Raw genomic sequence first — 57,671 nt, forward strand, 5'->3', positions numbered from 1 at the left:
CCGCCCAGTCGCCGCGGTTGCCGTCGACGAGGGCGAGCGCGGTGGCCAGGGCCGGGCCGGGGACGGCCCACGCCACTTTCAGCGCGATCGCCGCCGCGAGGACCAGGAGCGCCGCCGCACGGGCGGCGGCGCTCGGGCCGGTGGCCTCCCAGGAGAGCCGGCCGGCCGTCAGTACGCCCCATCCGCCCGTCCAGCACGCGCCGACGGCGGCGGTGACGCGTACGGACGTCAGCGGCGTGCGGAGCGCGGCCACCGTGTCGGCCGCGGCGGTCACCAGCAGNNNNGAGCGCGGCCACCGTGTCGGCCGAGGCGGTCACCAGCAGCGCGGCCGTGAGCGTGTGCGGACCTGCACCGGCCGCCACCGCCGCCAGCGGAAGGGGGAGTTGGGCGGCCGCGAGCGCGGCGGGCAGGGGGACGCGCAGGGCGCCGAGGCTTCTGCCGTACCCCCACCACACCGCGGCCAGGACCGCCGCGGCGCCGGCCGCGTAGCCCGTGCCGCCCGCCTCCGGCAGCGCGACCTCGTGCAGGGCGTAGGCGTCGAGCACCGTCAGCGCCAGGCCGAGGCCCGCCACCGCCTCCGCGGTCGAGCGCAGACGGCGTCCCACGAGCGGGACGGGTGCGCCCAGCGCCGCCGCAGTCACCGCGCCGAGCACCAGCGACCGCCCGGCGATCCCCAGATGGCCCCAGCTGAGCAGCGTGAAGGCGATCGCGGCGATGGTCAGCAGGATGCCGCCGAGGACGAGGAGCACGTTCTGCACACCGGGTGCGGTGGCCTCCGGCCGGCGCGGGGCCATGGGGACGGGCGGCGCGACGGGCGGCTGGAGCGCACCGATCACCACGGCGCGCCGTGCCAGCAACTGGGCCCGGCGGGCGTCGAGTCGCCGCAGCTCGGCATCGAGGAGCCGCAACTCCTCGGCCGGGGGCGGAAGGGGGGGGCATGTCCTGAAGCGTGGCGGGCGTCGCGCCACAGGGCATGAGTGCGTGTACTCAGACCGTACTCAGATGCCGTGCGGTCCCGCTTGCCACGGGCAGACTCTGCCCATGGACTGGAACCGGTACCGCTTCCGCAGCCTGTGGCCCCTGCCCGCGCCACCCGGCGAGGTGTACGCCGTGCTGGAGCGGGTGGAGGACTGTCCCCGCTGGTGGCCGCAGGTGCGCGAGGTGCACCGGACCGACGGCGTGACAGGCACCGTCCGCGTCCGCTCCGTCCTGCCCTACGACCTTGCCTTCACCGCCCGTGAGACGCGGCGTGATCCGGCGGCCGGGGTACTGGAGATCTCGACGAGCGGTGACATCGACGGCTGGGCCCGCTGGACGGTCATCGCGGCCGGTGCGGGCAGCCTCGTCCGCTACGAGCAGATGGCCGAGGTGTGCAAGCCGCTGCTGCGCCGGCTCGCGGTGCCGGGAAGGCCGGTCTTCCGCGTCAACCACCGGCTGATGATGCGAGCGGGGCGGCGCGGGCTGGTGGCCCATCTGGAAGCGGTTTGAAGCAGACCCGCCGGGACCTGTATTGTTCAGTGCGTTCCCGGGCGATTAGCTCAGTGGGAGAGCGCTTCGTTCACACCGAAGAGGCCACTGGTTCGAACCCAGTATCGCCCACCCGGAGAAGACCGGTCCGTCATCGGCGGGCCGGTTTTCGCATGCCGGGGGCATGCCCGGTGCCATCCGGCCGCGGTTCAGGCCGCCGCCGGCAGCTCCGGACGCAGCGGCCACGCCGGATCCACCGGCTCCTCCGCGCCGGCCCGCGCGAACCACGCCTGCAGCCCGCGTGCCTGCGCCGCGTGCCACACCGCCTGCAGGGTGTGCAGTTGCGCCGGTGCCAGCCGCTCCAGCCGGGGTGCGAAACGGCGCCCCACCGCCCGTACGACCTCCAGCGCGGCCAGCGCGTCCGCCGCCGCGTCGTGCGCGTCCTCCAGCACGACCCCGTAGTGCGCGCACAGGTCGGTGAGCGTACGCCGTCCCTTGCGGTAGCGGTCCAGATGTTTGTCCAGGACCAACGGGTCGAGCACGCACAGCGGTGCCGAGGGGAACCAGCGATCCAGCGAGGACGCCCGGTGCCGGCGCAACTCCCGGTCCAGCAGCGTCAGATCGAACGGCGCGTTCATCACCACCAGCGGCCGGCCCCGCGCGGCCTGCGCGCCCAGCTCCCTGGCCATCTCCTCCATCACCGGCGACGGCCAGCGGCCGTTGCGCTGCAGATGCTCCTCCGTCAGCCCGTGCACCGCCGTCGCCTCCGCGGACACCGGCACCCCCGGGTTCACCAGCCAGCGGCTCACCCGCGGCCGGGAGCCCGGGGCGTCCTGGACGACGACGGCGGCCGACACGATCCGGTCGGTCTCGACGTCCACGCCCGTGGTCTCCGTGTCGAACGCGGCCAGAGGGCCCTCGTACCAGCACGTCATACGCACCCAACTCCTCGTTCACTTTCGGCAGTTGACGACCGTCTTCTGCCCCGTTCGGTGATACCCGGGCTGTTTGCGCCGTACGCCGGAAGGACACAACACGATTACGGGTCTTTGCAGTTCAGCGACCCGAAACGGCGATCCACCGGAACGGGAAGGCTGTTGGCCATGGCGATCGCGCAGCCCGAGCGGGGCGGGCTGCTGCCCGAACGGACGGCACCCCATCGCGGCACACTCGCCGTCACCGCCTGCATGGAGACGCTGCAGGTCGGCTACCTGCACGCGGTCGCCGCCGCGGCCGGCTGCTCGCTGTCGCAGCCCTTCCCGGACAACGGCATCGACTGGCACGTCAGCCACAGCGCCCCCGGCCACACGGTCGACGACGAGGTCACGATCAAGGTGCAGCTCAAGTGCACCTACCAGGTCCAGCCGAACCCCCCGGGCCGCTTCTTCTCCTTCACGCTGGACAACGAGCACCTGGCGAAGCTCGCCCGCACCCCCGTCTCGGTGCACAAGATCCTCGTCGTGATGATCGTCCCGCGGTCGCAGGACCAATGGCTGCGGGCCGGCCACGACCGTCTCGACCTGCGGCACTGCTGCTATTGGACCAACCTCGCCGGACACCCCGTCACGGGGCGGCGCCGCACCACCGTGCGCATCCCGACCTCGCGCATCTTCGACGACCGCGCGCTCTGCGAGATCATGACCCGGGTCGGAACGGGAGGCAGACCGTGACGCACCGTCCCGTCGGCGAACCGGACCGCGCGGTCCGGCCGTACCCGGCCGAGCCGCCGTGGAACCGGCCGCCCACCGCCGACCAGGTCGATCCCGCCGTGCTCAGCGCCCTGCTGCACCGCCATGGCTGGCAGCGCCGCGGCGGTGCCCCCGGGCGCTACGGCCGCTGGACCCCGCCGGGCCCCGGTGGCGGTACGAGCCTGCTGGTGCCCGAGAGCCGCTCCTTCCCCGACAGCGACGACCTGCTCGGTGAGGCCCTCGTCGCCCTGTACCGCAGCGGCTCGCCCTCGGCCCGCGACGTGCTGGTCGGACTCGCCGTGCCCAGCGACGAGATCCACTGGTGGCGGGATGTGCCCGCGTCCGTGGTGGGCACGGTGCCCTGGGACGTCGAGGACCAGTTGCGCACCGCGGCCCGCCGGACGCTGCTGGCGGGCGCGCTCGCCACACGGGCGCGAGTCGGCTACCACGGCGTCCGGCACCGCGGACCCGCCGCCGCGGCCCTGGAGAACGTCCTGGTCGGCGCCGCGCCCGGCGGCCGCCGGCTGACCGCCTTCGTGCCCGTCCCCACGGGCCGGCCGCTCGCCGTGCGCCTGCACCAGGCGCTGTTCGCGGCCCGGGAGGCGGTGGACTACCGGCGGGCCACCGGGGGCATGGACGCCTTCGACGTGGCCGTCGGCGCGGGCGTGAGCCACGAGCTGACCGAGGCGCTCGTGGCCCTGGTGCGCGGGTCCGAAGGCGCCGGGATCGCCGTGGAGTGGGCGCCCGCCGCCGGTGTCCCCGAGGACTGCGCGACGCCCGCGGAGCCCGTCGAGTTCTCGCCCGGCGACCTGCCCGCGCTGCGCGAGGCCGGCGCCCGCTACCTGCGCGAGGAGCCGTCCGTGCCGGTGCGGATCACCGGGGCCGTGGTCCGCATGCGCCGGGCGGAGCCCCGCGGCGAGGGCGATGTCCGCCTGCGGGTCATCGCCGGGGCCGAGGTCTCCCATGTGCGGATGACGCTGGACGAGGACGCCTACCGGATCGCGGGCCATGCCCACCTGGTCGGGCTGCCGGTGCGGGTGCACGGGCGGCTGGAGAGCCGGGGCGGCTTCCGGCGGCTCGTGGGTCCCTCCGGGGTGGTGCCGGTGCAGGTCGACGACGCCGAGCGGGACCGGCTGATGAAGTCGCTCCAGGACGACCTGGACTTCTTCGAGGAGGTGTGCGGCGGCGAGTGACGTCGCCGTTTCGCGGGGGGCGGCTCCCGGTCGGTACGATCCCAGTCATGCGCGCGCTCCAGGTATGGCGCCGCATCCACCAGCAGTCAGGAGAGACCGGTGTCAGACGTCCGTGTGATCATCCAACGCGATTCCGAGCGGGAAGAGCGCCTGGTGACGACGGGCACTACGGCCGCCGACCTCTTCGCCGGCGAGCGCTCGATCATCGCCGCGCGCGTGGCCGGCGAGCTGAAGGACCTCGGCCACGAGGTGAAGGACGGTGAGACCGTCGAGGGCGTCGAGATCTCCTCCGACGACGGCCTCAACATTCTGCGCCACTCCACGGCGCATGTGATGGCCCAGGCCGTGCAGGAGATCTTCCCCGAGGCGAAGCTGGGCATCGGCCCGCCGGTCAAGGACGGCTTCTACTACGACTTCGACGTGGACAGGCCGTTCACGCCCGAGGATCTCAAGGCCATCGAGAAGAAGATGCAGGAGATCCAGAAGCGCGGCCAGCGCTTCGCGCGCCGCGTCGTCACCGACGAGGCCGCCCGCGAGGAGCTGGCGGACGAGCCGTACAAGCTGGAGCTGATCGGCCTGAAGGGCTCGGCCTCCAGCGAGGACGGCGCGGACGTCGAGGTGGGCGCAGGCGAGCTGACGATCTACGACAACCTGGACGCCAAGACCGGCGAGCTGTGCTGGAAGGACCTCTGCCGCGGTCCGCACCTGCCCTCCACCCGCGCCATCCCGGCGTTCAAACTGATGCGCAACGCTGCCGCCTACTGGCGCGGCAGCGAGAAGAACCCGATGCTCCAGCGCATCTACGGCACCGCCTGGCCGTCCAAGGACGAGCTGAAGGCGTACCTGGACTTCCTCACCGAGGCCGAGAAGCGCGACCACCGCAAGCTCGGCGCCGAGCTGGACCTGTTCTCGATCCCGGAGCAGATCGGCTCCGGCCTCGCCGTCTTCCATCCGAAGGGCGGCATCGTCCGCCGGGTGATGGAGGACTACTCACGGCGCCGCCACGAGGAAGAGGGGTACGAGTTCGTCTACACCCCGCACGCGACCAAGGGGAAACTCTTCGAGACCTCGGGCCACCTGGACTGGTACGCCGACGGCATGTACCCGCCCATGCAACTCGACGAGGGCGTGGACTACTACCTCAAGCCCATGAACTGCCCGATGCACAACCTGATCTTCGACGCGCGCGGCCGCTCCTACCGCGAACTGCCGCTGCGCCTCTTCGAGTTCGGGACCGTGTACCGCTACGAGAAGTCGGGCGTCGTGCACGGCCTGACCCGCGCCCGCGGCTTCACGCAGGACGACGCGCACATCTACTGCACGCGCGAGCAGATGGCCGACGAGCTGGACAGGACGCTCACCTTCGTGCTGAACCTGCTGCGCGACTACGGCCTCACGGACTTCTACCTGGAGCTGTCCACCAAGGACCCGGAGAAGTTCGTCGGCTCGGACGAGGCATGGGAGGAGGCCACCGAGACCCTGCGTCAGGTCGCCGAGAAGCAGGGCCTCCCGCTGGTTCCCGACCCGGGCGGCGCGGCCTTCTACGGCCCGAAGATCTCGGTCCAGGCGAAGGACGCGATCGGCCGCACCTGGCAGATGTCGACGGTCCAGCTCGACTTCAACCTGCCGGAGCGCTTCAACCTCGAATACACGGGTCCGGACGGCTCCAAGCAGCGTCCGGTCATGATCCACCGGGCCCTCTTCGGCTCGATCGAGCGGTTCTTCGCGGTGCTCCTGGAACACTACGCGGGCGCGTTCCCGGCGTGGCTGGCCCCGGTGCAGGCGGTCGGCATCCCGATCGGCGACTCCCATGTGGAGTACCTGGAGAAGTTCGCCGCGGCGGCCCGGAGGAAGGGCCTCCGCGTCGAGGTCGACTCCTCCTCGGACCGGATGCAGAAGAAGATCCGCAACGCCCAGAAGCAGAAGGTGCCCTTCATGGTCATCGCGGGCGACGAGGACATGTCGGGCGGGTCCGTCTCGTTCCGCTACCGGGACGGCTCGCAGGAGAACGGCATCCCGTTCGACGAGGCCATCGCGAAGATCGTGAAGGTCGTCGAGGAGCGGGCCCAGGTCTGATCCGTACGGGTCGGCGCGGTCGGCACGGGTCCGTCGGGACGCGTACGGGACGCAGGGCCTCCGGGAACCTCAGTTCCTCGGGGGCCCTGTGTCGTCTCCCCGTGCGAACCGTTGCATCAGCCACGACGAGAACGAGCCCGTCACCGCGCCCAGCAAGGCGACGCCGCAGCCCATCAGGGCCACGGCGACCACGCGTCCCACCACCGTCACCGGGACGGCGTCGCCGTAGCCCACGGTGCTCAGGGTGGAGGCCGCCCACCACAGCGAGTCGCCGAAGGTGCGGATCGACGCGCCGGGCACCGTGTGCTCGTGCTGGTACACCACGAGTGCGGCGGCGAAGCCGAGCAGCCCCACCGACATGCTCGCGTACAGGATCACCCGCGCCTGCAGGGACATCACGGGATGCCCCTGGCGGCGCTCCCGCAGGGCGTCGTAGACCCGCACGATGCGCACCGGCCGCAGCAGGGGCAGCAGCACCACCAACGAGTCCAGCCAGTTGCGGCGGACGAAGCGCAGCCCCTGGCCGCTCAGCCGCCAGCGCACCGTGTAGTCGACTACGAACAGCGTCCAGGTCGCGGCCGTCACCGCCAGGCACAGATCGCGCGCGGGCCCGGGCAGGCCGGGTGCCAGGACCCGCACCGCGTACGAGGCCAGATAGAGGAGGGAGGCCGCTCCGAGCGGGGGTCCCAGGCGTCTCTCCCAGCGTGCCGTGCGGCTGCCGTCGTCCATCGGCCCAGCTTCGCTCCGCACGGTTCGGCCCGGGCCCCGCCGACACGCCGCGAACGGGCGAAGCCATATGCTGCACTGCATGACGAGTGAGCCGGAGCAGCAGATCGGAGTGGGTACGCAGGACGCGTTCCAGCGCCTGTGGACGCCCCACCGGATGGCCTACATCCAGGGCGAGAACAAGCCGACCGGTCCCGGGGCCGGCGACGGCTGCCCGTTCTGCTCGATCCCGGCCAAGTCCGACGAGGACGGGCTGATCGTCAAGCGCGGTGAGCAGGTGTACGCCGTCCTCAACCTGTACCCGTACAACGGCGGGCACCTGATGGTCGTGCCCTACCGCCACGTCGCCGACTACACCGACCTGACGGGGGCGGAGACCGCGGAACTCGCCGAGCTGACCAAGCAGGCCATGACCGCCCTGCGCAGCGCCTCGGGCGCCCACGGATTCAACATCGGCATGAACCAGGGCGGGGTCGCCGGCGCGGGCATCGCCGCCCACCTGCACCAGCACATCGTGCCGCGCTGGGGCGGCGACACGAACTTCATGCCGGTGGTCGGCCACACGAAGGTGCTGCCGCAACTGCTGGCCGACACCCGGACGATGCTGGCGGAGGCCTGGCCGAAGGACCCGAGCACGCCGGACCCGTCCTGACCGCGCCGCAGGCCCGCGGGCGCCGGGCCCCCGGCGCTCGGGGACGATGCCGTCCGGGCCGGCGGCGCGGTCCGGGGAAGCAGCCCCGGAGGCGGCCACCCACCGCCGGAGGCACTACGCGTCGTACACGTCCGCCTTCCGCGGCGACACGTCCTGCACCTGCGTGCTGAGGAACGACGACCGTGTGCCGAACTTCTCCGTGTCCACGCCGTTCTCCTTCAGCACCCGGATAGCGGCCGCGTGCACGACCCGCAGCACCGGCGTGGCCGCGCGCAGCGCGTCGTCCGCCATGAAGCGGTGGCGCCAGGGCTGGTCCGCCCAGGCGTGGCGCAGTCCGAACGGCTCGGGCAGGGTCAGCGAGCCGCCGAGCCAGTTCAGCAGCGGCGGGTATCCGGTGAGCGGGGCCCGCACCGCGAGCCGTACCACCTCGTCCGTGTCGACCAGCGGGAGCTTCACCTCACGGGTCTCCCAGAACCTGACCGACTTCTGCACCTTCTTGGTCGGCGCCGACGGCTTGCTCGTGAACAGCGCGTTCACAGGTCCCAGGGCATGCCCGGTGACCTCGATGCGCAGCGTCTCGTGCAGGACCGTCACCGTGATCATCATGGTGATGATCAGCTGGCCGTCCCAGAGGGTCCACTGGACGCCCAGGTAGTGCCGCTGACCGCTGCCGAACTGCTGCTTGTTGCAGATCTCCTGTATGGCGTGCGGCTTGATCTGGTACGCGTCCACGTCGGTGCCCGAGGGGCGGGAGACCTCCTTCGCGTTCTCACCGATCGGGCTGACGATCCAGTGCTTGACCGACGGGGTCGGGAAGCCGCCGGTGTTCAGCGGGCCGCGCTCCAGCATGCGCAACTGGTCGTGGATGGCCTTGATCACGTCCCAGCTGCGGAAGGGGTGGATCTCCCTGTCCGGATCGCGCGGCACCAGGTCCTCGGCGAGCTGCCAGCTGCCCCAGCGCGTGCCCATGCCGAGGATGCCCTTGGGGCCCGCGTAGAAGACGGAGTTGGACTGCTGCTCGGCGCTGAGCCGGGCGAGTGCCTGGCGCAGCCGCTCGGCGGCGGTCTCGCCGGGGCTGCCGGGCACGGCCTCGGGGATCTTCGCGCCGAGGCCGCCGCCCGCGAGCAGGTTGTCCCAGCGGTCGCGCAGGTCCTTCGCCGTGCGCTCGCAGATCCGCTTCGCCCAGAGCCAGCCGACGACCGGCATGACGACCGTCGCGCGCGCGTACCACGCCCAGAAACCCGTGAACGGCATGCGGATCAGGAAGATCACGGCCAGGACGCCCACGGCGACCAGCAGGGCGGTGGCGAGAGCGGGGGCGCGCTTGTCGTCGCGCTTGGTGATGGTGGCCCGGATCTGGAAGACCAGCAGCCACACCAGCAGCCCCGGCAGGAACAGGACCCCGCACAGCACCGTCACGGCCGACAGCCAGTTGTCGCGCTCCCTGCGGATGCGGTGGGCGGCCAGGCAGTGCTCCACGACCACCTGCGGCTCGGTGCCGAAGGACTGGATGAGCGCCTTGCGGCCGGCGCCCAGCATGCGGTCCCGCACCGCCAGCGAGAACGCCTCGCCGAGGTTCGGCCGGAAGATCTTCGCCCACGGGCGGCCGGAGCTGACGGCCGACTGGTGCCATTCGTTGTCCGCGTCGAGGATCGTCTCGACCTTCGCGTCCCGGTAGGCCGCCGAGGCCAGGGCGTAGGTCGCCGCCGTCTGGCCCGCGGAGCCCGAGAGGGGCACCTGGGCCCCGGGGCTGAAATCGAATCCGTCCGTCATGCCGCCCCCATCGCCGCCCAACCCGCTCCTGCGGCCTTCCCGACTTCCTTGCTCCGCACACCTGTTGAACAGGTCATCGCGCTGATCGCGTCTCAACTTGACCAGGTGATCAGCGTATCCGCCGGCGCGGACATTCGTCGGCGGACGGCTTCTGGGCCGTCCGCCCGGACGGCCCAGAAGCCGTCCGCCGACGAATGTCCGCGCCGGCGGGAGCCGACTACGAGGCTTCCTGCTCCTGTTTGCGGATCTTCTCCGCGACCTGCGGCGGCATCGGCTCGTGCCGCGCGTAGGAGCGGCTGAATCGCGCCGTGCCGTGCGAGAGGGAACGGAGGTCGACCGCGTACCGGCCGATCTCGATCTCCGGCACCTCGGCCCGTACGAGGGTGCGGCCGCCGCCGGTCTGCTCGGTGCCCAGCACCCGGCCGCGCCGCCCGGACAGGTCGCTCATCACGGCGCCGACGTAGTCGTCGCCGACGAGCACCGTCACCTCGGCGACCGGCTCCAGGAGGTGGATGGCGGCGTCGGCCGCCGCCTCGCGCAGAGCGAGGGCACCCGCCGTCTGGAAGGCGGCGTCGGAGGAGTCGACGGAGTGCGCCTTGCCGTCCAGGAGCGTCACCCGGACGTCGACGAGGGGATAGCCGGCGGCCACGCCCTTGGCCGCCTGCGCGCGGACGCCCTTCTCTACGGACGGAATGAACTGCCGGGGCACTGCCCCGCCGACGACCTTGTCGACGAACTCGACGCCGGAGCCGCCGGGCAGCGGTTCCACCTCGATCTCGCAGATCGCGTACTGGCCGTGCCCGCCGGACTGCTTCACATGGCGGCCCCGTCCCGCGGACCTGTTCGCGAACGTCTCCCGCAGGGAGACCTTGTGCGGCACCACGTCGACCTGGACGCCGTAGCGGCTGCGCAGCCGCTCCAGCGCTACGTCCGCGTGCGCCTCACCCAGGCACCACAGCACCACCTGGTGCGTGCCGGGGTTGTGTTCCAGCCGCATGGTGGGATCCTCGGCGACCAGCCGCGTCAGCCCCTGGCTGAGCTTGTCCTCGTCCGCCTTGCTGTGCGCCTGGATGGCGAGCGGCAGCAGCGGGTCGGGCATCTGCCAGGGCTGCATCAGCAGCGGGTCGTCCTTGGCCGAGAGGGTGTCCCCGGTCTCGGCCCGGCCCAGCTTCGCCACGCACGCGAGGTCGCCCGCGATGCAGTGCGTCAGCGGCCGCTGCTGTTTGCCGAACGGCGAGGACAGGGCGCCGATGCGCTCGTCGACATCGTGGTCCTCGTGCCCGCGGTCGGCCAGCCCGTGCCCGGACACATGCACCGTCTCGTCCGCACGCAGAGTGCCCGAGAACACGCGCACCAGCGAGACACGGCCCACGTACGGGTCGGACGACGTCTTGACGACCTCCGCCACGAGGGGCCCGTCGGGGTCGCACAGCTCGATCTCACGGGGCTTGCCGTCCGGAGTGGTGACCGTCGGCGCCTCCGGCTCCAGCGGGGTCGGGAAGCCGCCGGTGACCAGCTCCAGCAGCTCCACAGTGCCGAGGCCCTGGCGGGCACCCTCGGCGGCGGGGGCGGCGGCCAGGACCGGGAAGAAGACCCCGCGGGCCACGGCCCGCTCCAGATCCTGCACCAGGATGCCGAGGTCGATCTCCTCGCCGCCCAGATAGCGGTCCATGAGGGTCTCGTCCTCGCTCTCGGCGATGATGCCCTCGATGAGCCGGTTGCGGGCCTCCTCCAGCCGCGGCAACTGCTCCGGGCCCGGCTCGGACTCCTTGCGCTCGCCGGTCGAGTAGTCGAACAGCTTCTGCGTCAGCAGCCCGGTCAGCCCGGTCACGGGCGCGTGTCCGTCGGGTCCCTGCGGACCGTGCAGCGGCAGATACAGCGGAAGCACCGCGTCCGGGTCGTCGGCTCCGAACGCCTCGGCACAGGCCCTGGTCATCTCCTCGAAGTCGGCCCGCGCGGCCTCCAGGTGCGTGATCACGATGGCGCGCGGCATGCCGACGGCCGCGCACTCCTCCCACACCATGCGTGTCGAGCCGTCGACCCCGTCGGAGGCGGAGACGACGAAGAGGGCCGCGTCCGCGGCGCGCAGACCGGCCCGGAGCTCCCCGACGAAGTCGGCGTATCCAGGGGTGTCCAGCAGGTTGATCTTGATCCCGTCCCATTCGACGGGAACCAGGGAGAGCTGTACCGAGCGCTGCTGCCGGTGCTCGATCTCGTCGTAGTCGGAGACGGTGCCGCCGTCCTCCACCCGGCCCGCCCGGTTCACCGCTCCCGCGGTCAGCGCGAGAGCCTCCACCAGAGTCGTCTTGCCCGATCCGCTGTGGCCGACCAGCACCACATTCCGTACGGACGCGGGGTGGTCGGCCGCCGTAGCCCTGCCGGCGGCTCCGGGGTGTGCGTTCGCCTTGTCGCCCATGGCCTTGCCTCCCGTGCACGGTGAGGTCACTGTGGGCGCGGGCGGCCGGCTCCGCGTGAGTGGCGGCTCCGACGGCGCCCGCGGTGTCTTCGAGCTTTGCACTCGTGTCACGGTGCGTCCATACGAAGGACGTGATCTCGACGCCGGAGGGTGCTCCGCGCGTCGCGACCGCGCCGTGACCCGGGCGCCACCAGGACGTGACACAGGGGCGCGGGTGCCCGCCCCTCGCGCACGCGCACCCGTGGCTACGATGGGCCAGCCGGTGGCCAGCAGGGCCGCGCGGCTCACCGACCGTCGGGAAGGCCATGCTGAACAAGTACGCGCGTGCATTCTTCACGCGTGTCCTCACACCGTTCGCCGCGTTTCTGATCCGCCGGGGCGTCAGCCCCGACACGGTCACGCTCCTCGGCACCGCCGGCGTGATCGCGGGCGCGCTGGTCTTCTACCCCAGGGGTGAGTTCTTCTGGGGCACGGTCGTGATCACCCTGTTCGTGTTCTCGGACCTCGTCGATGGCAACATGGCCCGCCAGCTCGGCCGCTCAAGCCGCTGGGGCGCCTTCCTGGACTCCACGCTCGACCGGGTCGCGGACGGCGCGATCTTCGGGGGCTTCGCCCTCTGGTACGCGGGCAACGGCGACGACAACGTTCTCTGCGCGGTCTCTATCTTCTGCCTGGCCAGCGGCCAGGTGGTGTCGTACACCAAGGCCCGCGGCGAGTCCATCGGCCTGCCCGTCGCGGTCAACGGGCTCGTCGAGCGCGCCGAACGCCTGGTGGTCTCGCTGGTCGCGGCCGGTTTCGCCGGACTGCACAGGTTCGGCGTTCCCGGCATCCAGGTGCTGCTGCCCATCGCGCTGTGGATCGTCGCCGTCGGCAGCCTGGTCACGTTGATCCAGCGGGTCGTCACGGTGCGCCGGGAGGCCGCGGAGGCGGACGCCGCGCAGGCGGAGACGAGCGAGAATGCCTCGCAGGGGAGCGAGGCGGCGAAGTGAGCGGCCGGTACGAGAGCGAGGCGGCGACGTGACCAGCCTCCAGGAGCGGCTGACGGACGGGCTCTACGGCCTCGGCTGGAGCACGGTCAAGACGTTGCCCGAGCCCGTCGCCACCCGGCTGGGCCGGACCATCGCCGATCTCGCCTGGAAGCAGGGCGGCAAGGGCGTGCGACGGCTCGAGAGCAACTACGCGCGCGTGCTGCCCGACGCGAGTCCGCAGCACCTCGCCGAACTCACCAGGGCCGGCATGCGCTCGTACCTGCGCTACTGGATGGAGTCCTTCCGGCTTCCGGTGTGGAGCGAGCAGCGCATCAGGAGCGGCTTCGACCCGAAGGACCTGCACCACCTCACCGACGGACTGGCCGCCGGCCGGGGCGTCGTCCTCGCGCTGCCGCACCTGGCCAACTGGGACCTGGCCGGCGCCTGGGTCACCACCGCTTTGGGGATACCGTTCACGACGGTCGCCGAGCGCCTTCGGCCCGAGACGCTCTACGACCGGTTCGTCGCCTATCGCGAGGGCCTCGGCATGGAGGTGCTGCCGCACAACGGCGGCTCCGCCTTCGGCACCCTGGCGCGGCGGCTGCGGGGCGGCGGGCTGGTCTGCCTGGTCGCCGACCGCGATCTGTCCGCCTCCGGCGTCGCGGTCGACTTCTTCGGAGAGACGGCCCGGATGCCGGCGGGGCCCGCGCTGCTCGCCCGGCAGACCGGGGCGGTGCTGCTGCCGGTGACCCTCTGGTACGACGACTCGCCCGTGATGCGGGGCCGTGTGCATCCCCCGATCGAGGTACCGGCGACAGGCGACCGGGCTGAGAAGACGTCTGTCATGACACAGGCGCTGGCAGACGCCTTCGCCACGGGGATCGCCGAGCATCCGGAGGACTGGCACATGCTGCAGCGGCTGTGGCTCGCCGACCTGGATCCGGCGAGGGATCACGGGGAAGACGCCGGGAATCCCGCGAACGGCACGGAGAAAGATCCCGAGAAGGGGACCTCGTGAGGATCGGCATCGTCTGCCCGTACTCCTGGGACGTGCCCGGCGGCGTCCAGTTCCACATCCGCGATCTGGCCGAGTACTTCATCCGCCTCGGGCACGAGGTCTCCGTCCTCGCCCCCGCCGACGACGACACCCCCCTGCCGCCGTACGTGGTCTCGGCGGGCCGCGCGGTCCCGGTGCCGTACAACGGCTCCGTGGCCCGTCTGAACTTCGGCTTCCTCAGCGCCGCCCGGGTCCGGCGCTGGCTGCACGAGGGCCGCTTCGACGTCATCCACATCCACGAGCCGACATCGCCGTCGCTGGGCCTGCTGGCCTGCTGGGCGGCGCAGGGCCCGATCGTGGCGACCTTCCACACCTCGAACCCGCGCTCCCGGGCCATGGTCGCCGCGTACGCGATCCTCCAGGCGGCGCTGGAGAAGATCAGCGCGCGGATCGCCGTGAGCGAGTACGCCCGGCGCACGCTCGTCGAGCACCTCGGCGGCGACGCGGTGGTCATCCCGAACGGCGTGGACGTCGAATTCTTCGCGCGGGCCGAACCCAAGCCCGAGTGGCAGGGAGAGACGATCGGCTTCATAGGGCGCATCGACGAGCCGCGCAAGGGCCTGCCGGTCCTGATGAGGGCGCTGCCCAGGATCCTGGCCGCCCGTCCCGGGACCAGGCTGCTGGTCGCCGGGCGGGGCGACGAGGAGGAGGCGGTGGAGAAGCTGCCCGCCGAGCTGCGCCCGCGCGTGGAGTTCCTCGGCATGATCAGCGACGAGGACAAGGCGCGCCTGCTGCGCAGCGTCGACCTGTACGTGGCGCCCAACACCGGCGGCGAGAGCTTCGGGATCATCCTGGTCGAGGCCATGTCGGCGGGGGCGCCCGTGCTCGCCTCCGATCTCGACGCCTTCGCGCAGGTCCTGGACCGGGGAGCGGCCGGCGAGCTGTTCGCCAACGAGGACGCCGACGCGCTCGCCGACGCGGCGATACGACTGCTGGGCGACCCGGAGCGGCGCGCCGAACTCCGGGCGCGCGGGAGCGCCCACGTACGGCGCTTCGACTGGTCGACGGTCGGGGCGGACATCCTGTCGGTCTACGAGACGGTGACGGACGGCGCGGCGGCGGTGGCGGCGGACGAACGCACGGGTCTGCGGGCACGCCTGGGGCTGGCGCGGGACTGAATCGGGACGACCGGCCGTACGGGCAGCGGCCAGGCCCCGGGCCATCGCACGCGCGGACGGCCGACGGCCGCTGCACCCGGGAGCGGTGCGCAGCGGGAACGGGCCGGTGACAGCCGCCGGCGGCCGCCACGGGGGTGGCCGCTTCCGGGCCCGGCGGGCCGTGGCAGGCCCTGTACGGCGCCCGGGAGGGCCCCGCCGGGCCTCCGAGTCCCCGCGGCGCGCACGGTCCTTCCGGAAGCGTCCGGGGCCCGGCCGGGCCCCGTCGGCGGCCCGGTAGCCTTGCCGCCCGTGACCGCAACCCTCATCTGGATCCTCGTCGCCCTCGTCGCGATCGGCCTCTACCTGAGCTGGACCGCGGGCCGCCTCGACCGGCTGCACTCCCGGATCGACGCGGCGCGCGCCGCGCTCGACGCGCAGCTGTTGCGGCGGGCCTCGGTCGCCCAGGAACTGGCCACCTCGGGGGTGCTCGACCCGGCAGCCTCGATCGTCCTCTACGAGGCCGCGCACGCCGCCCGTCAGGCGGAGGAGGAGCAGCGGGAGGTCGCCGAGAGCGAGCTGAGCCAGGCCCTGAGGGCCGTCTTCGAGGAGGCGCAGCAGGTCGAGGCGGTCCGGGAGGCCCCCGGCGGGGAGGCGGCCGCGCGGGAGCTGACCGAGGCGGTGCGGAGGGTGCCGATGGCCCGGCGGTTCCACAACGACGCGGTGCGGGCGGCGCGGGCGCTGCGGCGCCACCGCAAGGTGCGCTGGTTCCGTCTCGCGGGCCACGCACCCTTCCCGCTGGCGTTCGAGATGGACGACGAACCACCGGCGGCGCTGACGGACCGGCCGACCGCCTGACGATCGAAGCGGCCGGGCGCGTCCATGGGCCGACCGGGCGGAATTCGCAGGTCAGGGCTCCATGGCCAGGCAAAACGATCCACCGGCTTCCCATTGGCCCTTGTCGTGGACTGCCTCCGTCCCGTTTCCTCGGCCCAGCAGCATTCCGCCTTCCCAGAATGAGGTCGAAACCCCGTGTCCAGCACGCTCTCCTCCCCCCAGACCCCCGAGACCGGCACCGCCCGCGTCAAGCGCGGCATGGCCGAGCAGCTCAAGGGCGGCGTGATCATGGACGTCGTCACGCCGGAGCAGGCGAAGATCGCCGAGGACGCGGGCGCCGTCGCCGTCATGGCCCTGGAGCGGGTGCCGGCCGACATCCGCAAGGACGGCGGGGTGGCCCGCATGTCCGACCCGGACATGATCGAGGGCATCATCGGCGCCGTCTCCATCCCGGTGATGGCCAAGTCGCGGATCGGCCACTTCGTCGAGGCCCAGGTCCTGCAGTCGCTCGGCGTGGACTACATCGACGAGTCCGAGGTCCTCACCCCGGCCGACGAGGCCAACCACTCCGACAAGTGGGCCTTCACCACGCCGTTCGTCTGCGGCGCCACCAACCTCGGCGAGGCCCTGCGCCGCATCGCCGAGGGCGCCGCGATGATCCGCTCCAAGGGCGAGGCCGGCACCGGCAACGTCGTCGAGGCGGTCCGCCACCTGCGTCAGATCAAGGGCGACATCGCCCGGCTGCGCGGCCTCGACAACCACGAGCTGTACGCCGCCGCCAAGGACCTGCGTGCCCCCTACGAGCTGGTCAAGGAGGTCGCCGAGCTGGGCAAGCTCCCGGTGGTGATGTTCTCCGCCGGTGGCGTCGCCACCCCGGCCGACGCCGCCCTGATGCGCCAGCTCGGCGCCGAGGGCGTCTTCGTCGGCTCCGGCATCTTCAAGTCCGGCGACCCGGCCAAGCGCGCCGCCGCCATCGTGAAGGCCACCACCTTCTACGACGACCCCAAGATCATCGCGGACGCGTCCCGCAACCTCGGCGAGGCCATGGTCGGCATCAACTGCGACACCCTTCCGGAGAGCGAGCGCTACGCCAACCGCGGCTGGTGACGGCTGCCGCATCACCGCACGAGGACATCACGTACATGACTGACGCACCTGTCATCGGCGTCCTGGCCCTCCAGGGCGACGTACGGGAGCACCTCATCGCCCTGGCCGCGGCCGACGCCGTGGCCAGGGCGGTGCGGCGCCCCGAAGAGCTCGCCGAGGTCGACGGCCTCGTCATCCCGGGCGGCGAGTCCACCACCATCTCCAAGCTGGCCGTCCTCTTCGGAGTGATGGAACCCCTTCGCGCGCGCGTGCGCGGAGGCATGCCCGTGTACGGCACCTGCGCGGGCATGATCATGCTCGCCGACAAGATCCTCGACCCGCGCTCGGGCCAGGAGACCGTCGGCGGCATCGACATGATCGTGCGCCGCAACGCCTTCGGGCGGCAGAACGAGTCCTTCGAGGCGTCGGTCGACGTCCGGGGCATCGAGGGCGATCCTGTAGAGGGCGTCTTCATCCGCGCCCCATGGGTCGAGTCCGTCGGCGCCGGGGCGGAGGTGCTGGCCGAGTACGACGGCCACATCGTCGCCGTGCGCCAGGGCAACGCGCTCGCCACGTCGTTCCACCCGGAGCTGACCGGTGACCACCGGGTGCACGCCCTGTTCGTCGACATGGTGCGCGCCGGGCGGACACCGGAGTCCTTGTAGGATCTCTGGCGTTCCGTACAGAGATGGGTTACGCGAAGGAGACAGGCAGATGTCCGGCCACTCTAAATGGGCCACGACGAAGCACAAGAAGGCCGTGATCGACGCCAAGCGCGGCAAGCTCTTCGCGAAGCTGATCAAGAACATCGAAGTCGCGGCGCGTATGGGCGGCGCCGACGTGGACGGCAATCCGACGCTGTACGACGCCGTACAGAAGGCCAAGAAGCAGTCGGTGCCGAACAAGAACATCGACTCGGCGATCAAGCGTGGCGCGGGCCTGGAGGCCGGCGGTGCCGACTACGAGACGATCATGTACGAGGGGTACGGGCCGAACGGCGTCGCGGTGCTCGTCGAGTGCCTGACCGACAACCGCAACCGTGCCGCCTCCGACGTCCGCGTCGCCATGACCCGCAACGGCGGCTCCATGGCGGACCCCGGCTCCGTCTCGTACCTGTTCAACCGCAAGGGCGTCGTGATCGTCCCCAAGGGCGAGCTGACCGAGGACGACGTCCTGGGCGCCGTGCTGGACGCCGGTGCCGAGGAGGTCAACGACCTCGGTGAGTCCTTCGAGGTGATCAGCGAGGCCACCGACCTGGTCGTGGTCCGCACCGCCCTGCAGGACGCCGGGATCGACTACGACTCCGCCGAGGCCAACTTCGTCCCGACCATGCAGGTCGAGCTGGACGAGGAGGGCGCCAAGAAGATCTTCAAGCTGATCGACGCGCTCGAGGACAGCGACGACGTGCAGAACGTCTTCGCCAACTTCGACGTCAGCGACGAGATCATGGAGAAGGCCGGCGCGTAGCGCTGCCGCGAGCCGAACGGGCCGACGGGACCGGCCACCCGTCGCCCGGCCCCTCGCCGAGGGCCTCGTCCGCCCCTCCCCTCATGTCGGCCCGCCACGTCGGCCCGCCGCTTTGCCGGTCGTTGTCGGTGGCACCCGATAGCCTGCACGAACAGGTAGGCGAAGGGAGGGGCGCGTGCGCGTGTTGGGGGTGGACCCCGGGCTGACCCGATGCGGCGTGGGCGTGGTCGAGGGCGTCGCGGGCAGGCCGCTGACCATGCTCGGTGTCGGCGTGGTCCGCACGCCCGTGGACGCCGACCTGGGCCATCGCCTCGTCGCCGTCGAGCAGGGCATCGAGCGGTGGCTGGACGAGCACCGGCCCGAATACGTCGCCGTGGAGCGGGTGTTCAGCCAGCACAATGTGCGGACGGTGATGGGCACCGCCCAGGCCAGCGCCGTCGCCATGCTCTGCGCCGCCCGCCGCGGCATCCCCGTCGCCCTGCACACCCCCAGTGAGGTCAAGGCCGCCGTCACCGGCACGGGCCGCGCCGACAAGGCCCAGGTCGGTGCCATGGTCACCCGGCTGCTGCGGCTCGACGCGCCGCCCAGGCCCGCCGACGCCGCGGACGCGCTCGCCCTCGCGATCTGCCACATCTGGCGCGCGCCCGCCCAGAACCGACTCCAGCAGGCCGTCGCCCTGCACGCATCGAAAGGCCGTCCCGCATGATCGCCTTCGTCAGCGGCCCGGTCGCCGCCCTGGCCCCGGACTCCGCGGTGGTCGAGGTGGGCGGCATCGGCATCGCCGTCCAGTGCACCCCGAACACGCTGTCCGGGCTCCGCCAGGGCCACCCGGCCAGGCTCGCCACCTCCCTGGTGGTCCGCGAGGACTCCCTGACGCTGTACGGATTCGCGGACGATGACGAGCGCCAGGTCTTCGAGCTGCTGCAGACCGCGAGCGGCGTCGGCCCGCGCCTGGCCCAGTCGATGCTGGCCGTGCACACCCCGGACGGCCTGCGTCGCGCCGTGGCCACCGGCGACGAGAAGGCGCTCACCGCGGTTCCCGGCATCGGCAAGAAGGGTGCCCAGAAGCTCCTGCTGGAGCTGAAGGACCGGCTGGGCGAGCCGGTCGGCGCCCCCGCGGCCGGCACGGCGGTCTCAGCCGGCTGGCGCGACCAGCTGCACGCCGCGCTGATCGGACTCGGGTACGCGACCCGCGAGGCGGACGAGGCGGTCGCCGCGGTCGCCCCGCAGGCCGAAGGCGCCGAGGGCACCCCCCAGGTGGGGCAGCTGCTGAGGGCGGCCCTGCAGACACTCAACAGAGCGCGCTGACGGGCGCGGCTGCCCCAGGAACCCCGCGCCGGCCCCGCGCGGGGCGGCCCCATCCCCGTACGAACCGACCGACCGCGACCCCGAGGCACATACGATGAACTGGGACGACACGACCGGCACCCCCGCCCCCCAGCGGCTGGTAGGCCCTGTCGCCGACCGTGAGGACCAGGCCGTCGAGGCCGCCCTGCGACCGAAGGACCTGGACGAGTTCATCGGCCAGGAGAAGGTCCGCGAACAGCTCGACCTCGTGCTGCGCGCCGCCCGCGCGCGGGGCGCCACCGCCGACCACGTGCTCCTGTCGGGCGCCCCCGGCCTCGGCAAGACGACCCTCTCGATGATCATCGCGGCCGAGATGGGCGCTCCCATCCGCATCACCAGCGGACCCGCCATCCAGCACGCCGGCGACCTCGCCGCGATCCTCTCCTCCCTGCAGGAGGGCGAGGTGCTCTTCCTCGACGAGATCCACCGCATGTCCCGGCCTGCCGAGGAGATGCTCTACATGGCGATGGAGGACTTCCGCGTCGACGTCATCGTCGGCAAGGGGCCCGGCGCCACCGCCATTCCGCTGGAACTGCCGCCGTTCACCCTGGTGGGCGCCACCACGCGGGCGGGTCTGCTGCCGCCCCCGCTGCGCGACCGCTTCGGCTTCACCGCGCACATGGAGTTCTACGAGCCCGCCGAACTGGAGCGCGTCATCCACCGTTCGGCGAACCTGCTCGACGTCGAGATCGACCCCGACGGCGCCACCGAGATCGCCGGCCGCTCCCGGGGCACGCCCCGCATCGCCAACCGGCTGCTGCGCCGCGTACGCGACTACGCGCAGGTCAAGGCCGACGGGGTGATCACCCGCGAGATCGCGGCGGCCGCCCTCACCGTCTACGAGGTCGACGCCCGCGGTCTGGACCGTCTGGACCGGGCCGTCCTCCAGGCCCTGCTCAAGCTCTTCGGCGGCGGCCCCGTGGGCCTGTCGACGCTCGCGGTCGCCGTGGGGGAGGAGCGCGAGACCGTCGAGGAGGTCGCCGAGCCCTTCCTGGTGCGTGAGGGGCTGCTCGCCCGCACCCCGCGCGGTCGGGTGGCGACTCCGGCCGCCTGGGAGCACCTCGGCCTCACCGCGCCACGCGGGACCACCGGGGGAAACGGACAACAGGACCTGTTCGGGGCGTGACGGCGCGGGACTCGCACCGGCAGGAACCCGGGTGCCATGCTGAGCGTTGTTCCTTGCGTGCGGACTCGCTTAGACTCCGCCGATGCCGCCTTTGTGGGCGGTGCCGACCACCCCCATCCATCAGGCCGCCGACCGGGCGGTCGTGCGAAGGAAACTCCGTCCCGTGAATACCTTGACCCTCCTCCCCTTCATCGTGCTCATCGCGGCCATGTTCCTGATGACGCGCTCGGCCAAGAAGAAGCAGAACCAGGCCGCGGAGATGCGGAACCAGATGCAGCCCGGCTCGGGCATCCGCACGATCGGGGGCATGTACGCGACGGTCAAGGAGGTCAACGAGGACACGGTCCTCCTTGACGCGGGCCCCGGCGTGGAACTGCTCTTCGCGAAGAACGCCATCGGCGCCGTCCTGTCCGACGACGAGTACAACCGCATCGTCCACGGCATCGAGCACGACCTGAAGGCCGACGGCGCCGTGGTGCCGGACGACGCCTCCTCCCTCACCGAGACCGACGAGCCGGCCTCCGACGCCACGGCCGCCGCCTCCGACGCCCAGACCGTCGACCTCGGTAAGAAGGACGCGGACGACGCGGCCGACGAGGTGGCCGACGCCAAGGCCGAGGAAGCGGAGCCGAAGAAGACCGACGGCGACTCCGAAGCGAAGTAGTACCGCCCCGGGAAGCCGGCGCGGACCGCTCGCGCCGCGTGCCTCCCGGGACGCGTCGTTCGTGCACGGAGTCCCGACACCATGGCATGGCCGTCCGCGCGCCCACCCGGCGCCGGCCGGCCCGAGAGGGAGTACGAGAAGGTGGCAGCACCGAAGAGGGGCCGGAGTGCGGGCGCCCAGAGCAAGCCGGGGCGCTCGCTGGCCCTCATCCTGATCGCCATCGCGGCGCTCACCGGGGGAATGTTCGCCTCCGGACACACCACTCCGCGTCTCGGCATCGACCTGGCCGGCGGTACGAGCATCACGCTCCGGGCGGTCGCCGAGCCCGGCCAGGAATCCGCGATCAACAAGACCAACATGAACACCGCGGTCGACATCATGAACCGCCGTGTCAACGGTCTGGGCGTCTCCGAGGCCGAGGTCCAGACCCAGGGCGACCGCAACATCATCGTCAACATCCCCAAGGGCACGAACTCCAAGCAGGCGCAGGAGCAGGTCGGCACCACCGCCAAGCTCTACTTCCGCCCGGTCCTGGCCACCGAGGTCTCCGGCGCCGCCGCGACGGCCAGCCCGTCGCCGAGCGCCTCCGGCAGCTCCCCGAGCAAGGCCACCGGCAAGGCGAACCCGTCCGCGTCCCCGTCGGGCTCCGCCCCGCCGAAGGGCTCCGCCTCCCCGTCGGCGAGCGCCACCTCCCAGGGACGCGCGGTCACCGACGCCCTGAAGGCCGGCTCCTCGCCGTCCGCAACCGCCTCCTCCTCTCCGAAGGCTTCCTCCTCGCCGAAGGCGTCGTCCAGCGCCTCTCCGTCCGCGAGCAGCTCCGCCGGCGACTCGGCCGCCAAGCTCCAGGCGCAGTACGCGGCGCTCGACTGCACCGACAAGAAGGTCCGCGCCACCGCCGGCAAGAACGCCAAGCCCAGCGAGGCCACCGTGGCCTGCGGCCAGAACTCGCAGGGCCAGTGGCAGAAGTACGTCCTCGGCCCCGCGGCGGTCGACGGCACGGACGTCAAGAAGGCCCAGGCCGTCTACAACACCCAGACCGCTGCGGGCTGGACGGTCACCATGGACTTCACGTCCAAGGGCACCAAGAAGTTCGCGGACATCACCGGCCAGCTCGCGCAGAAGCAGTCTCCGCAGAACCAGTTCGCCATCGTCCTGGACGGCGAGGTCGTCTCCGACCCGTACGTCCGCGAGGCACTGACCGGCGGCAACGCGGAGATCTCCGGCAACTTCAAGCAGGAGGAGGCCCAGAGCCTCGCCAACATGCTCTCCTACGGCGCCCTCCCGCTGAGCTTCAAGGAGGACAGCGTCACCACGGTGACCGCGGCGCTCGGCGGTGAGCAGCTGCAGGCCGGCCTGATCGCGGGCGCGATCGGTCTCGCCCTGGTCGTCATCTACCTGGTGGTCTACTACCGCGGTCTGTCGCTCATCGCCGTCGCCTCGCTGCTGGTCTCCGCCGTCCTCACTTACGTGATCATGTCGCTGCTCGGCCCGACCATCGGCTTCGCGCTGAACCTGCCGGCCGTCTGCGGTGCCATCGTCGCGATCGGTATCACGGCCGACTCGTTCATCGTGTTCTTCGAACGCATCCGGGACGAGGTCCGCGAGGGCCGCTCGCTGCGCCCCGCCATCGAGCGGGCCTGGCCGCGCGCCCGGCGCACCATCCTGGTCTCCGACTTCGTCTCGTTCCTGGCCGCCGCGGTGCTGTTCATCGTGACCGTCGGCAAGGTCCAGGGCTTCGCGTTCACGCTCGGTCTGACCACCCTGCTCGACGTGGTCGTCGTCTTCCTCTTCACCAAGCCGCTGATGACGATCCTCGGCCGTGGGAAGTTCTTCTCCAGCGGCCACAGCTGGTCCGGTCTCGACCCGAAGCGACTGGGTGCCAAGCCGCCGTTGCGCCGCACCCGCCGTCCCTCCGCCCCCGTCGACCCGAAGGAGGCGTGAGATGTCGAAGCTCGGCACCCTCGGCGCCCGACTGCACCGCGGCGAGGTCGGCTACGACTTCGTCGGCAACCGCAAGATCTGGTACGGCGTCTCGATCCTGATCACCATCACGGCCATCCTCGGCCTGGCGGTGCGAGGCCTGAACATGGGCATCGAATTCCAGGGAGGCGCCGTCTTCACCACACCGAAGACGAGCGTCTCGGTCGCCCAGGCGGAGAAGTACGCGCAGGACTCGTCCGGTCACGACGCGATCGTGCAGAAGCTCGGCAACGGCACCCTGCGCATCCAGATCGCCAGCATCGACACCGACGAGTCCGACCAGATCAAGACCGACCTGGCCAAGGACCTCAAGGTCGACGCGGAGTCCATCAATGCCGACCTGGTCGGCCCCAGCTGGGGCGAGCAGATCGCCAACAAGGCATGGCAGGGCCTGGGGATCTTCATGGTCCTCGTCGTGATCTACCTGGCGATCGCCTTCGAGTGGCGCATGGCCCTGGCCGCGCTCGTCGCACTGATCCACGACATCACCATCACCACCGGCATCTACGCCCTCGTCGGCTTCGAGGTCACGCCCGGCACGGTGATCGGTCTGCTGACGATCCTCGGTTACTCGCTCTACGACACGGTCGTCGTCTTCGACAGCCTCAAGGAGCAGACGAAGGACATCACCAAGCAGACCCGCTGGACCTACAGCGACATCGCCAACCGCTCGATCAACAGCACCCTCGTCCGCTCCATCAACACCACGGTGGTCGCGCTGCTGCCCGTCGCGGGTCTGCTGTTCATCGGCGGCGGCTTCCTCGGCGCCGGCATGCTCAACGACATCTCGCTGTCGCTGTTCGTCGGCCTCGCGGCCGGCGCGTACTCGTCGATCTTCATCGCCACCCCGCTCGTCGCCGACCTCAAGGAGCGCGAGCCGCAGATGAAGGCACTCAGGAAGCGCGTCCTCGCCAAGCGTGCGCAGGCCGCCGCCGAGGGAGAGCTCGTCGACGCGGGGGCCGTCGGCGAGCCGCAGGACGCGGCCACCGCGGTCGTGGGCCCGCGCGCCGGGGCCGCGCCCCGCGGCGGCGGCCGCGGCCCGGCCACGGGGAAGCGCCGATGACCGACATAGCGGCCCTCCTGCTCAGCCGCATCCGGGACGTGCCCGACCACCCGGAGCCGGGGGTGATGTTCAAGGACATCACCCCGCTGCTCGCCGACCCGGTGGCGTTCACCGCGCTCACCGAGGCACTGGCCGGGCTGACCGTGCGGTACGGCGCCACGAAGATCGTCGGGCTGGAGGCCCGCGGCTTCATCCTCGGTGCCCCGGCCGCCGTCCGTGCGGGCGTCGGATTCGTCCCCGTACGCAAGGCGGGCAAGCTCCCCGGAGCGACCCTCAGCCAGGCGTACGAGCTGGAGTACGGATCCGCGCGGATCGAGGTGCACGCCGAGGACCTGACCGGGGCCGACCGTGTGATGGTCGTCGACGACGTCCTCGCCACCGGAGGCACCGCCGAGGCGTCGTTGCGGCTCATCCGCCGGGCGGGCGCCGAGGTCGCGGGTGTGTCCGTGCTGATGGAGCTGGGCTTCCTGGGCGGGCGCGCCCGTCTGGAGCCGGCCCTGGACGGCGCCCCGCTGGAGGCGCTGATCCGGGTCTGAGACCCGCGGGGCACCCCCCGCGCACGGTGGCGGACGGCCACAGGGCAGGGCGAGGCGGGCCCGGAGGAATTCCGGCGCCCGCCTCGTGCGTTTCTTCCGTAGAAGACCGTCTCAGCGGCCTTGGGGCGAGCCCCGAGCCCGGGATCGCTACCATGGGGTCTCCGGAGCCTGACCGGGGGACCCGGATCGCGCACGAGGAGCCCTCTTGCCAGACGAGGCCCAGCCACTGACCGCCGCCAAGCCCGACGCGACGTCGACGGCCGCGGCCACGCCCGCGCGCAACACGAAGGACGCCCCGCGCGGGCGGGTCGAGCATGCCCAGTCCGCGCCCGTCGACCACGCGGCCGAGCAGCCGCGTCCCAAGCCGGTCCCCGAGCGTGCCCCGGCGGTCCGTCCGGCGTCCGCCCCTCCCTCCCGCTCCGGCTCCTCCAACCGCGTCCGGGCCCGCCTCGCCCGCTTGGGCGTGCAGCGCGCCAACCCCTACAACCCGGTCCTTGAGCCGCTGCTGCGCATAGTGCGCGGCAACGACCCGAAGATCGACGCCGCCACGCTCCGCCAGATCGAGCGCGCCTACCAGGTCGCCGAGCGCTGGCACCGCGGACAGAAGCGCAAGAGCGGCGACCCGTACATCACTCACCCGCTCGCGGTGACCACGATCCTCGCCGAGCTGGGCATGGACCCGGCCACCCTCATGGCGGGGCTGCTGCACGACACGGTCGAGGACACCGAGTACGGCCTGGACCAGCTGCGCCGCGACTTCGGTGACACGGTCGCCCTCCTCGTCGACGGCGTCACCAAACTGGACAAGGTCAAGTTCGGCGAGGCCGCGCAGGCCGAGACCGTGCGCAAGATGGTCGTCGCCATGGCGAAGGACCCGCGGGTCCTGGTCATCAAGCTCGCCGACCGCCTGCACAACATGCGCACCATGCGCTACCTCAAGCGTGAGAAGCAGGAGAAGAAGGCGCGCGAGACCCTGGAGATCTACGCGCCGCTCGCCCACCGCCTGGGCATGAACACCATCAAATGGGAGCTGGAGGACCTCGCCTTCGCGATCCTCTACCCCAAGATGTACGACGAGATCGTGCGCCTGGTCGCCGAGCGGGCCCCCAAGCGCGACGAGTACCTGGCCAAGGTGATCGACGAGGTCCAGGCGGACCTGAGGGCGGCCCGCATCCGGGCCACCGTCACCGGCCGCCCCAAGCACTACTACAGCGTCTACCAGAAGATGATCGTCCGCGGTCGCGACTTCGCGGAGATCTACGACCTGGTGGGCATCCGCGTCCTCGTGGACACCGTCCGCGACTGCTACGCGGCGCTGGGCACGGTCCACGCCCGCTGGAACCCGGTTCCGGGGCGGTTCAAGGACTACATCGCGATGCCCAAGTTCAACATGTACCAGTCGCTGCACACGACGGTGATCGGCCCCAGCGGCAAGCCCGTCGAACTCCAGATCCGCACGTTCGACATGCACCGCCGCGCCGAGTACGGCATCGCCGCGCACTGGAAGTACAAGCAGGAGGCGGTCGCGGGCGCCTCCAAGGTCCGTACGGACGCCCCTCGTTCGAACGCCAAGGACAAGGACGCCGTCAACGACATGGCGTGGCTGCGCCAGTTGCTCGACTGGCAGAAGGAGACCGAGGACCCGAGCGAGTTCCTGGAGTCCCTGCGCTTCGACCTGTCACGCAACGAGGTGTTCGTCTTCACCCCGAAGGGCGACGTCATAGCGCTGCCGGCCGGTGCCACCCCGGTGGACTTCGCGTACGCGGTCCACACCGAGGTCGGCCACCGGACGATAGGGGCCAGGGTCAACGGGCGCCTGGTGCCCCTGGAATCCACCCTGGACAACGGCGACCTGGTGGAGGTCTTCACCTCCAAGGCACCCGGCGCGGGCCCGTCCCGCGACTGGCTCGGCTTCGTGAAGTCGCCGCGCGCCCGCAACAAGATCCGCGCATGGTTCTCCAAGGAGCGGCGCGACGAGGCGATCGAGCACGGCAAGGACGCGATCGCCCGGGCGATGCGCAAGCAGAACCTGCCGATCCAGCGCATCCTCACCGGTGACTCGCTCGTCACGCTCGCCCATGAGATGCGCTACCCCGACATCTCGTCGCTGTACGCGGCGATCGGCGAGGGCCATGTCGCCGCGCAGAACGTCGTGCAGAAGCTGGTGCAGGCGCTCGGCGGCGAGGAGGCCGCCACCGAGGAGATCGACGAGACCGTCCCGCCGGCGCGGGGCCGCGGCCGCAAGCGGCGCACCAGCAGCGACCCCGGCGTGGTCGTCAAGGGCGTCGAGGACGTCTGGGTCAAACTGGCCCGCTGCTGTACGCCCGTCCCCGGCGACCCCATCATCGGCTTCGTCACGCGTGGCAGCGGTGTGTCGGTGCACCGCAGCGACTGCCTGAACGTGGAGTCACTGTCCCGGGAGCCCGAGCGCATCCTGGAGGTGGAGTGGGCGCCGACCCAGTCGTCGGTCTTCCTCGTCGCGATCCAGGTCGAGGCGCTGGACCGCTCGCGTCTGCTCTCGGACGTCACCCGGGTCCTGTCCGACCAGCACGTCAACATCCTCTCGGCCGCCGTCCAGACCTCCCGCGACCGGGTGGCGACCTCCCGCTTCACCTTCGAGATGGGCGACCCCAAGCACCTCGGCCATGTGCTGAAGGCGGTGCGCGGTGTGGAGGGCGTGTACGACGTGTACCGGGTGACGTCGGCCCGCAGGCCGTAGTCCGGCGGACCCGCCCGCAGGCATACGGAAGGGGCTCCCGTACGCGCTCGGTCATGTGCTGAAGGCGGTGCGCCGTGTGGAGGGCGTGTACGACGTGTACCGGGTGACGTCGGCCCGCAGGCCGTAGTCCGGCGGACCCGCCCGCAGGCATACGGAAGGGGCTCCGTACGCACCGTACGGAGCCCCTTCCGTGCGCCGGGCCGGCCCGGCCGCCCCGTCAGCCGCCGAACTCCTGCAGGCCCTTCAGCGCCTGGTCCAGGAGCGCCTGGCGGCCCTCCAGCTCCTTCTCCAGCTTGTCGGCCTTGGCGTTGTTGCCCGCCGCCCTGGCCTGCTCGATCTGGCCCCTCAGCTTGTCCACGGCCGCCTGCAGCTGACCGGTGAGGCCCTCCGCACGGGCCCGGGCCTCCGGGTTGGTGCGGCGCCACTCGGCCTCCTCGGCCTCCTGGATCGCCCGGTCCACCGTGTGCATCCGGCCCTCGACCCGGGCGCGCGCGTCCCGCGGCACGTGGCCGATGGCCTCCCAGCGCTCGTTGATCGAGCGGAAGGCGGTACGGGCGGCCCTGAGGTCCGTGATCGGAAGCAGTTTCTCCGCCTCCTCGGCCAGCCCCTCCTTGAGCTTGAGGTTCTCGGCCTGCTCGGCGTCCCGCTCCGCGAAGACCGAGCTGCGCGCCGCGAAGAACACGTCCTGGGCGCCGCGGAAGCGGTTCCACAGGTCGTCCTCGTACTCGCGCTGTGCGCGGCCGACGGCCTTCCAGTCGGCCATCAGCTCGCGGTAGCGCGCCGCGGTCGGACCCCAGTCCGTGGAGCCGGACAGTGCCTCGGCCTCGGCGACCAGCCGCTCCTTGGCCTTGCGGGCCTCCTCGCGCTGGGCGTCGAGCTGCGCGAAGTGCGCCTTGCGGCGCTTGGAGAACGCCGACCGGGCGTGCGAGAAGCGGTGCCACAGCTCGTCGTCCGACTTGCGGTCGAGCCGCGGAAGCCCCTTCCAGGTGTCCACCAGAGCCCGCAGCCGCTCACCGGCGGCCCGCCACTGGTCGGACCTGGCCAGCTCCTCGGCCTCGGCGACCAGCGCCTCCTTGGCCGTCCGTGCCTCGTCCGACTGCCTGGCCCGCTGCGCCTTGCGCTGCTCGCGGCGCGCCTCGACGGTCTCCATGAGCTTGTCCAGGCGGGCGCGCAGCGCGTCCAGGTCGCCGACCGCGTGGTGCGCGTCGACCTGTTCCCGCAGATGGTCGACCGCGGCCTGGGCGTCCTTCGCCGACAGGTCGGTGGTCTGGACTCGCTTTTCGAGGAGGCCGATCTCGACAACCAGGCCCTCGTACTTGCGCTCGAAGTAGGCCAGCGCCTCCTCGGGGGAGCCGGCCTGCCAGGAACCGACGACCTTCTCGCCGTCGGCCGTCCGCACGTACACGGTCCCCGTCTCGTCGACGCGGCCCCACGGGTCGCTGCTCACAGCGCCTCCTCCACATGATGCCTGCGGGGGCTCCAGCGCCCCGGGCATCGTCCACAGTTTCGTCACCGCCAACATAGGCGACCGGCGGGGCGGCTGTCCGCATCCCGCGCGACCGAAATTCCGCAGTTGACGGTCAGGATTTCGTCACGCTCGCCTTGTTGATCACGACAGTTGCATTGGGCGCGCCGTCGCCCGCGCCCGTGTTCTCGCCGGCCGCCGCGATCTTCTTGAGCACCTTCATGCCGCCCGCGTCGATGGTGCCGAACGGTGTGTAGCTGGGCGGCAACTGACTGTCCTGGTACACGAGGAAGAACTGGCTGCCGCCGGTGTGCTTCTGCCCCGTGTTCGCCATGGCGACCGTGCCCGCCGGGTACACGTTCCCCTTCAGGCTCTTGTCCTTCAGGTTCTCATCCGGAATGGTGTAGCCGGGGCCGCCGCTGCCGAGTCCCTTCGGGTCGCCGCACTGCAGCACGTAGATGCCGTTGGTGGTGAGCCGGTGGCACTTGGTGTGATCGAAGAAGCCCTGGCCCGCGAGGAAGTCGAACGAGTTCACGGTGTGCGGGGCCGCCGCCGCCTTCAGCGCGATGTCGATCTCACCGCACGTGGTCGCGAGCTTCATCGTGTACTTCGCCGACGTGTCGATCGTCATCGCCGGCTCCTTCTTCCAGCTCAGCGACTTGACCTTGCCCTCGGCGGGTTTCTGGCACGGGTCCGGGGCCTTGCTGGTCGCCGCGGCACTCGGGGACGCCTCGGACCCCGCGTTCGCCTTCTTGTCGTCGCTCTTGAAGGCGCCCGCCGCGTACGACACGGCACCGCCCACCAGGACCACGCCGAGGACCGACGCGATCACGGAGTTGCGCAGGCGCGCCTTGCGCCGTGCTTCCGTTCGCCGCTGCTGCTGCCGCAAGAACTTCTCCCGGGCGAGCTGTCGCCGCCGCTGTTCCTGGGTGACCACGGGGTTTTCTCCTCATGCGTCTCGTCCGCCGACCGGTACGCGTGCGTCTGGTGTGACGACTGCCTGCGCGTGCCCCGTACCGTATATGGGTTCGCTGAGGAATCGGCAGCGCCGGTAGGCTCTGACCCACAGCGAGCCACTGCCGTACGACACACCGAAGGACGATCGTGCTGATTGCCGGCTTCCCCGCCGGGGCCTGGGGGACCAACTGCTACCTCCTCGCCCCCGCCGCGGGCGAGGAGTGCGTGATCATCGACCCGGGCCATCAGGCCGCCCAGGGAGTCGAGGACGCGCTGAGGAAACATCGGCTCAAGCCCGTCGCGGTCGTCCTCACCCACGGGCACATCGACCACGTGGCCTCGGTCGTCCCGGTGTGCGGCGCGCACGACGTACCCGCGTGGATCCACCCCCGGGACCGCTTCATGATGAGCGACCCCGAGAAGGCGCTCGGGCGTTCCATCGGGATGCCGCTGATGGGGGAGCTGACCGTGGGGGAGCCGGACGACGTCAGGGAGCTGACCGACGGTGCGCGGCTGGAGCTGGCCGGCCTGGAGCTGAGCGTCGCGCACGCGCCCGGCCATACCAAGGGGTCGGTGACCTTCCGGCTGCCCGAGACCGAGGACATCCCCTCGGTCTTCTTCTCGGGCGACCTGCTGTTCGCCGGCTCCATCGGACGCACCGACCTGCCCGGCGGTGACATGGCCGAGATGCTCGACTCGCTGGCCCGCGTGTGCCTGCCCCTCGACGACTCGACCGTGGTGCTGTCCGGCCACGGCCCCCAGACGACCATCGGCCAGGAGCGCGCCACCAACCCGTATCTGCGGCAGGTGGCCGCCGGCCAGGGAGCCGAGCCCGCTCCCCGACGAGGAATGTGACGAGAGACCTTCCGTGAGCACCTTCAAGGCACCCAAGGGCACCTACGACCTGATCCCGCCGGAGTCCGCCAAGTACCTCGCCGTGCGCGAGGCGATCGCGGCCCCGCTGCGCACCTCCGGCTACGGCTACATCGAGACCCCCGGCTTCGAGAACGTCGAGCTGTTCGCCCGAGGCGTGGGCGAGTCCACGGACATCGTGACGAAGGAGATGTACGCCTTCGAGACGAAGGGCGGCGACAGACTCGCCCTGCGGCCAGAGGGCACCGCCTCCGTGCTGCGCGCCGCGCTGGAGGCCAACCTCCACAAGGCGGGCAACCTGCCGGTCAAACTCTGGTACTCCGGCTCGTACTACCGCTACGAGCGCCCGCAGAAGGGCCGCTACCGGCACTTCTCGCAGGTGGGCGCCGAGGCCATCGGCGCGGAGGACCCGGCCCTGGACGCCGAGCTGATCATCCTCGCGGACCAGGGGTACCGGTCGCTGGGCCTGAGGAACTTCCGGATCCTGCTGAACAGCCTCGGCGACAGGGAGTGCCGCCCGGTCTACCGGGCCGCGCTGCAGGACTTCCTGAGGGGCCTCGACCTGGACGAGGACACGCGCCACCGCGTCGACATCAACCCGCTGCGGGTACTGGACGACAAACGGGAGTCGGTCCAGAAGCAGCTGACGGGAGCCCCGCTGCTGCGCGACTACCTGTGCGACGCCTGCAAGGCGTACCACGAGGAGGTCCGCGAGCTGATCACCGCGGCGGGCGTGGCCTTCGAGGACGACCCGAAACTGGTGCGCGGCCTGGACTACTACACGCGGACCACCTTCGAGTTCGTCCACGACGGTCTGGGCTCCCAGTCCGCGGTGGGCGGCGGCGGCCGCTACGACGGCCTCTCGGAGATGATCGGCGGCCCCTCGCTGCCCTCGGTGGGCTGGGCGCTGGGCGTCGACCGCACGGTGCTGGCCCTGGAGGCCGAGGGCGTGGAGCTCGAACTGCCCGCCGGCACCAGTGTGTTCGCGGTCCCGCTGGGCGAGGAGGCCCGTCGCGTCCTGTTCGCCAAGGTCACCGAGTTGCGCAAGGCGGGCATCGCGGCGGACTTCTCCTACGGCGGCAAGGGCCTCAAGGCGGCGATGAGGGCGGCCGACCGGTCCGGCGCGCGCTACGCCCTCGTGCTGGGCGGGCGTGACTTGGCAGAAGGGGTCGTCCAGCTCAAGGACATGGAGTCCGGCGAGCAGCACGCGGTCCCCTTGGGGGAGACGGTGGAAACGCTGCGAGCACGGCTCGCGTGACAGCCGGGCCGGACGGCACGCGGCCGTCCGGCCCGGCACCCCGCGTCGGCGGGGGCCACGCTCCGCTTCGGTTCGCGTTCTTCATGGCGCCTGGATCACCCCCGCGTCGGCGGGGAACGGCGGTCGGAGCACCCGGGACAGCGAGCTGCGCACCCGAACGTCACAGCACCCCCCTCCACATCGCGGTGGTCACCGCCGCAGTCCTGTGGTCCACCCCCGACCGGCTGCTTGGGACTGCGGAGGGCGGCGCTCGACGTGCGGTACCGTCTCGCGGACCGTCAACTCCGCGGGCGCCGGTTCGTCCTGCCGGACGATCCCCACTCTCGAGCGCCACGCGCGCGTGCCACGCGCCGGATCCACCCCGAGCAGGACACCTCGCCCGCGTCCCGGTCGCGGTTGCCCTGGAGCATCTCCACGGTGGTCGTCTTGCCCGCGCCATTGGGGCCGAGCAGGCCGAACACCTCGCCCCGCCGGATCCCGAGATCGATTCCGTCGACCGCGGTCACGTCCCCGTACTGCTTGCGCAGCCCCCGTACGTTCACCGCGAGCCCGTTCGCGTGTGTGGTCGTACCGAACAGCCTCGGCCGGAATCGAACGCTCCGGGGGCACCGTGCGTACCTCCTTGTGCCCATCGAGCGGTGGACACCCGTCCTCGTGCGGCACAATGGCGGCGAGCCAGGTTCCTCTCCCGAGCATCGGAAGCGGCGTGATGAGCAAGACGACAGTCAGGGACGTCTCGACCGGGTCCACCGAGCCGGAGCGCACGGACCCGCCCCGCACCGCGGGCGGCAGCCGTGCCTTCGCGTTGCTGCTCGTGATCACGGGTGCGGCCGGCCTGCTCGCCGCCTGGGTGATCACGATCGACAAGATCAAGATCCTTGAGGGCAAGGTGAGCGGGAAGACGTTCACCCCCGGCTGCAGCATCAACCCGATCGTGTCCTGCGGCAGCGTCATGGAGAGCAAGCAGGCGTCCGTCTTCGGGTTCCCCAACCCGATGCTCGGCCTCGTCGCCTACGGCATCGTCATCGCCGTCGGCATGAGCCTGCTCACCCGCGTCCGCTTCCCGCGCTGGTACTGGCTGACCTTCAACGCCGGCACCCTCTTCGGCGTGGGCTTCTGCACCTGGCTGCAGTTCCAGTCGCTGTACCGGATCAACGCACTGTGCCTGTGGTGCTCGCTGGCCTGGGTCGCGACGCTCACCATGTTCTGGTACGTGACCTCGTTCAACGTCCGCAACGACTTCCTGCCCGCCCCGCGTCCGGTGAAGAACTTCCTCGCCGAGTTCACCTGGGTCCTTCCGGTCACGCACACCGGCGTCATCGCCATGCTGATCCTTACCCGGTGGGGCGACAAGCTCTGGGCCTGACCGGCGCCGGCGGCGTTGTCGGCGGGGTGACATAGGGTTTTGGGCGTGGAGCCCGACCTGTTCACCGCAGCCGCAGAAGAACGCCAGGAGAAGGACCCGGCCGGCAGCCCCCTGGCGGTCCGCATGCGCCCGCGCACCCTCGACGAGGTGGTGGGCCAGCAGCACCTGCTCAAGCCGGGATCACCGCTGCGGAGACTGGTCGGCGAGGGCGGCGGCGGGCCCGCGGGTCCCTCCTCGGTCATCCTCTGGGGCCCGCCCGGCACCGGCAAGACGACGCTGGCCTACGTCGTCTCGAAGGCCACGAACAAGCGCTTCGTCGAACTGTCGGCGATCACCGCGGGCGTCAAGGAGGTCCGCGCGGTCATCGACGGCGCCCGCCGCGCCAGCGGCGGCTTCGGCAAGGAGACCGTCCTCTTCCTCGACGAGATCCACCGCTTCAGCAAGGCCCAGCAGGACTCCCTGCTCCCGGCCGTCGAGAACCGCTGGGTGACGCTGATCGCGGCGACCACGGAGAATCCGTACTTCTCGGTGATCTCCCCGCTGCTGTCCCGCTCCCTCCTGCTCACCCTCGAACCGCTCACGGACGACGACGTGCGCGGCCTGCTGCGCCGGGCCCTGACCGACGAGCGCGGGCTGCGGGGCGCCCTCACGCTCCCCGAGGACACCGAGGACCATCTGCTGCGCATCGCCGGCGGCGACGCCCGGCGCGCCCTCACCGCCCTGGAGGCCGCGGCCGGGGCCGCGCTCGACAAGGGCGAGCCGGAGATCGGCCTGACGACCCTGGAGGAGACCGTCGACCGCGCGGCGGTGACGTACGACCGCGGCGGCGACCAGCACTACGACGTGGCGAGTGCCCTGATCAAGTCGATCCGCGGCTCGGACGTGGACGCCGCGCTGCACTACCTGGCCCGGATGATCGAGGCCGGCGAGGACCCCCGGTTCATCGCCCGCCGTCTGGTGATCTCCGCCAGCGAGGACATCGGCCTCGCCGATCCCAACGCGCTGCCGATCGCCGTCGCCGCCGCCCAGGCCGTCGCGATGATCGGCTTCCCGGAGGCCGCGCTGACCCTCAGCCACGCCACCATCGCCCTCGCCCTGGCCCCCAAGTCCAACTCGGCGACCACGGCGATCGGTGCCGCCATGGAGGACGTCCGCAGGGGACTGGCCGGCCCGGTGCCCCCGCACCTGCGCGACGGGCACTACAAGGGCGCCGCCAAGCTCGGCCACGCGCAGGGGTATGTGTATCCGCACGACCTCCCCGAGGGCATCGCCGCCCAGCAGTACGCCCCGGACGCGCTCAGGGAGCGCACGTACTACCGGCCGACCCGTCACGGAGCCGAGACGCGGTACGCGGACGCGGTGGAATGGACCCGCAATCACCTCGGACGGAAGCAGTCCTAGCCACCCTGTAGACTTGCGCGAAGCGCTGCGTCCCGTGTCCGGCACCTCGACAAGAGGCGGCCGGCGCCACCAGAGCGGGACATCCAGCCGGAACCCCGTCGCCGTACGGCACGGGGATCCAGGAGCGTCGCGCACCGTCGAACGGTGTCGCGGGCAGCCCACCACCTCCCCGGCAGTCCCGGGACGGGTCGGTGGGCCACTCGCGTGCTGCACGTATGTGCCCAGACCAGGGGAGCGGCTGCCCGGTAGGTCCCCCGCGGACCCGCAGGGATTCCCCGGCTGCGGATGCGACCTCCCCTAACCCTGGTGAAGCCGGTTACAGACAGAAACACGAGGTGTTCGGTTCATGGCGAACCAGTCCCGCCCCAAGGTCAAGAAGTCGCGTGCCCTCGGTATCGCGCTGACCCCGAAGGCCGTCAAGTACTTCGAGGCCCGCCCCTACCCGCCGGGCGAGCACGGCCGCGGTCGCAAGCAGAACTCGGACTACAAGGTCCGTCTGCTGGAGAAGCAGCGTCTGCGTGCTCAGTACGACATCTCCGAGCGTCAGCTGGTGCGCGCCTACGAGCGTGCCTCCAAGGTGCAGGGCAAGACCGGTGAGGCGCTGATCGTCGAGCTCGAGCGGCGTCTCGACGCGCTGGTCCTGCGTTCGGGCATCGCCCGCACGATCTACCAGGCCCGTCAGATGGTCGTGCACGGCCACATCGAGGTCAACGGCCAGAAGGTCGACAAGCCGTCGTTCCGCGTCCGTCCCGACGACGTCGTGATGGTCCGCGAGCGCAGCCGTGACAAGACGCTCTTCCAGATCGCCCGCGAGGGTGGCTTCGCCCCCGAGGGCGAGACCCCGCGCTACCTCCAGGTGAACCTCAAGGCCCTGGCGTTCCGCCTGGACCGCGAGCCCAACCGCAAGGAAGTTCCGGTGATCTGCGACGAGCAGCTCGTCGTCGAGTACTACGCCCGCTGATCGCTCTCATCGGACGCAGTACTCCCAGCACGCCGGCCCGCCGGCTCCCCGCCCTCCCGGGCGGGCGAGCCGGCGGGCCGACGCGTGCACGGGCCCGTCCGCCCCGCCGGCGAACCGGCCCGGCGTGCACGGAACGCGGCGGGCGCGTGCGGTCCGCACCGGCGCTTCCCCTGACTCCATGCGCGCGGCTCCCAGGGCCTGTCTGGGGTCGTGATCTGGGCTCGCGGGGCGTGGCAGCATGCTCGCCGCGTTGCCGGAATGTCCGAGGGGGTGTTTCGAAAGTCCCGCACAGCACCCACGGCGCCCGGCACGCTCCCCCAGGCTCTTCGAGCAGGGGGCACCCGCACTCGCCGCACCGGCCGGAACCCCGAGTACGTCCAGTACGAGGGCTTTCGTCCGGTACGCCGAGAGGACGCACCGGACACCGCGGGCACCGCACAGGACTTTCGAAACACCCCCTAGCAGCTCCGCTACGAGGACATTCCGGCGCCTTGCGATCGCACGCACCATGCCCCGCTCCCTGATCCAGATCGCAACCCCAGACAGGCCCTAATCCGGTACGGACCGGCCGCCCCGGCGCGATAGGCTCGGGAGACGACTTTTCGATGTTCAGGCACGTTCTAGGGGAGCGGGTGCACACGGTGTCCGGTGGAGAGGTGGCCGGGATCCTGGTGGCCGTTTTCTGGGCGATCCTGGTCTCCTTCCTCGCCGTCGCGCTGGCGAGGCTGGCCCAGACGCTCAAGGCGACCACGAAGCTGGTGGCGGACGTGACGGAGCAGGCCGTGCCGCTGCTGGCGGACGCCTCCACCGCGGTGCGCTCGGCGCAGACCCAGATAGACCGGGTCGACGCGATCGCGTCGGACGTCCAGGAGGTCACGTCGAACGCCTCGGCGCTGTCGACGACCGTCGCGTCCACCTTCGGCGGCCCCCTGGTCAAGGTCGCGGCGTTCGGCTACGGCGTGCGCCGGGCGATCGCCGGCCGTAGGGAGAACGTGCCCGCCAAGGCGCCCCGGCGTACCGTGATCGTGGGCCGCACCGTCCCGTCTCCGCGACGGGGGAAGCGGAACACCCGGGAAGAGAGAGACTGACCGAGCGATGTTCCGCCGTACGTTCTGGTTCACCACGGGCGTCGCCGCCGGGGTGTGGGCCACCACCAAGGTCAACCGCAAGCTGAAGCAGCTGACCCCCGAGAGCCTCGCCGCGCAGGCGGCGGACAAAGCGCTCGCCGCGGGCCACCGGCTCAAGGACCGCGCCGTGGACTTCGCGTTCGACGTCCGCGCGGGCATGCTCCAGCGGGAGACCGAACTGGGCGAGGCGCTGGGCCTGGACGCGCCCGTCGACCAGCTCCCCGCCCCCCGGCGGCACCCCGCCATCGAGAACCGCAACAGCCCGAAGTACGTCGAGAACTCGACGCACTCGTACAACCGGAATGAGGACCACTGATGGAGTCGGCCGAGATCCGCCGCCGCTGGCTGAGCTTCTTCGAGGAGCGCGGTCACACCGTCGTCCCTTCGGCGTCGCTCATCGCGGACGACCCGACTCTGCTCCTCGTCCCGGCCGGGATGGTGCCCTTCAAGCCCTACTTCCTGGGTGAGGTCAGGCCGCCGTTCCCGCGCGCCACCAGCGTCCAGAAGTGCGTGCGCACGCCCGACATCGAAGAGGTCGGCAAGACCACGAGGCACGGCACCTTCTTCCAGATGTGCGGCAACTTCTCCTTCGGGGACTACTTCAAGGAAGGCGCCATCAAGCTCGCCTGGGAGCTGCTCACCGCCCCCCAGGACAAGGGCGGTTACGGCCTGGAGCCCGAGCGCCTGTGGATCACCGTCTACAAGGACGACGACGAGGCCGAGCAGATCTGGCGCGACGTCATCGGTGTGCCGACCGAGCGCATCCAGCGGCTGGGCATGAAGGACAACTTCTGGTCCATGGGCGTGCCCGGCCCCTGCGGCCCCTGTTCCGAGATCAACTACGACCGCGGCCCCGAGTTCGGCGTCGAGGGCGGCCCCGCCGTCAACGACGAGCGGTACGTGGAGATCTGGAACCTCGTCTTCATGCAGTACGAGCGCGGCGAGGGCACCGGCAAGGAGGACTTCGAGATCCTCGGCGACCTGCCGAACAAGAACATCGACACCGGTCTCGGCCTGGAGCGGCTCGCCATGATTCTGCAGGGCGTGCAGAACATGTACGAGATCGACACCTCCATGGCCGTGATCAAGAAGGCCACCGAGCTGACCGGCGTGTCCTACGGCGACGCCCACGACTCGGACGTCTCCCTGCGCGTGGTCACCGACCATATGCGCACCGCCACGATGCTCATCGGCGACGGTGTGACCCCCGGCAACGAGGGCCGCGGCTACGTCCTGCGCCGCATCATGCGCCGCGCCATCCGTAACATGCGCCTCCTCGGCGCCACCGGCCCGGTCGTCGAGGAACTGATCGACACCGTGATCGCGATGATGGGCCTGCAGTACCCCGAACTCGTCACCGACCGCGAGCGCATCGAGAAGGTCGCCCTGGCCGAGGAGGCCGCCTTCCTCAAGACGCTGAAGGCCGGCACCAACATCCTCGACTCCGCCGTGAGCGAGACCAAGGCCGCCGGCGGCGCGGTGCTGCCCGGCGACAAGGCGTTCCTGCTCCACGACACCTGGGGCTTCCCGATCGACCTCACCCTGGAGATGGCCGCCGAGCAGGGCCTGTCCGTGGACGAGGAGGGCTTCCGCCGCCTGATGAAGGAGCAGCGGGAGCGCGCCAAGGCCGACGCCCAGGCCAAGAAGACCGGCCACGCCGACCTCGGCGCCTACCGCGAGATCGCCGACAGCGCCGGTGAGACCGACTTCATCGGCTACACCGACACCGAGGGTGAGTCCACGGTCGTCGGCATCCTCGTGGACGGCGTTTCCTCCCCGGCCGCCACCGAGGGCGACGAGGTGGAGGTCGTCCTGGACCGCACCCCGTTCTACGCCGAGGGCGGCGGCCAGATCGGCGACACCGGCCGCATCAGGGTGGACTCCGGTGCCGTCATCGAGGTCCGCGACACCCAGAAGCCGGTCCCGGGCGTCTACGTCCACAAGGGCGTCGTCCAGGTCGGCGAGGTCACCGTCGGCGCCAAGGCCCACGCCTCGATCGACATCCGCCGCCGCAAGGCCATCGCCCGCGCCCACTCGGCCACCCACCTCACCCACCAGGCGCTGCGCGACGCCCTCGGCCCCACGGCCGCCCAGGCCGGCTCCGAGAACCAGCCCGGCCGCTTCCGCTTCGACTTCGGCTCCCCGTCCGCGGTCCCGCACTCGGTGATGACCGACGTCGAGCAGAAGATCAACGAGGTGCTGGCCCGCGACCTGGACGTGCGTGCCGACATCATGGGGATCGACGAGGCCAAGAAGCAGGGCGCCATCGCCGAGTTCGGCGAGAAGTACGGCGCGCGGGTCCGGGTCGTCACCATCGGCGACTTCTCCAAGGAGCTGTGCGGCGGCACGCATGTGCACAACACCGCCCAGCTGGGTCTGGTGAAGCTGCTCGGCGAGTCCTCGATCGGCTCCGGTGTACGGCGCATCGAGGCCCTGGTCGGCGTCGACGCCTACACCTTCCTCGCCCGTGAGCACACGGTCGTCAACCAGCTCACCGAGCTGCTCAAGGGGCGCCCGGAGGAGCTGCCGGAGAAGGTCGCGGGCATGCTCGGCAAGCTGAAGGACGCCGAGAAGGAGATCGAGAAGTTCCGCGCCGAGAAGGTGCTGCAGGCCGCCGCCGGGCTGGCCGAGTCCGCCAAGGACGTCCGTGGCGTCGCCCTGGTCACCGGCCGGGTGCCGGACGGCACCACCGCCGACGACCTGCGCAAGCTGGTCCTGGACGTGCGCGGCCGCATCCAGGGCGGCCGGGCCGCCGTGGTCGCCCTTTTCGCCGTCACGAGCGGCAAGCCGCTGACGGTCATCGCCACCAACGAGGCCGCCCGCGAGCGCGGTCTGAAGGCCGGCGACCTCGTCCGTGCGGCTGCGAAGACCCTCGGCGGCGGCGGTGGCGGCAAGCCGGACGTCGCCCAGGGCGGCGGCCAGAACCCGGCCGCCGTCGCCGACGCGGTGGACGCCGTCGAGCGCCTGGTCGCCGAGAGCGCCCGGTAGGAACGAGCAGGAAACGGTCACGAGCATGAGAAGAGGACGCCGGCTCGCCATCGATGTCGGCGACGCCCGCATCGGGGTCGCCTCCTGCGACCCCGACGGGATCCTCGCCACACCGGTGGAGACGGTGCCGGGGCGGGACGTTCCGGCGGCTCACCGCCGGTTGAAGCAGCTCGTCGAGGAGTACGAGCCGATTGAGATCGTCGTCGGCCTCCCCCGCTCCCTCTCGGGGGGCGAGGGCCCCGCGGCGGCCAAGGTCCGCGGCTTCGCCCGGGAACTGGCGCGTTGGGCGGCGCCCGTTCCGGTCAGGCTCGTGGACGAGCGGATGACCACGGTGACGGCCGGTCAGGGACTGCGCGCCTCGGGCGTGAAGGCCAGGAAGGGCCGGTCCGTCATCGACCAGGCCGCCGCCGTCGTCATCCTGCAGCAGGCCCTGGAATCCGAACGGGTGTCAGGGAAATCTCCCGGCGAGGGCGTCGAAGTGGTCATCTGATCGCGATACGGTAACGTTCCGCGCGATGCGATGGTGTTGGAACAGCCACCGCACAGCAAAGAGGCGGACCGGAAGCCGGGCCAGACACGCTGCGTGACCGCCGCCTCGCGGCTCTAGGGGATCGATGACTGAGTATGGCCGGGGCCCAGGCTCCGCACCGTGGGATCCGGAGGACCCGTTGTACGGGGACGTCGGATGGGGAGGGCAGCAGGCCGGTGTGGCCCCGTCCCCCTACGGGGGCCAGCCGCAGCAGCAGTATCCCCAGCAGCCGCAGCAGCACTACGGCGACTGGGAGGGCGCCCACCAGGGCGTGTACGGCCAGGGGCAGCAGGACTACCGGCAGTACGCGGGCCAGGGCGGGCCGCAGTACCCGCAGGGCCAGGGCGGGCCGCAGTACCCGCAGCAGGGCGGACCGCACTACGGCGGTCAGCCGCAGCAGGAGTACGGCAACGGCGGCTGGGACGGCGGCGGGCAGCATGTCCCCTACCCCGCCGACCCGGTGGACCCGTACGGCGCCCAGCCGGGCACCTACGCCGGCGGACAGCCCGACCTCTACCAGACGCCCGACGCGTATCCGCCGCCCGAGCCACCGCACCGGCGGCGCGCCGAGCCGGAGCCCGAGACCGACTGGGACCCCGGCCCCGACGAGGGCGAACACGCCTTCTTCGCGGGCGGCGACGACGATGACGACGCCGACGACGGACCGGACGGCCGCCGGGGCCGCGGTGAGCGGCGGGGGCGCGGCGGCAAGGGCAAGAAGGGCCGCAGCGGCGTCGCCTGCCTGGTGGTTGTCCTGGTCTTCGTCGGAGGTGTCGGCGGAGTCGGATATCTCGGTTACCAGTTCTACCAAAATCGTTTCGGCCCGGCGCCCGACTACGCGGGCGACGGCAACGGCGAGCAGGTGACCGTCACCATTCCGAAGGGCTCCGGCGGCTACGCCATCGGCCAGGTGCTGAAACAGGCCGGTGTCGTCAAGAGCGTCGACGCGTTCGTCGCGGCGCAGGAGCAGAACCCCAACGGCAAGAGCATCCAGGCGGGCACGTACACGCTGAACAAGCACATGTCGGCGGCCGCCGCGGTGCAGTTGATGCTCAGCCCGAAGAGCAAGAACAACCTGATCATCGCCGAGGGCTGGCGCAACTCCAGGATCTACACGGCGATCGACGAGCGTCTGAAGCTCAAGTCGGGCACCACCCGGGACATCGCCCGGAAGGAGTGGAAGACCTTCGGCCTTCCCGACTGGGCCAACAGCGCCAAGAGCATCAAGGATCCGCTGGAGGGATTCCTGTATCCGTCCAGCTATCCGGTCGCCAAGGGCATGAAGCCCGAGGACGTCCTCAAGCAGATGGTCGACATGGCCAAGGAGAAGTACGCCGAGTTCGGCATCCAGGACAAGGCGGAGAGCCTCAACCTGCAGAGCCCGCTGCAGGTCCTGACGGTCGCGAGCCTCGTCCAGGCCGAGGGCAAGTACAAGCACGACTTCGAGAAGGTCGCCACGGTCGTCTACAACCGGCTCAAGCCCGACAACACCGAGACCTACGGCCTGCTCGACTTCGACTCGACGGTGAACTACCTGCGCGGCCAGTCCAAGCTGGCGACGGGTTCCGTCGACGCGCTGCGGCAGATCAACGACCCGTACAACACGTACAAGATCAAGGGACTGCCCCCCGGGCCGATCGACAACCCCGGAGAGGTGGCCATCGAGGCCGCCCTCAACCCGGCCGAGGGAAACTGGTACTACTTCGTCTCGGTCAACGAGAACGAGACGCTCTTCGCCGAAACCAACGAAGAGCAGAACCGCAACCGCGAGAAGTACCTCGAAGAGCAGAAGAAGGGCCAATGACGGGCACCGTCAGCAAGCGCCGAGCCGCCGTCCTCGGCTCCCCGATCGCCCACTCCCTCTCTCCGGTGCTGCACCGCGCCGCCTATGACGAGCTGGGGCTGACGGACTGGTCCTACGACCGGTTCGAGGTCGACGAGGAGGCGCTGCCCGGGTTCGTCGAGAAGCTCGGGCCCGAGTGGGCCGGGCTGTCCCTGACCATGCCGCTCAAGCGGGCCGTCATCCCGCTGCTCGACTCGATCAGCGACACGGCGGTCTCGGTGCAGGCCGTGAACACCGTCGTGTTCACCGACGACGGGCGGTGCGTCGGCGACAACACCGACATCCCCGGGATGGTCGCCGCACTGCGCGAGCGCGGCATCGAGGAGGTCGCCTCCGCCGCGGTCCTCGGCGCGGGCGCCACCGCGTCCTCCGCGCTGGCCGCCCTGGCCCGGATCTGCACCGGCGAGGTCGTCGCCTACGTCCGCAGTGAGGCGCGGGCCGCCGAGATGCGGCAGTGGGGCGAGCGGCTCGGCGTCGGCGTCCGCACCGCGGACTGGGCGGACGCCGATCGGGCGCTGCGTGCCCCGCTGGTCGTGGCCACCACACCGGCCGGGACGACGGACGCGCTGGCCGCCGCCGTCCCGGAGCATCCGGCGACCCTGTTCGACGTGCTGTACGATCCCTGGCCCACCGCGCTCGCCGCCCGGTGGAGCGCGTCCGGCGGTGCCGTCGTCAGCGGCATGGACCTGCTCGTGCACCAGGCCGTGCTGCAGGTCGAGCAGATGACGGGCCGCTCCCCGGCCCCCTTGGACGCCATGCGCAGGGCCGGCGAGAAGGCCCTGTCGGAGCGTTGACGTCCGGCCTCCGCGTCCGTTTGATGGACCGCGACCGGCCCCGGCCCCCGGACGTGGGAGGATCGGAGGCGGCGGGCCAGGGCCGCGCACCCGGTCGCGCCACCGCAGTTCCAGGCGCGAGCATGAGGAGCACCGTTGAGCAGGTTGCGTTGGCTGACCGCGGGGGAGTCCCATGGACCCGCACTCGTCGCCACGCTGGAGGGCCTTCCCGCCGGCGTGCCGATCACCACGGAGATGGTGGCGGACCACCTGGCCCGGCGGCGGCTCGGCTACGGACGCGGTGCCCGGATGAAGTTCGAGCGGGACGAGGTCACCTTCCTCGGCGGCGTCCGGCACGGGCTCACCCTCGGCTCCCCGGTCGCGATCATGGTGGGCAACACCGAGTGGCCCAAGTGGGAGAAGGTCATGGCGGCCGACCCGGTCGACCCGGCGGAACTGGCCGAGCTGGCCCGCAACGCGCCGCTGACCCGCCCCCGCCCCGGCCACGCCGACCTGGCGGGCATGCAGAAGTACGGCTTCGACGAGGCCCGGCCGGTCCTGGAGCGGGCGTCGGCCCGCGAGACCGCGGCCCGTGTGGCGCTCGGCGCGGTGGCGCGGTCGTATCTGAAGGAGACGGCCGGCATCGAGATCGTCTCGCATGTGGTGGAGCTGGCGGCGGCGAAGGCGCCGTACGGGGTGTACCCGGCCCCGGCGGACGTCGAGCGTCTGGACGCCGACCCGGTGCGCTGCCTGGACGCGGACGCGTCGAAGGCGATGGTCGCGGAGATCGACCAGGCGCACAAGGACGGCGACACGCTCGGCGGTGTCGTCGAGGTCCTGGCTTACGGCGTGCCCGTGGGCCTGGGCTCGCACGTGCACTGGGACCGCCGGCTGGACGCGCGGCTCGCCGCGGCGCTGATGGGCATCCAGGCGATCAAGGGTGTGGAGGTCGGCGACGGCTTCGAGCTGGCGCGCGTGCCGGGCTCCAAGGCGCACGACGAGATCCTCACGACACCCGAGGGCCTCAGGCGCGCGACGGGCCGCTCCGGAGGAACCGAGGGCGGTCTGTCCACCGGTGAGCTGCTGCGGGTGCGGGCGGCGATGAAGCCGATCGCGACCGTGCCCCGCGCGCTGAAGACCGTGGACGTCGCGACGGGCGAGCCCACCCAGGCCCACCACCAGCGCTCCGACGTGTGCGCGGTGCCGGCGGCAGGGATCGTCGCGGAGGCGATGGTGGCCCTCGTCCTGGCGGACGCGGTGGCGGAGAAGTTCGGCGGTGACAGCGTGGCCGAGACCCGTCGCAACGTCCGCTCCTACCTCGACCACCTGGAGATCCGGTGAGCGCGCCGGCGGTGGTCCTCATCGGCCCGATGGGGGTGGGCAAGTCCACCGTGGGGCGGCTGCTCGCGGAGCGGCTGGGCGTGGGCTACCGGGACACCGACGACGACATCGTGGCCGGGCAGGGCCGCCCGATCGCCGACATCTTCGTGGAGGAGGGCGAGCCGGTCTTCCGCGCCCTGGAGAAGGCGGCGGTACGCACGGCGCTCGCCGAGCACGAGGGGGTCCTCGCCCTGGGCGGCGGCGCCGTGCTGGAGGACGAGACGCGGGCGTCGCTCGCCGGGCAGTGCGTGGTGTACCTGTCGATGGACGTCGAGGAGGCAGTCAAGCGCACCGGCCTGAACGCCGCCCGGCCGCTGCTGGCGGTCAACCCGCGCAAGCAGTGGCGGGAGCTGATGGAGGCGCGCCGCCGTCTTTACGAGGAGGTCGCCACGGCGGTGGTGGCCACCGACGGCCGCAGCCCCGAAGAGGTCGCCCAAGCGGTTCTGGAAGCAGTGGAGTTGAAAGAAGCATGAGTGAGGCAGTGACTCGGATCCAGGTCGGCGGCTCCGCCGACACCGACCCCTACGAGGTCCTGGTCGGCCGTCAACTCCTTGGCGAACTCGCCGGGTTGATCGGCGACAGGGCCAAGCGGGTCGCGGTGATCCACCCGCGGGCGCTGGAGGGGACCGGCGAGGCGCTGCGCGCCGACCTCGCGGAGCAGGGCTTCGAGGCCGTGGCCATCCAGGTGCCCGACGCGGAGGAGGCCAAGACCGCCGAGGTCGCCGCCTACTGCTGGAAGGCGCTGGGCCAGTCCGGCTTCACCCGCACGGATGTCATCGTGGGGGTGGGCGGCGGTGCGACCACCGACCTGGCCGGGTTCGTGGCCGCGACCTGGCTGCGCGGTGTGCGCTGGATCGCGATCCCCACCACCGTGCTGGCCATGGTGGACGCGGCGGTCGGCGGCAAGACGGGCATCAACACGGCCGAGGGCAAGAACCTGGTGGGCGCCTTCCATCCCCCTGCCGGGGTGCTGTGCGACCTGGCCGCGCTGGAGTCCCTCCCGGTCAACGACTACGTCTCCGGGCTGGCCGAGGTCATCAAGGCCGGTTTCATCGCGGACCCGGTGATCCTGGAGCTGATCGAGGCCGACCCGCAGGCCGCCCGCAGTCCGGCGGGCCCGCACACCGCGGAGCTGATCGAACGCTCCATCAGGGTCAAGGCCGAGGTGGTCTCCTCCGACCTGAAGGAGTCGGGCCGCAGGGAGATCCTCAACTACGGGCACACGCTCGGCCACGCCATCGAGAAGAACGAGCGCTATACCTGGCGGCACGGCGCGGCCGTCGCGGTCGGTATGCACTTCGCCGCCGAGCTCGGCCGTCTGGCGGGCCGGCTGGACGACGAGACCGCCGACCGCCACCGCACCGTCCTGGAGTCGGTGGGGCTGCCGCTGCACTACCGGTACGACCAGTGGCCGAAGCTGCTGGAGGCCATGAAGGTCGACAAGAAGTCCCGCGGTGATCTGCTCCGCTTCGTCGTCCTGGACGGCCTGGCCAAGCCGACCCTGCTGGAAGGTCCCGACCCGGCGGTCCTGCTCGCCGCCTACGGCGAAGTGGGGGAGTAGTCCCCTCCCGGGGCCATGGGGCGGGTGACTCGTTCCGCTGGGCGCCGGTTGCCCCGATTTACCCGGGGCGATGGGCACTTCGGGGCGCTGCAGGGCGTTCACACAACGGCGGCCGGGGACGGTACCGTTCGGTGGGGAGCGGGGTGCCACGCCCCGCTGCCAGCGTCGATCGCCTGCACGAGACGGAGTGGCACCGGATGCAGCACGCAGTGGGAGCTCCGCTGCCGCCGCCCCACCAGCCGGGGCACGGTCCGGCGACCGCCTGGTCACCGGCCGCACACCACCCGGGACAGCCGGGCGCCCGTCCGGGCCCCGCACCACAGACCCCGCCCGCGGCGGCGCCGGGCTTCGCGGCACCGCACGCGCACGTACCGCCGCAGCACGCGCCCGGGCCACCCGCCCCGCCCGCGCCGGACACCACGGGCCATGTGCGGCTCCCGCCCGGCTGCCCGGTCGGCATGCCGAGCGCACCGCCCGCAGCGAGCGCCCCGGATCCCTCGTCCACCACGCTCGCCGTGCTGCTCATCGGCCCCGCGGGCGCGGGCAAGACCAGCGTCGCGAAGTGCTGGGCCGACCACCGCCGCGTCCCGACGGCCCACATCAGCCTCGACGACGTCCGCGAATGGGTGCGCTCGGGCTTCGCCGACCCGCAGTCGGGGTGGAACGACCACTCGGAGGCGCAGTACCGTCTCGCCCGCCGCACCTGCGGCTTCGCGGCCCGCAACTTCCTGGCCAACGGCATCTCGTGCATCCTCGACGACGCCGTCTTCCCGGACCGCCCGGTCGTCGGCCTCGGCGGCTGGAAACGGCATGTGGGACCCGGTCTGCTGCCGGTGGTCCTCCTCCCGGGTCTGGAGATCGTCCTGGAGCGCAACGCGGAGCGCAGCGGCAACCGCCGCCTCAGCGACGAGGAGGTCGCCCGGATCCACGGCCGCATGGCCGGCTGGTACGGCTCCGGGCTGCCGATCATCGACAATTCCCAGCTCGATGTGGAGGGGACGGCCCGGGTGCTGGACGAGGTGCTGGCGCGGTCGATCGCGAGCCCGCCCGCCTGGTGAGGCCCTGGGCCCCGGGTGCCCCGCCGCCCGTCCGGCCGCTCTGGAGCGGCGGCATCCGGCCGGCGCTCTTAGGCTCGGGTCATGTCAGAGGTGTACGCGGCCCGCCGGGAGCGGCTGAGGGAACGCTGCAGCGCGGGCGGCAGCGCGACGGCGCTGGTCTCCCGCCCCGCCAACGTGCGTTATCTCGCGGGCACGGCGCCCCGGGGCGCCGTGCTGCTGCTGGGCGCGGGCGAGGACGTCCTGCTGTGCGCCGGACCGCCGGACGACCAGCACGCCGACGGCCGGCCCGACGAGGCGGTGCGGGTGCATCCGCTGCCGCTGCCCGGTGGGGACCCCGCCGTCGCCGCGGCCGGCCTGGCCGTCGCGCAGGGCGCCGAGTCCCTGGCGGTCGAGGAGCACCACCTCACCGTCGCCCGGCACCGGGCCCTGGGGTCCGTCGCGCCGCGGCTGCGGCTCGCCGACCTCGGCGGCGCCGTCGAGCAGATGCGGCTCGTCAAGGACGAGGAGGAGATCTCCCTCCTGCGGATCGGTGCGGAGATCGCCGACCAGGCCCTGAGCGAGTTGCTCGAATCGATCCTCGTCGGCCGCACCGAGCGCCATCTCGCCCTGGAGCTGGAGCGCCGGCTCGTGGACCACGGAGCCGACGGCCCCGCCTTCACCACCTCCGTCGCCACCGGCCCGAACTCCGGCCGCCGCGGGCACCGCCCCACGGACCGGCGGGTGGAGGAGGGAGACTTCCTCTCCGTCTGCCTCGGGGCCGCCCACCGCGGCTACCGCTGCGAGATCGGCCGGACGTTCGTCATCGGCACCTCGCCGGCCGACTGGCAGGTCGAGTTGTACGACCTCGTCTTCGCGGCCCAGCGGGCCGGACGCGAGGCCCTGGCACCCGGCGCCGGATATCGTGACGTGGACCGCGCCGCACGTCAGGTGCTGGATTCGGCGGGGTACGGCGAGGGTCTCCCGCCGATGACCGGGCACGGTGTGGGACTCGAAATCGACGAGGACCCGCAGTTGGCCCCCACGGCCATGGGTAAACTGGACGCTTGCGTGCCGGTCACCGTCGAACCGGGGGTCCACCTCCCCGGCCGGGGCGGGGTCCGGATCGATGACACGCTCGTCGTGCGCCCCGAGGCGGACGGCGGACCCGAGCTACTCACCATCACGACCAAGGAGCTCCTCGCGCTGTAGCGCGTGCCCCGGGGTCGTACGTCAGTCCAGGAGATTCCGCAACCGTGGCTTCCACGAACGACCTCAAGAACGGCATGGTGCTCAAGCTCGAAGGCGGCCAGCTGTGGTCCGTCGTCGAGTTCCAGCACGTCAAGCCCGGCAAGGGCCCGGCATTCGTGCGCACCAAGCTCAAGAACGTGCTCTCCGGCAAGGTCGTCGACAAGACGTTCAACGCCGGTGTCAAGGTCGAGACGGCCACTGTCGACAAACGCGACATGCAGTTCTCGTACATGGACGGCGACTACTTCGTCTTCATGGACATGGAGACGTACGACCAGCTCCACGTCGACCGCAAGGCCGTCGGTGACGCCGCCAACTTCCTGGTCGAGGGCTTCGAGGCCACCGTCGCGCAGCACGAGGGCGAGGTGCTCTTCGTCGAGCTCCCCGCGGCCGTCGAGCTGACCATCGCCGAGACCGAGCCGGGCCTGCAGGGCGACCGCTCCACCGGCGGCACCAAGCCCGCCACGCTGGAGACCGGCCACCAGATCCAGGTCCCGCTCTTCATCACCACCGGCGAGAAGATCAAGGTGGACACCCGCACGAGCGACTACCTCGGCCGGGTGAACAGCTAACCGTGGCTGCCCGTAATACGGCCCGTAAGCGTGCCTTCCAGATCCTCTTCGAGGGTGACCAGCGCGGGGCCGACGTCCGCACGGTACTCGCCGACTGGATCCGGCACTCGCGGACCGACACCCGGCAGCCGCCGGTGAGCGAGTACACGATGCAGCTGGTCGAGGGGTACGCGACGTACGCGAAGCGCATCGACGAGCTGATCGCGCAGTACGCGGTCGGCTGGACGCTCGACCGGATGCCGGTCGTCGACCGCAGCATCCTGCGCCTCGGCGCCTACGAGCTGATCTGGGTCGACGAGACCCCGGACGCGGTGGTGCTCGACGAGATGGTGCAGCTCGCCAAGGAGTTCTCCACGGATGAGTCGCCCTCGTTCGTCAACGGCCTGCTCGGCCGGCTGAAGGAGCTGAAGCCGTCGTTGCGTCGCGACGAGAGCTGAGACGCACGAGCACCGGAGGGCCCGCAGCACATCGGGTGCGGGCCCTTTGGCGTCTGCCGCTCGTGCACGCCGACGGCGGCCGCGGCTCGTACAACGCCGCCGGGGTGGCCGCAACCACATGGTTTCGGCCACCCCGGCGGCACGTTTCTGCTGAGGAAGGAGCGGTCAGCTCTCCTCATGGGCGACGGCGCGGCGCGCGTCCGCGTCGAGGACGCCCCAGCTGATCAGCTGCTCGGTGAGGACCGAGGGCGACTGGTCGTAGATGACCGCGAGCGTGCGCAGGTCGTCCTGGCGGATGGACAGCACCTTGCCGTTGTAGTCGCCGCGCTGGGACTGGATCGTCGCCGCGTACCGCTGGAGCGGGCCCGCCTTCTCAGCCGGCACGTTGGCCAGCCGCTCCAGGTCGAGGACGAGCTTCGGCGGCGGCTCGGCGGCTCCGCCCGGAGTGGTGCCGGGCAGAAGCTCCTGCACCGGAACCCCGTAGAAGTCCGCCAGCTCGGCGAGGCGCTGTACGGTGACGGCGCGGTCGCCGCGCTCGTACGAACCGACCACGACCGCCTTCCAGCGTCCCTGGGACTTCTCCTCCACACCGTGGAGGGAAAGGCCCTGCTGGGTGCGGATGGCCCGGAGCTTGGCCCCGAGCTGTTTGGCGTATTCGCTGGACATATGGCTCCCCGGACACGGTGTCGACGTGCGGCCTGGCCGCGCGGCTGGTGACTCACTGTGAGGTTACGCAGCGTGACTCTGCCTCGTCAAGCCGAATGGTCCGGACCGACCCTTCCGTGGCAGACGGACCGCGATGCCGCCGGACGGGTGACGCCCGGCCCGAGGCGGCGGTCAACCGCCCGGGGCGGGCTGGTACCGTGGATGGCGCAATCCCGACGTCCTTTAAGGTCCGTCCCGTGAGGCGGAGAAGGAGGTCCGTTTCGTATGGACACGCAGCATTCCGATGCGCGGCCCGTCCTCGAAGGCCCTGACATCGCGCGGGTGCTGACCCGCATCGCCCACGAGATCGTCGAGCGCGCCAAGGGCGCCGACGACGTGGTGCTCCTCGGCATCCCGACCCGAGGCGTCTTCCTGGCCCGGCGGCTCGCCGCCAAGCTCGAACAGGTCACCGGCCGTGGTATCCCGGTCGGCTCCCTCGACATCACCATGTACCGCGACGACCTGCGCATGCACCCACCGCGCGCGCTGGCCCGCACCGACATCCCCGGTGACGGCATCGACGGCCGCCTCGTCGTCCTCGTCGACGACGTGCTCTTCTCCGGTCGTACCATCCGCGCCGCCCTCGACGCCCTGAACGACATCGGGCGTCCCCGCGCGGTCCAGCTCGCGGTCCTGGTGGACCGCGGCCACCGCGAGCTCCCGATCCGCGCCGACTACGTCGGCAAGAACCTGCCCACGTCGCTGCGGGAGACGGTCAAGGTCCAGCTCGCCGAGGAGGACGGTCGCGACACCGTGCTGCTCGGCGCGAAGCAGACCCTCCCAGGCGCACAGCAGTAGCACCCCGGGCGCACGCCACTGCCATGCGCCCCACGAGTGCATCCAGACGCGCGCCTGTCTGCCCGGCTGTGCCCCCCGGCCCCCGGACCCCTGCTTCCCGAATGAACTGCCTTACGGAGCCTGAAAGATGCAGCGTCATCTCATCTCGGCCGCCGACCTCACCCGCGACGACGCCGTCCTGATCCTCGACACCGCCGAGGAGATGGCCCGGGTCGCCGACCGGCCGATCAAGAAGCTGCCGACCCTGCGCGGCCGCACCGTCGTCAACCTCTTCTTCGAGGACTCCACCCGCACCCGGATCTCCTTCGAGGCCGCCGAGAAGCGGCTGTCCGCGGACGTCATCAACTTCTCCGCCAAGGGGTCCAGCGTGTCCAAGGGCGAGTCCCTGAAGGACACCGCCCAGACCCTGGAGGCCATGGGCGTCGACGCCGTCGTCATCCGGCACGGCGCCTCCGGAGCCCCGTACCGCCTGGCGAACTCCGGCTGGATCGACGCCGCCGTGATCAACGCGGGCGACGGCACCCACCAGCACCCCACGCAGGCCCTGCTCGACGCCTTCACCATGCGCCGCCGCCTGGTCGGCCGTGACGCGGGGCTCGGCCGCGACCTGGCGGGCAGGCGCATCACGATCGTCGGGGACGTCCTGCACAGCAGGGTCGCCCGCTCCAACGTCGACCTGCTGCACACCCTCGGTGCCGACGTGACCCTGGTCGCCCCGCCCACCCTGCTGCCGGTCGGCGCCGGGTCCTGGCCGTGCGAGATCTCCTACGACCTCGACAGCACGCTGCCCAAGTCCGACGCGGTGATGATGCTGCGCGTCCAGCGCGAGCGCATGAACGCCGCCTTCTTCCCGACCGAGCGCGAGTACTCACGCCGCTACGGCCTCGACGCCGACCGCATGGCCCGGATGCCCGAGCACGCCATCGTGATGCATCCCGGTCCCATGGTCCGCGGCATGGAGATCACCGCCGAGGTCGCCGACTCCGGGCGCTGCACCGCCGTCGAGCAGGTCGCCAACGGCGTCTCCATCCGCATGGCGGTCCTGTACCTGCTGCTGGGCGGCAACGAGCCTGCCGTGGCCCACCCGTCGCCCGCCACCGCCCTTGCACCGACGCGCTTCGCGTCCGCCTCCGAACTGCGTACCGAGGAGAAGTAGCCAGATGAGCAAGACCCTGATCCGTGGTGCGAAGGTGCTCGGCGGCGAGCCGCAGGACGTGCTGATCGACGGAGAGAAGATCGCCCGGGTGGGGACCGGCCTCGATGCCGAGGGCGCCGAGGTGGTCGAGGCCGGCGGCAAGGTGCTGCTGCCGGGCCTGGTCGACCTGCACACCCATCTGCGCGAGCCCGGCCGCGAGGACTCCGAGACGGTGCTGACCGGCACCCGGGCGGCCGCGAGCGGCGGATACACGGCCGTGTTCGCCATGGCCAACACGTTCCCGGTCGCCGACACCGCCGGCGTCGTCGAGCAGGTCTGGCGGCTCGGGCGCGAGCACGGCTACTGCGACGTGCGGCCCGTCGGCGCGGTCACCGTCGGCCTGGAGGGCAGGCAGCTCGCCGAGCTGGGCGCCATGCACGAGTCGGCGGCGGGCGTCACGGTCTTCTCCGACGACGGCAAGTGCGTGCACGACGCGGTGATCATGCGCCGCGCGCTGGAGTACGTGAAGGCGTTCGGCGGTGTCGTCGCCCAGCACGCGCAGGAGCCGCGGCTGACCGAGGGCGCCCAGATGAACGAGGGCGTCGTCTCCGCGGAGCTTGGCCTGGGCGGCTGGCCGGCCGTCGCGGAGGAGTCGATCATCGCCCGCGACGTCCTGCTCGCCGGCCACGTCGGCTCGCGCGTGCACATCTGCCACCTGTCGACCGCCGGGTCCGTCGAGATCGTGCGCTGGGCCAAGTCCCGGGGCATCGACGTCACCGCCGAGGTGACCCCGCACCACCTCCTTCTCACCGACGAGCTGGTGCGCACCTACAACCCGGTCTACAAGGTCAACCCGCCGCTGCGCACCGAACGCGACGTGACGGCGCTGCGCGAGGCCCTCGCCGACGGCACGATCGACATCGTCGCCACCGACCACGCCCCGCACCCGCACGAAGACAAGGACTGCGAGTGGGCGGCGGCCGCCATGGGCATGGTCGGCCTGGAGACCGCGCTGTCCGTGGTGCAGGAGACCATGGTCGACACCGGGCTGCTCGACTGGGCCGGCGTCGCCGACCGCATGTCCTTCGCGCCCGCGGGGATCGGGCGCGCCACGGGCCACGGCCGACCCGTCTCGGCAGGCGAGCCGGCCAACCTCACCCTCGTCGACACCGCATACCGTGGGCCCGTGGACCCCGCGGGCTTCGCCTCGCGCAGCCGCAACACCCCCTACGAGGGCCGTGAGCTGCCGGGCCGTGTCACGCACACCTGGCTGCGGGGCAAGGCCACGCTCGTCGACGGGAAGCTCGCGTGACATCTCTCTACCTGCTGGCCGCCGAGAGGGAATCGGCGGAAGTGACCGACTGGGCCGCCCGCCTCGGCTGGCTCGTGGGACTCGCCCTGTTCGTCGCCCTCGTCTACTGGCTGATGCGCGAGGGCTGGAAGTGGCGCGGCATCCTGCAGAGCGACCTGCCGGAGCTGCCCGGCGCGCCGGACGACCCCGGCCCGGCCAGACTGGAGATGACCGGCCGCTACCACGGCTCCACCACCGCAGGGCAGTGGCTGGACCGCATCGTGGCGCACGGCCTGGGTACTCGCAGCCGGGTCGAGCTCATACTGACGGACGCGGGCCTGGAGGTGGTGCGCCCCGGCGCGGGCGACTTCTTCGTCCCGGCCGGGCGGCTGCGCGGGGCCCGGCTCGACAAGGGCATCGCGGGCAAGGTCCTCACCGAGGGCGGTCTGCTGGTGGTGACCTGGGCGCACGGCGACAGGCTGATCGACTCCGGGTTCCGCTCCGACCACGCGGCCGAGCACAACGACTGGGTCGACACCCTGAACCAGATGATCAACAAGACGGAAGGCGCACGATGACGACCTCCACCAGGGGAGCCTCCGGGGTTCCCGCCGTACTTGTCCTGGAGGACGGCCGGATCTTCCGCGGCCGCGCCTACGGGGCCGTGGGGGTGACCTTCGGTGAGGCCGTCTTCTCCACCGGTATGACCGGCTACCAGGAGACCCTCACCGACCCGTCGTACCACCGCCAGGTCGTCGTGATGACCGCCCCCCACGTCGGCAACACCGGCGTCAACGACGAGGACCCCGAGTCCAAGCGGATCTGGGTCGCGGGGTATGTCGTACGCGACCCCGCGCGCGTGCCCTCCAACTGGCGCGCCAAGCGCTCGCTGGACGAGGAACTGCGCCACCAGGGCGTCGTGGGCATCTCCGGCATCGACACCCGGGCCCTCACCCGCCACCTGCGCGAGCGGGGCGCCATGCGCGTCGGCATCTTCTCCGGCAACGCGCTGCCCGACGAGGGCGTCATGCTCGCCGAGGTGCGCCAGGCGCCCGAGATGGAGGGCGCGGACCTCTCCGCCGAGGTCGCCACCAAGGAGGCGTACGTCGTCCCCGCGATCGGCGGGAAGAAGTTCACCGTGGCCGCCGTCGACCTCGGCATCAAGGGCATGACCCCGCACCGCATGGCCGAGCGCGGCATCGAGGTGCATGTGCTGCCCGCCACGGCGACCGCCGACGACGTGTACGCCGTGCAGCCGGACGGGGTGTTCTTCTCCAACGGTCCGGGCGACCCGGCCACCGCCGACCACGCCGTCTCCGTCATGCGGGCCGTCCTGGAGCGCGGGACGCCCCTGTTCGGCATCTGCTTCGGCAACCAGATCCTGGGCCGTGCGCTCGGCTTCGGCACCTACAAGCTGAAGTACGGCCACCGGGGCATCAACCAGCCGGTGCAGGACCGCACGACCGGCAAGGTCGAGGTCACCGCGCACAACCACGGCTTCGCCGTCGACGCCCCGCTCGACAAGGTCTCCGACACCCCCTACGGCCGCGCCGAGGTCTCCCACGTGTGCCTCAACGACAACGTGGTGGAGGGTCTCCGGCTGCTCGACCGGCCGGCCTTCAGCGTCCAGTACCACCCCGAAGCGGCAGCGGGTCCCCACGACGCCGCCTACCTGTTCGACCGCTTCGTATCCCTGATGGAGGGCCAGCGTGCCTAAGCGCACCGATATCCAGTCCGTCCTGGTCATCGGCTCCGGCCCGATCGTCATCGGCCAGGCCGCCGAGTTCGACTACTCCGGCACCCAGGCCTGCCGGGTCCTGAAGGCCGAGGGCCTCAGGGTCGTCCTGGTCAACTCCAACCCGGCGACGATCATGACCGACCCGGAGATCGCCGACGCGACCTACGTCGAACCGATCACGCCCGAGTTCGTCGAGAAGATCATCGCCAAGGAGCGGCCGGACGCGCTGCTGCCCACCCTGGGCGGCCAGACGGCCCTCAACACGGCCATCAGGCTGCACGAGAACGGTGTCCTCGACAAGTACGGGGTGGAGCTGATCGGCGCCAACGTCGAGGCGATCCACAAGGGCGAGGACCGCGACCGGTTCAAGGAGGTCGTGGAGGCGGTCCGGGAGAAGACCGGGCACGGCGAGTCGGCCCGGTCCGTGATCTGCCACTCCATGGACGAGGTCCTGGCCGGCGTCGAGCGGCTCGGCGGCTACCCCGTCGTCGTCCGCCCCTCCTTCACCATGGGCGGCGCCGGCTCCGGCTTCGCGCACGACGAGGAGGAACTGCGCCGTATCGCCGGCACCGGACTCGCGCTCTCCCCGACCACCGAGGTGCTCCTGGAGGAGTCCATCCTCGGCTGGAAGGAGTACGAGCTGGAGCTGATGCGGGACAAGCACGACAACGTCGTGGTCGTGTGCTCCATCGAGAACTTCGACCCCATGGGCGTGCACACCGGCGACTCGATCACCGTCGCCCCCGCGATGACGCTGACCGACCGCGAGTACCAGATCCTGCGCGACATCGGCATCGCCGTGATCCGCGAGGTCGGCGTCGACACCGGCGGCTGCAACATCCAGTTCGCGGTCGACCCCGAGGACGGCCGGGTCATCGTCATCGAGATGAACCCGCGCGTCTCGCGCTCCTCGGCCCTGGCCTCCAAGGCGACCGGCTTCCCGATCGCCAAGATCGCGGCCAAGCTCGCCGTCGGCTACACGCTCGACGAGATCCCCAACGACATCACCCGGGAGACCCCGGCCTCCTTCGAGCCGACGCTCGACTACGTCGTCGTCAAGGCCCCGCGATTCGCCTTCGAGAAGTTCCCCAGCGCCGACAACACGCTGACCACGACCATGAAGTCGGTCGGTGAGGCGATGGCGATCGGCCGCAACTTCACCGAGGCGTTCCAGAAGGCGCTGCGCTCGCTGGAGAAGAAGGGAAGCCAGTTCACGTTCGTGGGCGAGCCCGGCGACAAGGCCGGGCTGCTGCGCGAGGCCGCGCGCCCGACGGACGGCCGGATCAACACGGTGATGCGGGCCATCCGCGCCGGTGCCACGCCGGAGGAGGTCTTCGAGTCCACGAGGATCGACCCCTGGTTCGTCGACCAGCTCTTCCTGATCAAGGAGATCGCGGACGAGCTGGCCGGGGCGGAGCGGCTCGACGCCGAGCTGCTCGCCGAGGCCAAGCGGCACGGCTTCTCCGACCAGCAGATCGCCGAGATCCGCGGGCTGCGCGAGGACGTGGTGCGCGAGGTGCGGCACGCGCTGGGAGTGCGCCCGGTGTACAAGACGGTCGACACATGTGCCGCCGAGTTCGCGGCCAGGACGCCGTACTTCTACTCCTCCTATGACGAGGAGAGCGAGGTCGCGCCGCGCGAGAAGCCCGCCGTGATCATCCTGGGCTCCGGCCCGAACCGCATCGGCCAGGGCATCGAGTTCGACTACTCCTGCGTCCACGCCTCCTTCGCACTGAGCGACGCCGGCTACGAGACCGTGATGGTCAACTGCAACCCGGAGACCGTCTCCACCGACTACGACACCTCCGACCGCCTCTACTTCGAGCCGCTGACGCTGGAGGACGTGCTGGAGATCGTCCACGCGGAGCAGCAGGCCGGCCCGGTCGCGGGCGTCGTGGTCCAGCTCGGCGGCCAGACCCCGCTCGGCCTGGCACAGGCGCTGAAGGACAACGGCGTACCGATCGTGGGCACCTCGCCCGAGGCGATCCACGCCGCCGAGGACCGCGGCGCCTTCGGACGCGTGCTCGCCGAGGCCGGGCTGCCGGCGCCCAAGCACGGGACCGCGACCACCTTCGAGGAGGCCAAGGCCATCGCGGACGAGATCGGCTACCCGGTCCTCGTCCGGCCGTCCTACGTCCTGGGCGGGCGCGGCATGGAGATCGTGTACGACGAGACCCGGCTGTCGTCGTACATCGCGGAGTCCACCGAGATCAGCCCCTCCCGGCCGGTCCTGGTCGACCGCTTCCTCGACGACGCGATCGAGATCGACGTCGACGCCCTGTACGACGGCGAG

The 57,671-nt window shown here is 71.3% G+C and carries 51 protein-coding genes, 1 tRNA gene and 1 pseudogene (1 of these 53 only partly in view); 45 read left to right on the forward strand and 8 right to left on the reverse strand.

Annotated features, from left to right (window positions below; translation table 11 throughout):
• Positions 1-1,041: 1,041 nt before the first annotated feature.
• On the forward strand, positions 1,042-1,488 hold the full coding sequence (locus tag ACFSL4_RS21560; RefSeq protein WP_381085296.1) for an SRPBCC family protein: 447 nt from the start codon (positions 1,042-1,044) through the stop codon (positions 1,486-1,488).
• 39 nt (positions 1,489-1,527) lie between these two features.
• Positions 1,528-1,599: transfer RNA gene (locus ACFSL4_RS21565), tRNA-Val, on the forward strand.
• A 77-nt stretch (positions 1,600-1,676) separates the two neighbouring features.
• Here the strand turns inward: ACFSL4_RS21565 and ACFSL4_RS21570 are convergent.
• Positions 1,677-2,402 carry a 3'-5' exonuclease gene (locus tag ACFSL4_RS21570; RefSeq protein ID WP_381085299.1) on the reverse strand — a complete coding sequence of 242 codons (726 nt, stop codon included), beginning with the start codon at positions 2,400-2,402 and terminating at the stop codon, positions 1,677-1,679.
• Between the two features lie 168 nt (positions 2,403-2,570).
• Here ACFSL4_RS21570 and ACFSL4_RS21575 point away from each other — a divergent pair, with 168 nt between their 5' ends.
• The 3 genes from ACFSL4_RS21575 (at position 2,571) to thrS (ending at position 6,424) form a co-directional block, all read left to right on the forward strand.
• Entirely contained in the window at positions 2,571-3,137 is a 567-nt protein-coding gene (locus ACFSL4_RS21575) for a DUF4365 domain-containing protein (RefSeq protein ID WP_381085302.1), read from the forward strand.
• Positions 3,134-4,348, forward strand: coding sequence for a hypothetical protein (locus tag ACFSL4_RS21580; RefSeq protein WP_381085305.1), 1,215 nt, complete (start codon positions 3,134-3,136; stop codon positions 4,346-4,348). The genes ACFSL4_RS21575 and ACFSL4_RS21580 overlap by 4 nt, the downstream gene beginning before the upstream one ends.
• A gap of 99 nt (positions 4,349-4,447) precedes the next feature.
• Positions 4,448-6,424 (forward strand): threonine--tRNA ligase, encoded by a 1,977-nt coding sequence (thrS, locus tag ACFSL4_RS21585; RefSeq protein ID WP_381085307.1) that lies wholly within the window; start codon positions 4,448-4,450, stop codon positions 6,422-6,424.
• 69 nt (positions 6,425-6,493) lie between these two features.
• Here the strand turns inward: thrS and ACFSL4_RS21590 are convergent, their stop codons facing one another.
• Entirely contained in the window at positions 6,494-7,153 is a 660-nt protein-coding gene (locus tag ACFSL4_RS21590; RefSeq protein ID WP_381085309.1) for an ion channel, read from the reverse strand.
• Positions 7,154-7,220: 67 nt separating this feature from the next.
• On the opposite strand from ACFSL4_RS21590, the gene ACFSL4_RS21595 reads away from it, so the two are divergent.
• On the forward strand, positions 7,221-7,802 hold the full coding sequence (locus tag ACFSL4_RS21595; RefSeq protein WP_381085312.1) for an HIT family protein: 582 nt from the start codon (positions 7,221-7,223) through the stop codon (positions 7,800-7,802).
• 114 nt (positions 7,803-7,916) lie between these two features.
• Here the strand turns inward: ACFSL4_RS21595 and ACFSL4_RS21600 are convergent, their stop codons facing one another.
• Together ACFSL4_RS21600 and ACFSL4_RS21605 are read right to left on the reverse strand one after the other, a co-directional pair.
• Positions 7,917-9,575 (reverse strand): hypothetical protein, encoded by a 1,659-nt coding sequence (locus ACFSL4_RS21600; RefSeq protein WP_381085315.1) that lies wholly within the window; start codon positions 9,573-9,575, stop codon positions 7,917-7,919.
• 217 nt (positions 9,576-9,792) lie between these two features.
• Positions 9,793-11,991: an elongation factor G-like protein EF-G2 gene (locus ACFSL4_RS21605; protein WP_381085318.1), complete on the reverse strand. Its 2,199-nt coding sequence runs from the start codon at positions 11,989-11,991 to the stop codon at positions 9,793-9,795.
• Positions 11,992-12,296: 305 nt separating this feature from the next.
• Between ACFSL4_RS21605 and pgsA the strand changes: the two genes are divergently transcribed.
• From pgsA to ACFSL4_RS21680, 15 genes are all read left to right on the forward strand, one after another.
• A complete protein-coding gene (pgsA, locus tag ACFSL4_RS21610; protein WP_381085321.1) occupies positions 12,297-12,980 on the forward strand; it encodes a phosphatidylinositol phosphate synthase in 684 nt (227 codons plus the stop codon).
• Between the two features lie 28 nt (positions 12,981-13,008).
• The gene (locus tag ACFSL4_RS21615) at positions 13,009-13,977 is read left to right on the forward strand and encodes a phosphatidylinositol mannoside acyltransferase (RefSeq protein WP_381085324.1); all 969 of its coding nucleotides are present in this window, start codon (positions 13,009-13,011) and stop codon (positions 13,975-13,977) included.
• Positions 13,974-15,134, forward strand: coding sequence for a glycosyltransferase family 4 protein (locus tag ACFSL4_RS21620; protein ID WP_381085327.1), 1,161 nt, complete (start codon positions 13,974-13,976; stop codon positions 15,132-15,134). The genes ACFSL4_RS21615 and ACFSL4_RS21620 overlap by 4 nt, the downstream gene beginning before the upstream one ends.
• Positions 15,135-15,422: 288 nt before the next feature.
• Entirely contained in the window at positions 15,423-15,968 is a 546-nt protein-coding gene (locus ACFSL4_RS21625; protein ID WP_381085330.1) for a LemA family protein, read from the forward strand.
• A gap of 174 nt (positions 15,969-16,142) precedes the next feature.
• Positions 16,143-17,054 carry a pyridoxal 5'-phosphate synthase lyase subunit PdxS gene (pdxS, locus tag ACFSL4_RS21630; protein WP_381085333.1) on the forward strand — a complete coding sequence of 304 codons (912 nt, stop codon included), beginning with the start codon at positions 16,143-16,145 and terminating at the stop codon, positions 17,052-17,054.
• A gap of 35 nt (positions 17,055-17,089) precedes the next feature.
• A complete protein-coding gene (gene pdxT, locus ACFSL4_RS21635; RefSeq protein ID WP_381085336.1) occupies positions 17,090-17,698 on the forward strand; it encodes a pyridoxal 5'-phosphate synthase glutaminase subunit PdxT in 609 nt (202 codons plus the stop codon).
• A gap of 49 nt (positions 17,699-17,747) precedes the next feature.
• Positions 17,748-18,500: a YebC/PmpR family DNA-binding transcriptional regulator gene (locus ACFSL4_RS21640; protein WP_381085339.1), complete on the forward strand. Its 753-nt coding sequence runs from the start codon at positions 17,748-17,750 to the stop codon at positions 18,498-18,500.
• Positions 18,501-18,675: 175 nt separating this feature from the next.
• The gene (ruvC, locus tag ACFSL4_RS21645) at positions 18,676-19,206 is read left to right on the forward strand and encodes a crossover junction endodeoxyribonuclease RuvC (RefSeq protein WP_381085342.1); all 531 of its coding nucleotides are present in this window, start codon (positions 18,676-18,678) and stop codon (positions 19,204-19,206) included.
• Positions 19,203-19,808: a Holliday junction branch migration protein RuvA gene (gene ruvA / locus ACFSL4_RS21650; RefSeq protein WP_381085345.1), complete on the forward strand. Its 606-nt coding sequence runs from the start codon at positions 19,203-19,205 to the stop codon at positions 19,806-19,808. Before ruvC ends, ruvA begins: the two co-directional genes overlap by 4 nt.
• 94 nt (positions 19,809-19,902) lie before the next feature.
• On the forward strand, positions 19,903-20,973 hold the full coding sequence (gene ruvB, locus ACFSL4_RS21655) for a Holliday junction branch migration DNA helicase RuvB (RefSeq protein WP_381085348.1): 1,071 nt from the start codon (positions 19,903-19,905) through the stop codon (positions 20,971-20,973).
• Positions 20,974-21,136: 163 nt separating this feature from the next.
• The gene (gene yajC / locus ACFSL4_RS21660) at positions 21,137-21,637 is read left to right on the forward strand and encodes a preprotein translocase subunit YajC (protein WP_381085351.1); all 501 of its coding nucleotides are present in this window, start codon (positions 21,137-21,139) and stop codon (positions 21,635-21,637) included.
• A gap of 141 nt (positions 21,638-21,778) precedes the next feature.
• On the forward strand, positions 21,779-23,578 hold the full coding sequence (secD, locus tag ACFSL4_RS21665; protein WP_381085354.1) for a protein translocase subunit SecD: 1,800 nt from the start codon (positions 21,779-21,781) through the stop codon (positions 23,576-23,578).
• Position 23,579: 1 nt separating this feature from the next.
• The gene (gene secF / locus ACFSL4_RS21670; protein WP_381085356.1) at positions 23,580-24,680 is read left to right on the forward strand and encodes a protein translocase subunit SecF; all 1,101 of its coding nucleotides are present in this window, start codon (positions 23,580-23,582) and stop codon (positions 24,678-24,680) included.
• The gene (locus ACFSL4_RS21675) at positions 24,677-25,216 is read left to right on the forward strand and encodes an adenine phosphoribosyltransferase (RefSeq protein ID WP_381085359.1); all 540 of its coding nucleotides are present in this window, start codon (positions 24,677-24,679) and stop codon (positions 25,214-25,216) included. Before secF ends, ACFSL4_RS21675 begins: the two co-directional genes overlap by 4 nt.
• A 205-nt stretch (positions 25,217-25,421) precedes the next feature.
• Positions 25,422-27,935, forward strand: a complete 2,514-nt coding sequence (locus ACFSL4_RS21680; RefSeq protein WP_381085362.1) for a RelA/SpoT family protein — start codon at positions 25,422-25,424, stop codon at positions 27,933-27,935.
• A 217-nt stretch (positions 27,936-28,152) separates the two neighbouring features.
• On the opposite strand, the gene ACFSL4_RS21685 is transcribed toward ACFSL4_RS21680, so the two are convergent.
• Both ACFSL4_RS21685 and ACFSL4_RS21690 read right to left on the reverse strand, forming a co-directional pair.
• On the reverse strand, positions 28,153-29,382 hold the full coding sequence (locus ACFSL4_RS21685) for a DUF349 domain-containing protein (protein ID WP_381085365.1): 1,230 nt from the start codon (positions 29,380-29,382) through the stop codon (positions 28,153-28,155).
• A 133-nt stretch (positions 29,383-29,515) separates the two neighbouring features.
• The gene (locus ACFSL4_RS21690; RefSeq protein WP_381085368.1) at positions 29,516-30,337 is read right to left on the reverse strand and encodes a peptidylprolyl isomerase; all 822 of its coding nucleotides are present in this window, start codon (positions 30,335-30,337) and stop codon (positions 29,516-29,518) included.
• A gap of 167 nt (positions 30,338-30,504) precedes the next feature.
• Here ACFSL4_RS21690 and ACFSL4_RS21695 point away from each other — a divergent pair, with 167 nt between their 5' ends.
• Together ACFSL4_RS21695 and hisS are read left to right on the forward strand one after the other, a co-directional pair.
• The gene (locus tag ACFSL4_RS21695) at positions 30,505-31,212 is read left to right on the forward strand and encodes an MBL fold metallo-hydrolase (RefSeq protein WP_381085371.1); all 708 of its coding nucleotides are present in this window, start codon (positions 30,505-30,507) and stop codon (positions 31,210-31,212) included.
• Positions 31,213-31,225: 13 nt separating this feature from the next.
• On the forward strand, positions 31,226-32,488 hold the full coding sequence (hisS, locus tag ACFSL4_RS21700; protein WP_381085374.1) for a histidine--tRNA ligase: 1,263 nt from the start codon (positions 31,226-31,228) through the stop codon (positions 32,486-32,488).
• Positions 32,489-32,722: 234 nt separating this feature from the next.
• On the opposite strand, the pseudogene ACFSL4_RS21705 reads toward hisS, so the two are convergent.
• Positions 32,723-33,030 (reverse strand): annotated as a pseudogene (locus ACFSL4_RS21705) (ATP-binding cassette domain-containing protein); the annotation flags it as partial.
• 167 nt (positions 33,031-33,197) lie between these two features.
• On the opposite strand from ACFSL4_RS21705, the gene ACFSL4_RS21710 reads away from it, so the two are divergent.
• The 16 genes from ACFSL4_RS21710 (at position 33,198) to nusB (ending at position 49,711) form a co-directional block, all read left to right on the forward strand.
• Positions 33,198-33,854, forward strand: coding sequence for a vitamin K epoxide reductase family protein (locus ACFSL4_RS21710; protein WP_381085377.1), 657 nt, complete (start codon positions 33,198-33,200; stop codon positions 33,852-33,854).
• Positions 33,855-33,899: 45 nt separating this feature from the next.
• Positions 33,900-35,255 (forward strand): replication-associated recombination protein A, encoded by a 1,356-nt coding sequence (locus tag ACFSL4_RS21715; RefSeq protein ID WP_381085380.1) that lies wholly within the window; start codon positions 33,900-33,902, stop codon positions 35,253-35,255.
• Between the two features lie 346 nt (positions 35,256-35,601).
• A complete protein-coding gene (gene rpsD / locus ACFSL4_RS21720) occupies positions 35,602-36,216 on the forward strand; it encodes a 30S ribosomal protein S4 (RefSeq protein ID WP_381085383.1) in 615 nt (204 codons plus the stop codon).
• A 632-nt stretch (positions 36,217-36,848) separates the two neighbouring features.
• A complete protein-coding gene (locus tag ACFSL4_RS21725) occupies positions 36,849-37,304 on the forward strand; it encodes a DUF948 domain-containing protein (protein WP_381085511.1) in 456 nt (151 codons plus the stop codon).
• A 7-nt stretch (positions 37,305-37,311) separates the two neighbouring features.
• Positions 37,312-37,659, forward strand: a complete 348-nt coding sequence (locus ACFSL4_RS21730) for a hypothetical protein (protein WP_381085386.1) — start codon at positions 37,312-37,314, stop codon at positions 37,657-37,659.
• Complete coding sequence (alaS, locus tag ACFSL4_RS21735) at positions 37,659-40,331, forward strand: alanine--tRNA ligase (protein ID WP_381085389.1); 2,673 nt, start codon at positions 37,659-37,661, stop codon at positions 40,329-40,331. The genes ACFSL4_RS21730 and alaS overlap by 1 nt, the downstream gene beginning before the upstream one ends.
• A gap of 25 nt (positions 40,332-40,356) precedes the next feature.
• Complete coding sequence (gene ruvX, locus ACFSL4_RS21740) at positions 40,357-40,821, forward strand: Holliday junction resolvase RuvX (protein WP_381085392.1); 465 nt, start codon at positions 40,357-40,359, stop codon at positions 40,819-40,821.
• Between the two features lie 124 nt (positions 40,822-40,945).
• Positions 40,946-42,664 (forward strand): endolytic transglycosylase MltG, encoded by a 1,719-nt coding sequence (gene mltG, locus ACFSL4_RS21745; protein ID WP_381085395.1) that lies wholly within the window; start codon positions 40,946-40,948, stop codon positions 42,662-42,664.
• Positions 42,661-43,497, forward strand: coding sequence for a shikimate dehydrogenase (locus ACFSL4_RS21750; protein ID WP_381085398.1), 837 nt, complete (start codon positions 42,661-42,663; stop codon positions 43,495-43,497). Before mltG ends, ACFSL4_RS21750 begins: the two co-directional genes overlap by 4 nt.
• Before the next feature lie 135 nt (positions 43,498-43,632).
• Positions 43,633-44,817: a chorismate synthase gene (aroC, locus tag ACFSL4_RS21755; RefSeq protein WP_381085401.1), complete on the forward strand. Its 1,185-nt coding sequence runs from the start codon at positions 43,633-43,635 to the stop codon at positions 44,815-44,817.
• Positions 44,814-45,329, forward strand: coding sequence for a shikimate kinase (locus ACFSL4_RS21760; RefSeq protein ID WP_381085404.1), 516 nt, complete (start codon positions 44,814-44,816; stop codon positions 45,327-45,329). Before aroC ends, ACFSL4_RS21760 begins: the two co-directional genes overlap by 4 nt.
• Positions 45,326-46,417: a 3-dehydroquinate synthase gene (aroB, locus tag ACFSL4_RS21765; protein WP_381085407.1), complete on the forward strand. Its 1,092-nt coding sequence runs from the start codon at positions 45,326-45,328 to the stop codon at positions 46,415-46,417. Before ACFSL4_RS21760 ends, aroB begins: the two co-directional genes overlap by 4 nt.
• Positions 46,418-46,614: 197 nt before the next feature.
• On the forward strand, positions 46,615-47,475 hold the full coding sequence (locus tag ACFSL4_RS21770) for a Pro-rich N-terminal domain-containing protein (protein ID WP_381085410.1): 861 nt from the start codon (positions 46,615-46,617) through the stop codon (positions 47,473-47,475).
• An 81-nt stretch (positions 47,476-47,556) separates the two neighbouring features.
• Positions 47,557-48,663, forward strand: a complete 1,107-nt coding sequence (locus ACFSL4_RS21775) for an aminopeptidase P family protein (protein WP_381085413.1) — start codon at positions 47,557-47,559, stop codon at positions 48,661-48,663.
• A gap of 44 nt (positions 48,664-48,707) precedes the next feature.
• Positions 48,708-49,274, forward strand: coding sequence for an elongation factor P (gene efp / locus ACFSL4_RS21780; protein ID WP_381085416.1), 567 nt, complete (start codon positions 48,708-48,710; stop codon positions 49,272-49,274).
• Between the two features lie 2 nt (positions 49,275-49,276).
• Positions 49,277-49,711 (forward strand): transcription antitermination factor NusB, encoded by a 435-nt coding sequence (gene nusB / locus ACFSL4_RS21785; RefSeq protein ID WP_381085419.1) that lies wholly within the window; start codon positions 49,277-49,279, stop codon positions 49,709-49,711.
• 165 nt (positions 49,712-49,876) lie between these two features.
• On the opposite strand, the gene bldD is transcribed toward nusB, so the two are convergent.
• Positions 49,877-50,377 (reverse strand): transcriptional regulator BldD, encoded by a 501-nt coding sequence (bldD, locus tag ACFSL4_RS21790; protein ID WP_360976114.1) that lies wholly within the window; start codon positions 50,375-50,377, stop codon positions 49,877-49,879.
• 264 nt (positions 50,378-50,641) lie between these two features.
• Between bldD and pyrR the strand changes: the two genes are divergently transcribed.
• The 6 genes from pyrR to carB form a co-directional block, all read left to right on the forward strand.
• On the forward strand, positions 50,642-51,214 hold the full coding sequence (gene pyrR / locus ACFSL4_RS21795; RefSeq protein WP_381085423.1) for a bifunctional pyr operon transcriptional regulator/uracil phosphoribosyltransferase PyrR: 573 nt from the start codon (positions 50,642-50,644) through the stop codon (positions 51,212-51,214).
• 127 nt (positions 51,215-51,341) lie between these two features.
• Positions 51,342-52,370 (forward strand): aspartate carbamoyltransferase catalytic subunit, encoded by a 1,029-nt coding sequence (locus ACFSL4_RS21800; RefSeq protein WP_381085425.1) that lies wholly within the window; start codon positions 51,342-51,344, stop codon positions 52,368-52,370.
• Positions 52,371-52,374: 4 nt separating this feature from the next.
• Positions 52,375-53,661 (forward strand): dihydroorotase, encoded by a 1,287-nt coding sequence (locus ACFSL4_RS21805; protein WP_381085427.1) that lies wholly within the window; start codon positions 52,375-52,377, stop codon positions 53,659-53,661.
• Positions 53,658-54,218 (forward strand): PH-like domain-containing protein, encoded by a 561-nt coding sequence (locus ACFSL4_RS21810; protein WP_381085429.1) that lies wholly within the window; start codon positions 53,658-53,660, stop codon positions 54,216-54,218. The genes ACFSL4_RS21805 and ACFSL4_RS21810 overlap by 4 nt, the downstream gene beginning before the upstream one ends.
• Positions 54,215-55,357 (forward strand): glutamine-hydrolyzing carbamoyl-phosphate synthase small subunit, encoded by a 1,143-nt coding sequence (gene carA / locus ACFSL4_RS21815; protein WP_381085432.1) that lies wholly within the window; start codon positions 54,215-54,217, stop codon positions 55,355-55,357. Before ACFSL4_RS21810 ends, carA begins: the two co-directional genes overlap by 4 nt.
• On the forward strand, positions 55,350-57,671 hold the 5' portion of the coding sequence (gene carB, locus ACFSL4_RS21820) for a carbamoyl-phosphate synthase large subunit (RefSeq protein WP_381085435.1). 987 nt of this gene lie beyond the right edge of the window; 2,322 of the gene's 3,309 nt are visible here — the first part of the coding sequence; its start codon is at positions 55,350-55,352; its stop codon lies beyond the right edge, outside the window. Before carA ends, carB begins: the two co-directional genes overlap by 8 nt.

Origin of the sequence: Streptomyces caeni, from assembly GCF_042678285.1 — a bacterium.
GTDB lineage: Bacteria > Actinomycetota > Actinomycetes > Streptomycetales > Streptomycetaceae > Streptomyces > Streptomyces caeni.

What these genes read in the sequence shown, in the direction of transcription:
- mltG (WP_381085395.1), top strand. Translation starts at nt 40,946, where the DNA reads ATGACTGAGTATGGCCGGGGCCCAGGCTCCGCACCGTGGGATCCGGAG.
- ACFSL4_RS21605 (WP_381085318.1), bottom strand. Translation starts at nt 11,991, where the DNA reads ATGGGCGACAAGGCGAACGCACACCCCGGAGCCGCCGGCAGGGCTACG.
- ACFSL4_RS21775 (WP_381085413.1), top strand. Translation starts at nt 47,557, where the DNA reads ATGTCAGAGGTGTACGCGGCCCGCCGGGAGCGGCTGAGGGAACGCTGC.
- ACFSL4_RS21575 (WP_381085302.1), top strand. Translation starts at nt 2,571, where the DNA reads ATGGCGATCGCGCAGCCCGAGCGGGGCGGGCTGCTGCCCGAACGGACG.
- pyrR (WP_381085423.1), top strand. Translation starts at nt 50,642, where the DNA reads ATGGACACGCAGCATTCCGATGCGCGGCCCGTCCTCGAAGGCCCTGAC.
- ACFSL4_RS21805 (WP_381085427.1), top strand. Translation starts at nt 52,375, where the DNA reads ATGAGCAAGACCCTGATCCGTGGTGCGAAGGTGCTCGGCGGCGAGCCG.
- ACFSL4_RS21750 (WP_381085398.1), top strand. Translation starts at nt 42,661, where the DNA reads ATGACGGGCACCGTCAGCAAGCGCCGAGCCGCCGTCCTCGGCTCCCCG.
- alaS (WP_381085389.1), top strand. Translation starts at nt 37,659, where the DNA reads ATGGAGTCGGCCGAGATCCGCCGCCGCTGGCTGAGCTTCTTCGAGGAG.
- secF (WP_381085356.1), top strand. Translation starts at nt 23,580, where the DNA reads ATGTCGAAGCTCGGCACCCTCGGCGCCCGACTGCACCGCGGCGAGGTC.
- pgsA (WP_381085321.1), top strand. Translation starts at nt 12,297, where the DNA reads ATGCTGAACAAGTACGCGCGTGCATTCTTCACGCGTGTCCTCACACCG.
- ACFSL4_RS21590 (WP_381085309.1), bottom strand. Translation starts at nt 7,153, where the DNA reads ATGGACGACGGCAGCCGCACGGCACGCTGGGAGAGACGCCTGGGACCC.
- ruvB (WP_381085348.1), top strand. Translation starts at nt 19,903, where the DNA reads ATGAACTGGGACGACACGACCGGCACCCCCGCCCCCCAGCGGCTGGTA.
- ACFSL4_RS21730 (WP_381085386.1), top strand. Translation starts at nt 37,312, where the DNA reads ATGTTCCGCCGTACGTTCTGGTTCACCACGGGCGTCGCCGCCGGGGTG.
- rpsD (WP_381085383.1), top strand. Translation starts at nt 35,602, where the DNA reads ATGGCGAACCAGTCCCGCCCCAAGGTCAAGAAGTCGCGTGCCCTCGGT.
- bldD (WP_360976114.1), bottom strand. Translation starts at nt 50,377, where the DNA reads ATGTCCAGCGAATACGCCAAACAGCTCGGGGCCAAGCTCCGGGCCATC.
- ruvX (WP_381085392.1), top strand. Translation starts at nt 40,357, where the DNA reads ATGAGAAGAGGACGCCGGCTCGCCATCGATGTCGGCGACGCCCGCATC.
- ACFSL4_RS21640 (WP_381085339.1), top strand. Translation starts at nt 17,748, where the DNA reads ATGTCCGGCCACTCTAAATGGGCCACGACGAAGCACAAGAAGGCCGTG.
- aroB (WP_381085407.1), top strand. Translation starts at nt 45,326, where the DNA reads ATGAGTGAGGCAGTGACTCGGATCCAGGTCGGCGGCTCCGCCGACACC.
- ACFSL4_RS21770 (WP_381085410.1), top strand. Translation starts at nt 46,615, where the DNA reads ATGCAGCACGCAGTGGGAGCTCCGCTGCCGCCGCCCCACCAGCCGGGG.
- pdxT (WP_381085336.1), top strand. Translation starts at nt 17,090, where the DNA reads ATGACTGACGCACCTGTCATCGGCGTCCTGGCCCTCCAGGGCGACGTA.
- ACFSL4_RS21710 (WP_381085377.1), top strand. Translation starts at nt 33,198, where the DNA reads ATGAGCAAGACGACAGTCAGGGACGTCTCGACCGGGTCCACCGAGCCG.
- ruvA (WP_381085345.1), top strand. Translation starts at nt 19,203, where the DNA reads ATGATCGCCTTCGTCAGCGGCCCGGTCGCCGCCCTGGCCCCGGACTCC.
- ACFSL4_RS21570 (WP_381085299.1), bottom strand. Translation starts at nt 2,402, where the DNA reads ATGACGTGCTGGTACGAGGGCCCTCTGGCCGCGTTCGACACGGAGACC.
- ACFSL4_RS21560 (WP_381085296.1), top strand. Translation starts at nt 1,042, where the DNA reads ATGGACTGGAACCGGTACCGCTTCCGCAGCCTGTGGCCCCTGCCCGCG.
- ACFSL4_RS21595 (WP_381085312.1), top strand. Translation starts at nt 7,221, where the DNA reads ATGCTGCACTGCATGACGAGTGAGCCGGAGCAGCAGATCGGAGTGGGT.
- ACFSL4_RS21600 (WP_381085315.1), bottom strand. Translation starts at nt 9,575, where the DNA reads ATGACGGACGGATTCGATTTCAGCCCCGGGGCCCAGGTGCCCCTCTCG.
- ACFSL4_RS21675 (WP_381085359.1), top strand. Translation starts at nt 24,677, where the DNA reads ATGACCGACATAGCGGCCCTCCTGCTCAGCCGCATCCGGGACGTGCCC.
- carA (WP_381085432.1), top strand. Translation starts at nt 54,215, where the DNA reads ATGACGACCTCCACCAGGGGAGCCTCCGGGGTTCCCGCCGTACTTGTC.
- ACFSL4_RS21800 (WP_381085425.1), top strand. Translation starts at nt 51,342, where the DNA reads ATGCAGCGTCATCTCATCTCGGCCGCCGACCTCACCCGCGACGACGCC.